The following is a 57,671-nucleotide window of genomic DNA, read 5'->3' as shown; positions in this document are numbered from 1 at the left end:
TATTCCTGGCAATTCTCGAAGGACTGCCTTTTCTGATTTATAGTCATATGGATATTTTTCCAAGTTTTATGGGCCACCTGTTTAAAGTGCTGTCCTATTACCTTATATATAGAGCAATTGTAGTGACCGGTTTTGAAGAGCCTTACAGCCTTCTTTTCAGGGAACTTAAGCAAAGAGAAGAAGCTTTAACAGAGGAAACAACTTTCCTTACTAATGAACAGATGCTCATATACACTATTCTTGGAGTAAATAAAAACACTTTTGAAAAAAAGGCTGTAATAGAGGATTTACAGAAAAAAGAAGAGCATTATTATTCATTTATAAAACATTTTAGTGGAAGACTCTTTCAACTGGATAAAGACCTTTCACCAATTTTTACAGAGGGAACACAGAATATTACGGGTTATAGTAAGGAGGACTTTCTTTCCGGAAATGTGAAATGGGAGAAGCTTATCGAACCTGAGGACTTTCCATATGTCTCTAAAAAGACAGCTGATTTCCAATCCGGTCGTAAATCGTCTATGGAGCTGGAATATCGTATAAGGAAGAAAGATGGAGAGGTAAGATGGGTAAGGGTAACAATTCGGAAAATTAACGAAAACTCCAGTAAAAGGGAAAAATTCCAGGGTCTGATTTATGATATTACGGAGCGCAAAATGATTGAAGAATCCGTGAAAAAGCATGAAGAGGCCCGGATAAAAGAGATTCATCATAGAATAAAAAATAATCTACAGGTAATTTCATCCCTGCTTGACCTTCAGGCAGGAACATTCTCTGACCTCAAAGTATGTGATACCTTGAAAATTATCGAAGCTTTCAGGGAAAGCCAGAACCGTGTAATTTCTATGGCTCTCATTCATGAAGAACTATACAAATCCAAAGATATGACTACTTTAGATTTTGGCGCTTACCTCCAGAAACTAACTGCAGACCTTGTCAATTCGTATACTGTGGACCACGATAATATAAACCTGAAACTGAACACCGAGCAGGTTTACTTTGGTATGGATACCGCAATACCTCTGGGCATCATTGTAAACGAATTAATATCAAATTCTTTGAAACATGCCTTTCAGCCAGGGCAGAAAGGAGAAATTCGCATAAGCCTCTACGAAAATAAAAACCACGACATAATGCACGAAAGTCCTGCAGAAGCCGTAACAAGAAAAAGCGAAAGTAAAAAGCAGTTTAAGTACACTTTGATAGTAGCTGATAATGGTCCTGGAATTCCGAAAGAAATAGATCTCGAAAATACGGATTCTCTCGGGCTTCAACTTATAGATGTTCTTGTAAACCAGATAGAAGGCTATCTGGAGCTTAAAAAAGAGAACGGGACTGAATTCAAAATTAGCTTCAACAGCATACTAAGTTCAAACGGTTGATTTAACTTCAAAGTTTAATCAGTAACGATATTGGCAGTAACGATACGGGTTCTGAAAAACAAAATTGCACAACAGGGCAGGTAATTGTAAAATCTGTAACAAAATACGTAATAATGTCTGAAGCAGGATATCTAAAATAGCGGAATGGAATTATGGTGGGGCCGTTGAGATTCGAACTCAAGTCGCAAGACCCCCAGTCTTGCAGGATGGACCAAGCTACCCTACGGCCCCGCAGAGCAGATTATATTTCTTCGATGACAAAGGATTTTACCTTACTTGCCATCAACCAACTATTGTAATTAAACATGTAGTATAAATGAGTATCGGTAGAGAATAGCCAGCATTTTACTCTTGCTGTTTTTCCAATTATTAACCTGTGTTTTTTACACGAGCCCTTTCAGGGATTTTTCAGCTTATGGTTTCTGGATACCGGGTTCCAACGGCTTGCTCAATATGCTTTTTGCCCGCAGGACTCTCTGGATCATGGTGATGTGCGAGAATATCGCTATCAGAAGAAGTGCCCAACCAAGAAATCCTGAAAGGGCGCCGAAAGCCAGGATGAGCATCCTTTCCGTGCGTTCGGCAATTCCGACAGACAGCTTCCTGCAGCCTGCAGATTCTGCACGGGCGCGAGTGTAGCTTACCAGAAAAGAACCTATGAGGGCATAACCTGACCAGAGCCATCCGTCAATTCCCATGATCTGGGGAAGTATAAGCCTCCCGTTTATCGCTCCTGCCATTATTCCGAGAAACATGAGCCCGTCTGAATAACGGTCGCATACCGAGTCAAGCACGCCTCCGAAAGGAGTGATCCTGTCTTTTGCTCTTGCGACTCCCCCGTCAAGGATGTCAAAAACTCCGCTGAAGAGGATCAGGAGCCCTCCTTCAAAAGGTTTTCCCAGGGCAAATGCAGCTCCGGCAGCTACGCTTACTGCAAAACCCAGCAGGGTAAGGGTGTTTGGAGAGAGTGGTATTGTACGGGCTAGAGGAATTACAATTTCTCTTGCACTGTTTTTTAAGTCGTCAAATATTTCAATCCCTTCCTTTTATCTGGCTATTGTTACTGCGCCTTTGGATATTAGTCTTATCTTTTTCCGAAAGATATCTGGACGCCAGGGTTCTAAGCCCCATTAAGATATTCCTCTATATTTTTAAAGGCAGTCTTCGTGATTGATTGCCTTGTTGAATGGTTTGCAGGGATGGAATTCTCCAGAAAGAGGTTTTAAGGATCGCTATAAGAATAAAGTCTCATGAGTTTAAAATGATATGGAGTTAAAATATGAATATAGTGGAAGAACACCGGGAAAAATGTACGCAGTGCGGGCAGTGTCTTGAAGTCTGCCCTCGGTACGATGACTTCAGTTTGCTTGACCGACTTTACAGGTATCTGGACGGGTCTTCAAATATCGATCCCGAATCTCTGCTGCGCTGCCTTACCTGTGGGCTCTGTGTTTCTGCCTGCCCTGAAGAACTGGGAATCAAGCCACTGATCTCTCCCGCCCGGCAGAAATGGGTAAGTGAAAATGGCCTTACGGACAGGCAGACTATAGTGGACCCTGAATCTGAAAATAATATCTTCAAAAAAATTGCAGAAATGGATGAAATACCTGAATACAGGAGTGGTCCGGGCTCTGTTGTGTATTTCCCTGGTTGCGCAGGCACCTATATTAACAAATGCATGGCACAGGCTTCAGTTGCTCTTCTAGAAAAGGCAGGGATCAATTACACTGTCCTTAGTGGGCTTGAGTACTGCTGCGGGGCAGTGTCTGCAGGCGCAGGAGATTCGGGCCCTCTCCGCAGGCACGGGCAGCAAAATATCGATGAGGTCAGGAGAAGAGGGGCGAAAATCCTTATCACTGCCTGTCCGGGATGTTTCAGGGCTTTTAAGGATATCTACCCTAGGATGTTTGGGGAACTGGACTTTGAGGTGCTGCAGGTCTCGCAGTACCTAGAACGTCTTTTAAAGGAGGGCAAACTTATTCCGGAAACTACTCTCAAACACAGAGCTTTTTACCATGATCCCTGTCACCTTACAAGGGGCATGGGGGTCTACAGGGAAGCAAGAAACGTTCTCGAGAATATCCCGGGCACTGAGCTCTCAAATAAAACCCCTGAAAATTCAGCCTGCTGCGGTTTTGGTGGAGGGGTAAGGGTCAATTATTCTTCCGAGTCCCTGTCAGTGGCTTCGGACCGCTACCGGGTTGCCGAGAAACTAGGGTGTGACGTGATCATAACTAACTGCGGGGGCTGCATGCAGAACCTTATCGAAGCCGGAAAGGATAGGAAAACAAAGGTTTTTGACCTTGCTGAATACCTTGCCCTTGCTTGCGGTATAAAAATACGACGGGAAGATCAGAAAATGTCCGAGTTTGTAAATAGGGCTTACAGCTTATGTATTTTGGATTATAAAGAACCGGACTTTTCATAAGTCCTCTTTACTCTTTTCTTTCAAATTTTCCTCTTATTTTATACACCTGGGTTTCAAGTCATTATTCCTTCCGTTTATTATTCATTTTGTTTATTATTTATTCCCTTTATTATTTCTTCCATTTATTATTTCTTCCATTTATTATTCCTTCCGTTCATTATTTATTCCATTTATTATTTATTTTCATTATTATTTCTTACCTTTATTATTTCTTCTGTCTTCGACTTTTTATTAGTAAAGTATTTCTTTCTGGCACACCAGAGTTTTAGATCATTCTTTTCTTCTATAGGCACGGAATTGTAATCAAAATCTGGCTCAGTAAAATTTCTATTATATATTATTTTCTCTTTCTTCCTATTCCCTTACCTCAATTGTGTTCAGGCTCCGGGAAATAAAAAAAACAATGTTCAAAAAAAGAAATAATTGATCGCCAATCTAACATATTGTTTGAAGTTCTTGTAAAAAACAATCTCAGTAGCCTTAATTTTTATCTTGCACATTGAAGAACGAAAATTATATTATGTTTGTAGTTTCTCTAATCTCTTACAATGATTTCCTTAATTTTCCTTCTTTCACATACCTTTAAAAGGCCATCTTTAATGTTTGATATTTATATTTTTCGTTTATTCTCTTAAATTCTTTCCCGAATACTCCTTTCAAAAAGTTAAAACCAAAAATTATATATAGAACCCTTGGTTTTGAGTTCTCTTTTTTAACAAAATATTTATACCAGTAAAGAGAAGTTTAATCTGGAGACATCTGTGAAGATGAGTTAAACAGACGGGATTTAAAATGGCACCAAAAATCCTCCCTCTGCTAAAATACTCATGAACCCCAATCATGACAATCATGAATCCTTCATGATTTTGTAGTTTCGCTTGTGGTAATCCTGGTTTCCCACCCATGGTAATCATGAGTTACTTCTCGTGCATCTCATGGCTCGTATAGCGTGAGCTTGCAGTCCAAATGATCATGGTTATTCGTGATAGTTTTGGTCGAGAGGTCTCCATAGTTTAAAAACTAACACGGAGGATGCATTATTAGCAAAGAAGAATTGCTTCAGGAACTTGCAGGCGCTGTAATCACCTGTAAAAAGGATGCGGTACTCGCTGCCGTCGAAAAGGCTAAAGGAGAACTGGATCCCTCCGAAATAATTGAAAACGGACTTGCAGCAGGCATGAACCAGGTTGGGGTCCTCTTTGAAAGAGGCAAACTTTTCTTACCCCATGTGATGATGGCTGCCGATGCAATGACTGCCGGAGTTGCAGCCCTTAAGGATCTTATGCCTGAAAGCTCTGCCAGCTCAAAGATGGGCGTCATTGTGAACGGTACCGTAGAAGGCGATGTCCATGACATTGGCAAATCTATTGTGTCCACAATGCTCCAGTCTGCCGGTTTTGAAGTGCATGACATCGGCCGTGATGTCCCGATCAAGAACTTTGTCCAGAAGGCAAAAGAAGTCAATGCTAACATGATCGGACTTTCTGCCCTCATGACCACAACTCTTCCAGGCCAGAGAGGAGTTATCGAACTTCTCAAAGAAGAAGGCATGAGAGAAAAAGTAAAGGTCATGATCGGAGGCGCACCCGCAACCCAGGCATGGGCTGACAAGATCGGCGCAGACTGTTATGCCGAAAACGCAAGCGAAGCCGTTGCAAAGGCAAAAGAACTGCTCGTTTAAATCATTCTTATTCGGAGGTCACAAAAATGGCAAAAAATAATGCAGTTGCAGGATTCAACTCACTTAACGGTGTAGAATTAAACCTTTTTACCACTGACGAACTCAAAGCAATTCACTACGCCACAATGGAAGTTCTGATGGACCCCGGTATCCAGGTCTCTGATCCCGAGGCAAGGCAGATCTTCAAGGAAAATGGCTGTGAAGTAAACGAACAGACTAATGTTGTAAAAATCCCTGAATATCTTGTAAGAAGAGCTCTTCAGCTCGCTCCTTCCAGATTTGTCCTCTGGGGCCGCGACAAGAAGCACAATACCGTCCAGGAAGCCGGCGGTAAAGTGCACTGGACCTGTTTCGGTACTGGCGTTAAGATGTGCAAGTACGAGGACGGCAAGTACGTAACCGTTGACTCCGTAGAACAGGACATTGCAGACATTGCAAAGCTTTGTGACTGGGCAGAAAATATCGACTACTTCTCTCTCCCTGTTTCCGCAAGAGATATTGCAGGTCAGGGTGCCCAGGACGTCCACGAGACCTTCACTGCTATCACCAACACCTCAAAGCATTTCCACCACATTGACCCTGTCGGCGAAAATGTCGAATACTACCGGGACATCGTAAATGCCTATTACGGCGGCAATGAAGAAGAAGCAAGGAAAAAGCCAATCTTCTCCATGCTGGTCTGCCCGACAAGCCCTCTTGAGCTCAGCGTTAACGCATGCCAGGTCATTATCAAAGGCGCACGTTTCGGAATGCCTGTAAACGTCCTGAGTATGGCAATGTCAGGTGGTTCTTCTCCTGTATACCTTGCAGGGACCCTTGTTACCCACAACGCCGAAGTACTCTCAGGTATCACTCTCGCTCAGCTTACAGTACCCGGAACCAAAGTATGGTACGGAAGTTCCACTACCACCTTCGACCTGAAGAAGGGTACTGCTCCCGTTGGATCTCCCGAACTCGGCCTGATTAGCGCATCCGTCGCAAAGCTCGCCCAGTTCTATGGCCTCCCCGCATTCGTGGCAGGCACCTAGTCTGATGCAAAGGTCCCGGACAGCCAGGCTGGACACGAGAAGACCCTTACCTGCCTCCTTCCCGCCCTCGCAGGGGCAAACACCCTCTACGGCGCCGGGATGCTTGAGCTTGGTATGACTTTCTCCATGGAACAGCTCGTTATTGACAACGACATCATCAAGATGACCAAAAAAGTCCTTCAGGGAGTCCCTGTAAATGAGGAAACCCTTGCAGTCGAGTCTATCCAGAAAGTAGGCATCGGAAACAACTTCCTTGCACTCAAACAGACCAGGATGCTTGTGAACTATCCGTCTGACCCAATGCTCATAGACAGGCGCATGTTCGGGGACTGGGCAGCAGCCGGATCAAAGGACCTCGCAGCCGCCGCACATGACAAAGTAGTAGATGTTCTCAAGAACCATGTAGTCAAACTGGTTGATGCAGACACCCTCAAGAACATGAAGGCAGTCGTTGACAGAGCTGACAAAGCTTTCAGAGGCGAGTAATTATATCAGGATATCAGGAGATCTAAAAATGGCAAGCAAAGAAGACATTATTGCAAGAGCAAAAGACGCAATTACAGATTTTGATGATGAACTCGCAGCAGAAATCGCAGGGGAAGCCCTTGTTGCAGGGATTGACCCTGTAGAGCTCATTGAAAAAGGTTTCACCGCAGGCATGCAGGAAGTTGGAGAGCAGTTCGAACAGGGAACCCTTTTCCTGCCCCATGTGCTTGCAGCTGCCGAAGCGATGAATGCAGGCATGGAAGTCATCAAGCCGGAAATGGAAAAGCGCAAATCTCAGACCAAGAGCCTTGGAACCGTTGTCATAGGAACTATCGAAGGTGACATCCACTCCATAGGAAAGGACATTGTTGCCTCCATGCTCAATATTGCAGGCTTTAACGTAGTGGACCTCGGAAGAGATGTCCCAATAAAGACCTTTGTTGAAAAATCAAAGGAACTCAAACCACAGATAGTCGCATCCTCCGCCCTTATGACCACTACCATGGTCAACCAGATCCAGATCGAGGAACAGCTAAAAGAAGCAGGTATCCGCGGACAGATCAAGACCATGGTCGGAGGCGCACCCGTTACCCAGGACTGGGCTGACAAGATCGGCGCAGATCTCTATGGGGAAAGTGCCACTGATGTCGTCAGCAAGGTAAAAGCAGCCTTACTTTAAAAGGCTCAATAAGCAGAAAATGCAAAAGATTTTATCAAATGCATTTTCTGCCCCATTTTATTTTGTACAGTTTTGCGAAACCGATAGCTGAGGGTATAGGCAAAAAACTCTGCAAATCCGGTCATAACTCACGGGAATAAGCAATTATGAAAAGGCTGTGCAGTGAGCCTGTTCATTATTATATCAGGTAGATATGCTGATCTGCGGCAACAAACTGACAATTTTAAAGCTATAACAATTGTCTAAAATGAAAGCTTAAAGCAATTGTCAAAATGCCTGTAAACTGCAGTTAAAACGGATAAAAAACGGAGAAAAAAATGGCAAGCCACTACTGTAGTTAAATTTATATACAGTAAGCCAAAGAGTATAGTTCCTAAATTAAATATTACAGTAAGTATAATTCCCTGAGATATAATATGCCCGTAAAGGGTTCGCAAACTGTGCTTTCAGGCTGTGGAATAGGGCTGAGACGGACTCCTGCCCTGAGGGAATTCTACAGCACTTTGAAAAATGGAGGGATTTTCCGTGGATTTAAAAGCCTTAAAAAAACAGGAAAATAAACGAAAGATCAGTAAAGGGTACATGTGGGCCTTTTTCTGTGCTTTATTCTGGGGTGTCTGGTATTTGCCAGGGACCGTTGTGTGGGTTCTTAACCCGTTCGATGAAATGTACAGCGCCATTGCCGCAACAAGTGGGGACGGTGTATCCCTGGTTGTAACTGCTGTGCTGATTACTGCTTTCAATGCGCTTGCCGTTATGGTCGCTCTTATGCTCTGGAACGGAGTGCTTGGTAAATACGGGGAACTTGGCCGAACTCTCAAGGAATTCCACCCGTGTTCCAAATGGTTCTTCCTTGCCTCTATTTTCGGTGGTCCTCTGGCAATCCTCGGTTCTTTTATTGCCATGGGATTTATAGGTGGAGCATTTGCAGCTGTTGCCGGACTTCTTTACCCTGTCGTGGGCTCGATTCTTGCCTACTACTGGTATGGAGAAAAGATTTCAAAGAGGGCAGCAATTGGTATCGGGGTTATCGTCCTCGGAGGTATTTCTATCTACGGTGGTGGACTTCTTACAGAACTTTCGTCTGGCAACGTTCAGTGGATCGGGTACCTCGGAGGTTTGATGGCCGCTGCTGGCTGGGGCATTGAAGGCGCTATCGCAGGCAAAGGGCTTGATATTGCAGAGCCTGATGCAGGATTGACCTTACGTTTCCTCGGAGAAAACGTCATCTGGTGGATCATTATTGTGCCTATCCTGGCACTCATTGGGTTCCCGATGTATTCCTTTGCATTCCAGGCTTTTGAACCTCTAACTCTGCTGGTCCTGGTCTTTGCAGGTATAACATTTGGTTTCTGTTATGTTACCTGGTACAAATCTTTCCCACTTATCGGGGTTGGAAGAGGTCAGGGTATAGGAAACCTTTACGGGTTCTGCGCGGTCATATTTATTTTCCTCTTCTTCGGGGATGTTCCGCAGTGGACTATTCTTGTCGGCGGCACGCTCTGTATTGCTGGCAGCTTCATTATGTTCACTGAAGATGCAAGTGAACTCGAAACCCTGAGAGGCGAATAAGATGAGTGGAAACCGACCTATTAAGTTCAGGATCCTGGAACTTTTGCTGGATGGAAAGGAACACTGGAACTATGAGATTGTCTCAAAGATCCAGGAAGAATACAATATGAAGAGTGCATATGGCAGGGACAGCATCAACTTCGATATTATTGAACTGGCATCCGGAGGGATGCTAAAAGATGTCGAGCAGAAAGTCGATGAGGCAGGGGTCTACAAAAAAGATTTCCTACTGCACAAATATATGATCACCGATTTTGGAAAAGCCCGTGGCTCTGACGCCTGCCTGAGGTATGTGTAATCAACGGAGGATAAAAAAATGACACAAACAGCAGCAGCTCTTGAAGCTTACAACGCTTACTGGGCAAATTCCTTCATACCCGCCGGGCATGTCATGTGGATGGTCCTGATTCTGGTTCTGGCAGTAATTGCTCTATGGCAGGCAAGGACTTTCGTGTCTAAGTTCTGAACCCCAACAGAATATAGCTATTCCAGATCTAATACTAATAAACAACATAAATGGTGAAGAAATGGCAACTGAATATGCTTTGAGAATGGGAGACGGGAAACGTATCTTCCTTACAAAAGAAAAGATCGTAGAGGAACTTGAGGCAGGTGTGGCAAATGCCGCCGACCTCGGTGAGATCTCCGGTCTGAGTGCCGATGAAGTCGACAAGCTTGCAGAAATCCTTATGATGCCCGGAAAGGCAGTCAGTGTGGAACACGGCATGGAAGTGCCTGTAACTCACGATATCGGGACTCTGAGACTTGACGGCGACCAGGGGAACAGTGGCGTAGGTATTCCCTCAAGCCGGCTTGTCGGCTGCATGATGCACGAGAGAGCTTTTGGCGCCGACACAATGGAACTCGGGCACATTGACTACAGCTACAAACCTGTAAAACCCGTGGTCTCAAACGAATGCCAGGCAATGGAAGTCTGCCAGCAGAACATGGTTATCCCTCTCTTCTACGGTGCAATGCCTAACATGGGACTCTACTACACTCCTGACGGGCCTTTCGAAAACCCTGGTGACTTGATGAAGGCTTTCAAAATTCAGGAAGCCTGGGACTCCATGGAACATGCAGCCGAGCACCTTACAAGGGACACTGTCTGGGTTATGCAGAAGCTCTTTGCCTCGGGTGCGGATGGTGTTAACTTTGACACAACGGCTGCAGCAGGCGACGCTGACATGTACGGAACCCTGCACGCAATCGAAGCCCTCAGGAAGGAATTCCCTGACATGTACATCGAAGCCGGTATGGCTGGAGAATGCGTGCTTGGTATGCACGGAAACCTGCAGTATGACGGCGTGACCCTTGCAGGGCTCTGGCCACACCAGCAGGCTCCACTTGTTGCAAAGGCAGGAGCAAATGTCTTCGGACCTGTATGCAACACAAACACCAGCAAGACTTCTCCGTGGAACCTGGCACGGGCAGTAACTTTCATGAAGGCAGCGGTTGAAGCGTCCACTATCCCCTGTCACGTTGATATGGGTATGGGTGTGGGCGGAATTCCGATGCTTGAGACTCCCCCAATCGATGCCGTTACAAGGGCAAGCAAGGCAATGGTCGAGATTGCCGGCGTAGACGGCATATAGGTCGGGGTCGGCGACCCTCTGGGTATGCCGATCTCCCACATAATGGCTTCAGGTATGACAGGTATGAGAGCAGCCGGAGACCTTGTAGCAAGGATGGAATTCTCAAAGAACATGAGGATAAAAGAAGCAAAAGAGTATGTGGCAAAGAAGCTCAGTGTTGACACAATGGATCTCTCAGATGAGCACRTTATGCGCGAACTCCGTGAAGAGCTCGATATTGGCGTGATCACCTCAGTCCCGGGTGCCGCAAAGGGCATTGCTGCAAAAATGAATATCGAGAAAGTTCTCGATGTCAAGATAAACTCCTGTAATCTTTTCAGAAGACAGATTGCTTAAGATGGACTGGTTCAGGCTTCGGCCTGTACCTTCGTCCATGAAATGGAAAAACGGCAGGAAGCAAAAAACGGGAACAGCCCTCAAAAATGCTTTCATATCTCCGGAAAACCGCTCTGGAAATTTCCTTCCCGATCCGTATTCCGGGGATGAATCTCTGCCGTCCTTTCCATTTTCTTTTTATTGAATGTCTTATTGGATTCTTTTCGCTTGTTTCTTTTTGATCTCTGGTGACTTACTCCTGCCTGCTTCCTTCAGAAGCGAGGAAAGGGCTCTGGTTCATGCCTTTTTCTTTTGAAAACAGGTTTTCATGTTCACACACTGCTTTCGACAAGTATCAGATAACAATTGATTTTTGATCTTGAAGTACAAACTTTGATTTTAATAGTAACACTTATGTCTCTAAAATTAAAAACTCCTCTTTCTACGAAAACAAAATTATATCTCGAAGTATTTTAGTGAAAAAAACACTATTTACGATATTAATGGTCAGTGTATTAGCAATAAGTGCTGCTGGTTGTGCGGCTACAGACGATACGACACCCGGCACTGCTGATGAAATAATATACTCTATAGTTTCTATAAACTCCTATATAGATGAAATTATTAACAGTACGGATAGTATGACTGCAGACAGAGCAAAGGAAATCGCTCTTGTTCATGCCGGACTTGCAGAAGCTAATGTCACTTTTTTCACGGTAAAACCTGACACAGATGATGGCAGACCGGAGTATGAAATCGAATTTTATAGTTAACACTGAATATGATTATGATATTGATGCATCTATGGGAGATATTTTAAGCTACAACTATGATGCGGAAAACTATGCGGCATTCATCAGTACACAGTCAGATGATAACAATACGTATATTGGTCAAGAAAAGGCAAAATCCACATCACTTGCAAAAGTTTCTGGAGCAACTGAATCTGACATGCAGCTTTATCTGGATTATATGTTCTTTTCTTTGAAAAAACGCTGTTTTTAGCCTTAAGTGCTGCTTTTTAGCCTTATTTTTTACAGGAACGGTTATCTTTCTACATTAATGGTAAAATAGGTTTACACTGCTTAGCTGAGAGTTAAAAAGAAAGCATCATGATTTGATTGGTTTCAACAGAGTTTTTTTTATAAAACTGTACTGAAGCCCGGGTTTTAGAAACTGCTATTTCAACGGATTATTATATTTCAAACCCTTTTTATTTTTTTGCAGTCATTCTTCTTTGTTTTTCCAATTTGCAGTTTTTCCTTCGGGTCTGAACAGTTTTCATTTCGGATTTCCGGTTTAGTTGTTTTTAGTCTGGTTGTTCTGTAATTATATTTTTTTTAAGGACGTAATCGACTAAATACGATAAATTTATATATTTATACGTGCTTTTATTTATTGGTAAATCAAATTTACTTGATTTGCCTTGTAAAGCGCCATTTTAAATCTCCGTAATTCTGTAGACTCCTGAAACAATTTGCCTTTGAACCTCCATTACTTTTTTTCCTTTTTTTGTCTCCCTGAGTTGATTCTCTCTTTCTTTTTTCCCTGTTTCATCCTTTCCTTCTTTAATTTACCAGTCTCTACCTTTTTTTCTGTTTTTCTGTCTTTCATTCTCTTTGGTTCCCTGTGCCCTGAAATGGAAAGAAATCAAGTACTTTCAGGGTTTTCATTGCCAGCCCAAAGTTTATCAGTTGATACGATAATTATGCAGGAAATCCAAACCTGTAGATAAATGAATGAAAAGATCCTGATTTCTTGTCTTCATACCTGATTCTACGGTTTATCTTATATTCTGGTGAGAACCATGGCTGACACAATTCACTGGGCAGACGTCATAGCCGAAGACGCGTTAAATAAGAGTGGCAAGCACCTTGTTGCCACTGGAATCACTCCCTCCGGACACATCCATATAGGCAATATGAGGGAGGTAGTGACTGCTGATGCTGCTTATCGTGCTCTCCTTGACAGGGGAGCAGATGCCCGTTTTATCTACATTGCCGATAATTATGACCCGCTGCGTAAGGTTTACCCTTTCCTTCCAGAAAGTTATGCCGAGCATGTGGGAAAACCCATTTCAGAGGTTCCCTGCCCATGCGGGGAATGTGCAAATTACGCTGAGCATTTCCTGAAGCCTTTCCTTGAAGCACTCAGACGCCTTGGCATCAACCCCGAGGTCTACAGGGCGGCCGAAATGTACAGGGCAGGAATGTATACCGAAGCGATAAAGTCCGCCCTTGTGAAAAGGGACGAAATTGCAAAAATCCTTGAAGAGGTTTCTGGAAAAACAGTCGCAGAAGAATGGAGCCCTTTTAACCCCCGCTGTAACGAGTGCGGGAAAATAACGACCACAAAAGTCACAGGGTTTGATCTGGAAGCCGAAACTGTGGATTACGTCTGTGCCTGCGGGCACTCAGGGACGGTGCCGATGACAGGAGGGGGAAAGCTTACCTGGAGAGTGGACTGGCCTGCCCGCTGGGCTGTTCTCGGGGTAACTGTCGAGCCTTTCGGAAAAGACCACGCTTCAAGAGGCGGCTCCTATGATACAGGAAAGAGAATAGTAAGGGAAATCTACGGACACGAACCTCCCTATCCTATAGTCTACGAGTGGATAATGCTTGGAAAACAAGGGGCGATGTCTTCTTCTACGGGAGTGGTTGTCTCTATTTCTGATATGCTTGAGGTGGTGCCTCCCGAAGTCCTCCGTTACCTGATTATCCGTACAAAACCTGAAAAACATATCCAGTTCGACCCTGGGCAGCCTCTCCTTACAATGGTGGACGAATACGAGCGGCTCAGAGATAAGTTCCGGGAAAATGACCCCTCCCTTGGAGACTTTGAAAAGAGGATTTACGAACTCTCCAGGGCAACTGGCATCTGCCATCCGGAAATTCCTTTCAAGCAGATGGTAACAATCTACCAGGTTGCCAGGGGGGATTTCGAGCAGGTGCTGAAGATCGTAAAACGTTCAGGCTTTTCAATTGAAGATGAAAAGTGTATCAGGGAACTTGTAGATAATGTCTCCAGATGGCTTGAACTCTATGCTCCGCCTTTTGCCAGGTTCAGTGTAAAAGAGAGAGTGCCTGTGCAGGCAGCTACCCTTTCGGAACTCCAGAAAGCCTTCCTTGGGGCTTTTGCAGACCTTATTGAAGCGAGAGGAGAGATCAGCGGAGAGGAATACCATATGCTGGTATATTCCGCAAAAGATGAAGGTTCTGAACTGAACGGGCTGATCACGGAAAAGTTAAATGAACCGGTCCCACAGGTAGACCCTAAAGACCTTTTCAAAGCGATCTATACCTCAATTCTCGGGCAGAGCTCGGGCCCAAAAGCAGGCTGGTTCTTATCTTCTTTTGAGAAGGACTTCCTTATAACCCGGTTCAGGGAAGCTTCAACATACATCCCTGAAAAACGCTCATAAATAAAGTCAGATGGGTATGGAAAAAGAAAAGTAGACGTGGAAAAAGACAGACAAATATGGAAATAGATGATGCAGAGATCATAAAGGGTATGGGTATCACGGACACAGAGATGACCGGCACGGTAGATACAAAGGATACAGATGAACCAAATAATACAGATGAACCGGTGAAAAAGCCTGCAGGCTCTTCAAAAGAGCACTTCCTTGCCTGGGATAAGGAATATGTCCACCTAAAATGGGGGGGCCCAGCGTCTATCCGGAGTCTGCAGGCTTATCTTGCGCCAGAAGTGAGAGTCCTGGATGCAGGTTCGGGGAATGGAAGGTACCTTGGAGAGCTTTCAAGGCATTATACTTCGGTCGGGGCTGATATTTCCTTAACCGCTCTTGGAAGTTCCCGTACGCAGCTTGCGAGAAGCGGCAGGTTTGCAGAACATCTTGGAGCAAGTGTGCATGCCCTTCCTTTCAAATCCGGCTCATTTGACGGAATTCTCTGTTATGGTGTACTCCAGCACCTTTTTAAAGAAGAGCGGCAAGCTGCTGTCAGGGAATTCTTGCGCCTTCTCTGCTGTGAAGGTTTCGTTTTTTTCGAGGCGTTCGGCTGTGAGGATATGCGCTGTGGAGGAGAGCCTTCAAGCCCATTTGAAGAAAAAACTTTTGTCCGTCAAAACGGGATAATTTACCATTATTTTACTGAAGAAGAGGTAAAGGAACTTTTCTGCGGGTTTGAAGTCCTTGAACTGGAAAATGTAATAAAAGAGAAAACTTTTAGAGGGAAATCTTATCAACGGCATATGGTCAGGGGAGTTTTCCGGAAACTTTGAACTTAACTCATACTTTCTCTGAATCTTTCTACTCATCTGTTTTTTGCCGTTCCAGACCCTCTATATAACTTTAAAAACAACCTGAATACTTTATTTTTATTTTCATATAAAAGCTAGCTTAAGGTAATTAAGCACAATTATTACAAGGGCTCCGAAAATACCTCCTATTGCGCAGACCAGGACTGCTACCCAGGTGATTGCGATTTCAAGTCCTAGCAAAAATTTTGCTACTATCAGGGCTAAGATCCCAAGCACTGCATTTATTGCAAGGCTGGTGGCAGTCTTGAGCATTTTGTACAGCACAAACGCTGCTATAGCTGCCAGGATTAATACTGAGATTTCGGGAACTCCGACTACCATAGATTATACATAGTGTTCAAATTATTTATATTTATCACTGAGTTTTCTGAACCAGTTATGGCTTTTTGGGAATTTGTGCCAGACATAATTGAAAATGGCTACCGATCTTTTTTATTTGAGAGAGGTACACTATTTTACGGCATTTTTTCCCTCATAGAGCCCGGACAAATTTTATAATAATTTCATTAAGTACTGACTCGTTTGAATAAGCTCGTATATCCAGCGCAGGGTAAGGGTTCCCAAGCACCATTGCAGAGACTACAGCATCGGGCCTATGCAGGCAGAGCACAGGAATTTTCCGGTCAAGCGCCCTGCATATTTCATAGCCCACGCCCGTAGACGGTACTGTCACCTCTGCAATCAGAGCATCGCTTTTTGCAAGCAGCCCCATGTCTCTATCATAAATGTCCTGTTCAGTCATTTTTGATTCGTTTTCTTCCAGATCTGGGTCTGCAACATGCCAGCTAAGCACTTCTGCTCCTGCTTCCTCGAGGGCAGCGTACATAAACCGATATGTCTCAAGAAGCTGTCTTCCTCCCCTGATCGAGCCTGACAGGAAAATTTTCGGGTTCTGACGTTCTGCAACTTTCTTTTTTTCCATTATCCTACCACCCTTTTTATCTGCTATACCACACAGCTTTTTTGTCTGTTTTTCGGACTGTTTTTGTTTGTTTTTTATCTGTTTCAGTCCTCTTATTGCACGCCTCTGAAGTAATGCCCCGTGGTAAAACCTTTTCCGATATCCTCACATTTTTCCTTTGCCCTATCTCCTCTCTCACAAAATGCATCAATTGCTTTCCTGTATTTTCCTGTAATTCTCCTGATTTCTTCTGCATTATCCATTCCGAGAGTCTCAATTCTCAGGCTTGAGATTCCACTTTCTATAAATGCAGGGACATATTCAAGCATACAGAGGGATCTTGAGTTCAGGAGATGGGTTCTGCACTGATAGTCCATGAGCAGGGGAAATTCGTAATTCTTCTCATCTACCAGCGTAAAGTTTCCTGAGGTGCAGGGAGCACTGCAATGGTTTCCTTCTTTCCCGAGCAGCCCGTCTGCGAGGCAGTGTTCGGACTCCATCAGTTCGAGACGGCCGTGGACAACACACTCTGCAGGTCCGTGAGGAGCCACTTCTTTGAGCTCTTCAAGCGTCAATTCGGGAGAAATCACAGCCATTTCTGCCCCTTTCTGCAAGAGAAGGGCAAATGTATGACCGTTATAGATATTCAGGGGACTGTCTGCAATAAACGGGATCTTTTTTTCTTTTGCGAGGTTAAATGTACCCAGGTTTGAAACAAGGACACCGTCAGCTCCTAACTTTAAGACATTGGAAAGGGTCTCCTCAACCTGCTTCATCTCGGAATCCTTCACTATTTTAGGAGTATTGAAATAGATTTTTCTGCCTGCAGATTTGGCTTTCAGAACAGCACTTTCAAATCTGGAATCAAGGCATCTAAAGGAGGATTCCTCCACTTCGGAGTTTTTCTCTTTTCCTGTTGTTTGTGGCCTTCTAAAAAGCCCCTCTCCGAAGTAAACGCAGTCTGCTCCGCCTGCAAGAGCCCCTTCAAGCCCTTCGAGGGAATACACGGAAACTGAGAGCAAAGGCTTTCCCGGAAGTTTTTGGGATTTTAATTCCTTTATTTCCTCTATTTCCTTTGTTTCCTCTATCTCCGTTGTTCCCTTTGTTTCTTCTGCTTCCTTTATTTCCTCTGTCTCCGTTGTTCCCTTTGTTCCCTTTGTTTCCTCTATTTCCTTTGCCTTTCTTTCTCCAGGTGCAAGGAGCTGCAGATTTTCGAGAGGTTTCCGCTTCCATTTTGATACGCGCAGGTTTTCAAGCTGTAAAACCGCTTTCGTCCTCAGATCGTTCAGCTGCCCCACTGGAATAAAAATATCCTTATCTATATTCACGTTAAGTCCTGATGCCTCAAAAATCGTATTTCCAAGTTTTGTAAGCTGTTTTTCTACCTGAGCTTTTGAGGTTGGCAGTTTCTCAGCCTTCTCGACCAGATATTCGGATTCAACTGTCACTGTATTTGAATCGCTGTCCTTTATCTCGAGCCTGGCAGGTTTTCCCGGGGAAAGGGTTACCGTGAGAAATAACGGAATCCTGGGCCTCAAAGATCCGGATTCGCTTTCTTTTTTAAGGGAATCCATAAGCTTCTTGTCATGGGTCCTGTAAACCATGCTTCCTGATGGCGCCCTCGAATCAAAGGGGATCTCTATGACTTCTCCTTTTCCTGCACTGTATACAGGGCCCTTTTCAGAATACATTGAGGATATTATTTTTCCTTTGTCTTCAGGCCTTGTCTCGGCATTTTCGACCATTATACCGTCTCCCAGGCGAAGGGAGTTCGAAAGTTTTACACGGATGCGTTCCGTACGCCTGTCATAGCTAATAACCGTGCCTGCAGGAATGCCGCGGTTATGTGGATTTTCCCGGCTCATAAGTTTTCCGCGCGGGTTTCCAAAAAAATATCCTGAGGTAAAGCCGCGGTTAAAAAGCTGGGTAAGGGTTTCCTGCTCGTCTTCAGAAACCGAATAACCGGCAGGGTTTTTCAGGTAACTGTCAATCAGGCGGCTGTAGATCCTAACAACACCTGCAACATATTCCGGCCTTTTCATCCTACCCTCTATTTTGAAGGACTCTATCCCGGCTTCTATAAGGGCTCCGAGGCCTGAGGTCGTGTTAAGGTCCTTAGGGCTTAAAAGATAACTGCCGGCTGTTTTTATCTGCTTTCCTGCACAGTACAGCCTGTACTTTTTGCGGCACGGCTGGGCACAGTATCCCCTGTTTCCGCTTCTTCCCCCTATAAGGCTGCTCAGGAGGCACTGCCCTGAATAGGAAATGCAGAGGGCTCCGTGTACGAAAACCTCTATCTCCACATCATTTTTTTCTTTTATCTTTCTTATGTCTTCAAGCGAAACTTCCCTTGAGAGCACAACCCTTTCGATTCCCAGCTCTTTTACAAACCCGATTCCTTCGCTATTGTGCAAAGTCATCTGTGTACTTGCGTGCAGGGGAAGGTCAGGCAGGTATTTTTGGGAAAGGGAAATAAGCCCAATGTCCTGAATGATAATCGCATCTGTCCCCATTTCTCTCAGACGGGAAAGCAATATAAGAGCCCTTTCCATTTCCCTTTCTTTGAGCAGGGTGTTTACAGTTACGTATATTTTCACGCCCCTTAGATGGGCATAATCAATGGCTTTTTCAAGTTCTTCTTCTGAAAAATTGGATGCATATCCCCGGGCGCTAAAAGCCCTGGCTCCGAGATACACAGCATCGGCTCCGTTTTCTACGGCTGCCATAAGGGCTTCCATGCCGCCAGCTGGAGCCAGCAGTTCAGGTTTTGCAGGCTTCATCAGATGGGATTACAGAGTATGCTCTTAATTAATCTTTGGCATCCTTTCCTGCTGGAAAATTTAAGGTACTGAAATTAAAATTGGGAAGATAAAAAATGAAAAGGAAAAATAATAAAAGGAAAAAATAATAACAGGTGTAGATTAAGGAATTACCGGACAAGTCCGATATAACGTTTTTTCGAGTTATGCCTTTGGTCCTATTATCCAGGTCACGATCCTATCGCTCTTCTTATCTTTTGAGGTTTCGCAAAGTATTTTTCCATCGTGCATATGGGATTCACAGGAATAGCTAACTTTATCTTGCTTTCCAATGTACTTGAAGTGTATCTTGAAGAACCCTTCTGAGCACCCTATCCCGTATTTAATCCAGCCTTCGATATCCGCCCCGCCCTCGCAACTTCCTTCGCATGCAATGAGTTCAAAGATCTCTTCCTCATAAGATCCGACTTTTTCCGGAGCAAGGTGGCCTTTTTTGTATTTTCCCTTCTCAATTTTCTGAGCCTGAAGCACAAAGTTCTCACCGGTGTTGTTCAGGATCTTCAACTGTAACCCTTCAAGAGTTTCGATAGTTTCTGTTTCTGACATCTTCGATTACCCCGATAAATAAACAATCCAGATAAATTCCGAACAAGAGATTGCCTCTAATAAATAAAAAAGTATCTCAAAATATCTGAAAGTGAGCCTCTACCTGATAGAATACGTAACAGTTGAAATAATAGAGGCGCCGGATAAACTAAAGTTCTTAAAAATATATTCCTGGATAATCAGGGACCTTGAAAGATTATAGTCATAGGAATTATCGGATTATTGCTCTTGACTGCAAGGTTCCAATTATCAGGATCTTCTGCTTGAACAAAATAAATGCTTGAATAAATAAATGCTTGAATAATACACCACTCTGCACTTATGCGTACTCAGTCAATGCAGACGCAGGGCTTTTGCCTGCAAGTAGGGCAGACACCGGGATACTTTTTAAAGAAAGCTTCTTCAAGATCGACTCCATAGAGGTTGGCAAGAGCCCCTATCCAGGCAAAGCAGTCCGCAAGTTCCTCTTCTATATTTTCAGGTTCTTCTCTGCGAATAGCTTCGGCAAGTTCTCCTACTTCCTCAACCAGCCAGAGCATCGTAGCCTTTCCACCCCTCCTTTTGTCGTTATGGGCGTAGAGTTCATACATAAGCTTCTGAAACTCAGAAATTTCCATATTCTCTCCTGTTTCCTGCCTCTATTCTGTTAAAGCGAGCCGACAACCTGAATAAAGTATCCTGCCGGATAAGTGTCCTGCTGTTTTTTTCCGAATTCAGAGCCTTATAGGGATTTCCCTCTCTTTCAGGTATTCTTTTACTTGATGTATTGAATATTCGCTGAAGTGGAATATGCTTGCTGCAAGGGCGGCATCTGCTTTTCCTTTTGAAAAACCTTCATAGATGTGCTGCGGGTTTCCAACTCCGCCAGAGGCGATGATTGGTACATCCAGCTCTTCAGAAAGCTTTCTTGTAATGGGGAGATCGTAGCCTGCACAGGTTCCATCTCTGTCCATACTTGTAAGCAGGATTTCTCCCGAGCCCAGTTCTTCTGCTCTTTTTGCCCACTGCACGGCATCAATCCCTGTAGCTTCCCTGCCTCCGTAAATTACCACTTCATACCAGGCAGGGGTCCCGTCTTCCAGCTCCAGAACAGTTTTGCCGGGATTGTTCTTTATATCTGTATTTCGCCTGCAGTCAATAGCAGTAACAATACATTGGGCTCCAAATATGTCAGAGGACTCTTTGATAAAATCAGGGTTCTTTACTGCTGAAGTGTTGACCGAAACTTTATCCGCGCCTGCCCTGAGGATCTGGCGGATAGCATCAATCGAACCGATCCCGCCTCCCACTGTAAGAGGGATAAAGACCTCATCTGCAGTCCTTTCAATCACATCGATCATGGTTTCCCTGCCGTGAGCTGAAGCTGTGATGTCCAGGAAAACAAGTTCGTCTGCGCCGTCTTCATTATAGCGCTTGGCGAGCTCCACAGGGTCTCCGGCCTCTTTCAGGTCCACAAACTCCACGCCCTTGACAACACAGCCGCCTGCCCTGTCAAGGGTCACATCAAGGCATGGTATGATTCTTTTGGTGAGCATCTAAGGGATAATGAAGTTAACTGTTATTAAAAGCTTATTGAAATTGAACGGAAGAAGAGATTTCGTATTTCTCTTTCGCGCCGCTCGGGCTTGGGCCGACCTGCCAGCCAGATAAAAAGCGATCCAAAGGACGGCACCGTAATTAAAAGACGGATACTGGAGGAATATCTTCAGAACCAGGAGAATATTTTCCTTTACCCCGGAAACCGTTTTTAATTCAGGTAAACATCAGCACCTCCACCAGCTTGTCTGAAGAATCGAAAAAAGAAGAAAAACAGATTTGAAAGAGAGATTAGACCTAAATTTATGCCGATTTGATATGTTAAATTATCGTTCTTACACAAAAGTCCTCAGCAGTTTTTACTTTCCTGCTTTTATTTTCTTTATTTTCTTCTTTTTTGCTTTTTTGGGGGAAGACCGCTCTCCTGCGTCGAGCGTGATAGGAACAACACAAGATAGAGAATAATTGCACGTGTAAAAATATCTATAATTTAGTCCCTCTGAACAAAGAGAAAAGTAACGTTACTCATCCATAAGTTAGTCTTCTTGAGCGAAACGAAGTGGAGCGAAAAGGACGGCGGGCTCCCGAATCGCAACTAGGGAATCGAAACTCGGGAGATCTAACCGAAAATATTCATCACACGTGCGCCTTCAAGTCTGGACATCTCTATTTCGGAACATTCAAGCACTTTTTTTCTAATCCTTATCGGGGCTCCCACCCTGAGGGCGAGGGCAATGCAGTCGCTTGGTCTTGCATCGAACTGCATTATGTTATTGTCCTTTCTTACCAGGAGACGTGCATAATAGACCTTGTCCACCTTATCATCGATCATTACGCCCTCTACCTTTATTTCCAGGCGGTCGAAAATATTGACCATGAGGTCGTGGGCCATCGGGCGAGGAGGAGATATATTCTTAAGCACGTTTCCTATTGAAAGAGCCTCCAGATGTCCAATATATATGGGAAGCATCTCGCCTTTCAAATTCTCTAGAAGTACAACAGGAGTAGGGTCACTGAAAACATCGACTATATAGACATCCTTGACATGAATTTCTTCAAAATCCTCGTAGTTATCGATGTCCATATCCAGTAGTTAATTTCACATATATTAATACCTTATTTAATTCTTTAAAGATTATTAAAAGAGATGCTTATAGCCTTGCTTCAGACTTTTTCTAATATCAAATTTTTGCATTCTCAATTTTTTGGAAAGCCATGTTTACCGAGCATGGGCACGAAGGTAACTTCACCTTTTCTTTTTTTATGTATATTGCCATTGCTGTCTTTTTTAACCCTTATAAGTTCCTGGGAATAGTTCCCTACAGGAATCACCATTATGCCCCCGGGCTTCAACTGTTCCAGCAGAGTCTCAGGGATAGATGGAGCTGCGCACGTTACAGCTATCCTGTCATAAGGTGCATACCTGGGATAACCCGTTGATCCATTCTTAAGTAATACTGTAACATTATCGTACCCTGTTTCCTCCAGGTTCTTCCTTGCGAAATTTACAAGAGGTTCTATACGTTCCACAGTGTATACATGTCCGGTTTTTCCTACGAGCTCTGCCATCACTGCAGCATTATATCCGGAGCCTGCCCCAATTTCCAGGACTTTATGTCCTTCGGAAAGCTCCAGGATTTTACACATAATAGCAACCATATGAGGGGCAGATATTGTTTGCCCGTATCCGATTTCCAGAGGTCTGTCCGTATAAGCTGCTCTTTGCTCATACTCCGGAACAAACCTGTGCCTGGGAACATGGAGCATAGCCTTGAGCACTTTTTCTTCCAATACGATATCCTTAAGCCTTTCTACAAGGAGCTTGCGAAGCTTTTCGAATTCTTTTTCTTCTTTTTTTCTTCTCTTGCTGTCCCTGCCATAGTCCTTTTCAGAAATCGTATTGACCAGAACCATCCCCTTCTTTCTGGCAAAAATTCGTTTCACATATTTTGTAAGCACAATGTCGCCTTTTCTGGACCTCAGTACCCCACCCTAACTTTTATTTTATCAATTAAAAGGCATGTATTCCAATTTTTTCTATCTGAACCATATCCTCGGTTTTTTAGAATCCGAATTTGCCTCTCAATGGTACGAAAACAACCCCGCCTCTTGTCTCTTTGTGTACATTGCCTTCGTTATCTTTTTTAATCCGGATAAGATCCTGAACATAATTTCCAACAGGAATTACCATTATCCCTCCGGGTTTCAACTGCTCAAGTAGAGGTTTGGGTATATCGGGAGCTGCGCATGTCACAGCTACCCTGTCGTAAGGAGCATATCCGGAATAGCCAATGGACCCGTCTTCGAGCAGTACGGTAACATTTTCGTAGCCTGCTTTATTCAGGTTTTCCCTTGCAAAATTCACAAGTGATTCTATTCGTTCAATAGTGTATACATGCCCACTCTTCCCTACAAGTTCCCCCATTACAGCTGCGTTATATCCCGATCCTGTCCCTATCTCCAGAACCTTTAGCCCTTCCGAAAGTTCGAGGAGATCACACATGATAGCAACCATGTGAGGGGCAGATATAGTTTGCCCGAAACCGATATCCAGAGGCGTATCAATGTAAGCCCCCTTTTTCGCGTATTCAGGTACAAACATATGCCTTGGGACCCTGAGCATGGCTTTGAGAACTCTTTCGCTCGTTCCTTGGATCTCAAGCCCTCTTACGAGACGCTCGCGCATCTCTTCGAGTTTATGCAGTTCTTCCTTGTCTTCCTGTTTTTTTCTTCCCTTTTTTTCGATGTGGCTTTCTTTACCACGGTCCTCTTCTGATCCCACCCTGTATTGACCCTTCTCTTCTTCCCTTTCTGGCAAATATACGTTTTACATATTTTGCAAATACAACATCGCCTTTTCTTGACCTGAACAGTCCATCCCTTACCTTTATTTTGGTGATGAAAAGCCTGGTGTTTCCAACTTTCTCCTCCGCTCCCACTACAAACTCATAGTCTCCGGGAACACGTTTTTCTATTACTTCCGTTTTGTCGGTACCTTCCTGTGCGGAAAATTTTACAGTTACTTCATCAATTGCCCTGCCCCACACTGTTTCTATTCCTTCTGCCTTGCCTGCATTGACACGTTTTCCCCCTGCTTCAATGGAGGTGATCAGGATAGGGCATACCATTCCTGTTTCCTCGTCATCAACGACGAGCTCGTCATCCACATGAAGGACGGTCTCGGAGTCCAGATCGGTTTTGAAGGTATTTGAGACGTCCATCTTGCTAACAATGACCCTCAAGCTGACGTTTTTCGGGGTTTTCATCTTTGCAGGGTGCACCTGGCCGCACTTCATACAGCGGACAAGCGGGCTCTGTCCTTCTTTCAGAACTTCGTGCGCAACTTCCTCCCGCGGGGAACAGGAAGGGCACTCAATATCAATTTCTCTTGTCATGGTCTAATCAGTACATGGATTCAAGATACTAAATACTTAACTTCTCCGGTGACGTCTTCGCCTGCCATATCTTTACCTTCAGAATAAGTCAGGACAGAAAAGTCCCATTTAAAATAAATTCGAGATAAAGATAAAAGACTCAGAAAAGAGTAAAAAAGCAAATGGTTCCTTAGATTGAGCCCGGAATCTGGACACTGTTATCCTATTATCATCCATTTATTATCCATTTATCATCCATCATCCATTTATCATCAATTTATCGTCCATTATCCTGGAAATCAACCATCTCCGGTTTTATGGTTAGTAGACTGAATTTAAGTTTTTCCAGCCAGGCTAATGATTTATTTTGTTACTATATCCAGCAAGCCCAAGATTCATTTGGCGTAGGGTAAAGAAGGCGTCATACATTATTTACCGGTGTTTTAGACAACACCAACTAATTTTTTCTGTGTGCCTGCAAATCATGTTTCCTGCACTATTTTGAAACCTTTTGAAGAAGCAGAAACTTCAATTGCGGGTTTCATATTCTCCGGGGATACAGGGTGTTTTTGTCTCATTTTCCTTTTCTTTCCGAAGGTGATTTCTTCAAGAGGCCTTACCCAGATTGTATCAAGTTCCTCAGCAAAAGCAGAAGGCACGCGTCTGACTCCTGCCTGCAGCGAGGTTATAATGAATGGATTTTCTTCACTGGTTTTTAGCGTATCCAGAACTATCTCCTCGTCTTCGTAAAGAAGCTCTCCTGCGTCCAGTTTTACCCATTGGGTGAAAGGATGTTCTATCCTGTTTACAAAAACCCTTACGCTTATTTTGTTCGGGATTTTTATTCCTGAGGCAACATAGACAAGCCCGCACTCAAGACAGTGCACTATAGGACTTTTTCCAAATTTTACCAGTTCATGCGAGACTTCTTCCCCAGGCGAACATGAGGGGCATTCGATATTGATATGCTGTGTCATGGCAGGTCCGTTTTCTAATTCTCTTTATTCTACTTAATTGTTTGGTAAAACCTTTTATATGATAATTAGGAAAGCTACTTCCGTTTTCTTTTGTCCCTGCCCGATATCAAAAGTTTTATTATAATGAAATGCGTAGTCTTACATCTCAATTATGAGATGCGTCTCAAAATTAAGGCAATACAGGTGCCGATAGTGCCGGACATTGAATATCTGAAGAAACTTGCCCTTATAGGGGCAGTGAATAAAACTGTTAAGGTCTCTTCTAGTGAGTTTCACAAGCATACGGGGGACAGCTCTAAAACCGCAGCACGAAAGCTAAAACAGCTTGAGGAAGAGCGGTTAATCGAAAGAAAGATAGTTCCCGGTGGCCAGTTGATAAAAATGACAGAAAAAGGGATTGAAATCCTAAAGAACGAATACGTTGAATACAGCAGGATCTTTTCCTCAGAGCCAGATACTCTGGAACTCGAAGGAAATGTGCTTAAAGGCCTTGGCGAAGGTCAGTACTATATAAACATTCCAGGATACCGGAAACAATTTGAAGAAAAACTGCACTTTGTACCTTTCCCGGGTACACTGAATGTGCAGCTTTCGGAAAGTAGCTCGGCTCTTAGAAACCGGCTTCGAGAAATGCCTGCTGTCCGGATAGACGGTTTCAATGACGGGGAACGCACTTTCGGAGGCGGGAACTGTTATCCTATCAGAGTAGGGGGTATAGAAGCTGCTGTGATCGTCCCTGACAGGACACATTACCCCTTGGATTTAATTGAGATTATTGCACCGCTAAAACTCAGGGATGCCCTGAAATTGAAAGATGGAGATAGAATTGTGACACGGGTAAAAAAACAGGGTATGGAGGGACAGGAATGAGCGAGAGCATGGTATACGAATGCCTGAAGTATGGTAATGAGAACATCAACAGGGCACTGGAAGCCCTGCGTGCCGGAAAAATGATCCAGATCTATGACTCGGACTCCCGGGAAGGAGAAACAGATCTTGTGATCCCTGCAAAGGTTGTTACTTACACGGATGTTAAGTGGATGCGAAAAGATGCAGGCGGGCTTATCTGCGTGGCAGTAGATCCTGTGGCGTCAAAACAGCTCAGGCTGCCTTTTATGGCAGATCTTGTTCGGGAGGCCAGCAAAACCAGTGAGTCTCTCGGAGAAGTTGTTGAAAAGGACGGGGATCTTAAGTACGATTCACACTCATCTTTTTCCCTCTGGGTCAACCACAGGGATACGAGAACAGGCATCCCTGACCTTGAAAGAGCCCTTACAATCCGAAAAATCGGGGAAATCACGGAAAACTCCCTTTCCGGAAACGGAGTCCGTTTTGGAAACGAATTCAGGACTCCTGGTCATGTAGCTCTCCTCAGGGCTGCCGAAGGACTTCTCGAAGAGCGCATGGGCCAGACAGAGCTTTCAGTTGCACTTGCCCGCATGGCAGGAATCACCCCTGCAATGGTTGTCTGTGAGATGCTGGACGATGAGAGCGGGAAAGCCCTCTCAAAAGAAATGTCAAAAGAGTACGGCGAAGAACACGGGCTTATCTTTCTCGAAGGGCAGGAAATAGTTGAAGCCTACATGATATGGACAGGCTCAGAGTGCTGAAATCCATCTTTTTTTTATTCCCCTTTTTGTCTTTTTTATTTCTTTTTTGTCTTTTTTATTTCTCTTTTTGTCTTTTTTATTTCTCTTTTTGTCTTTTCTTTTTTGCTTTTGATTTCTTTTTCATTTTTCTTTTTCATTTTTCTTTTTCATTTTTCTTTTTCTCTTATTTGAATGCTCGCGGTCCATAGTTAGCCGGTTGATATTACTATAGGGCAGCCTGAATGGCATATTTCAACCTTTCTTTGCAAACGTCGAGCACGGCTTAGCCGGCCGGTTTCAATCAAAATACGGATCAATTTTCAACCGCACTGGAAAAATAGAGTGACAAATTATTACTTCTTGACCTTGGATAATCTGCATGTTGACAGCAGAATATTATAATATCAAACAACGCAAGTTAGTATACAATAATAGCATTATTCTGACTTACATAGCCTTTGATTTTTTCATTTTCTGTCCTGATATTTCGCAGTTTGCAGTTAGGGGTGTCGTCCGGTGATACACAGGTTTAAAAAAGTCCAGCGAGTCCTTGTCCTTGTACTTTTCCTGAATCTCGCCGTAGCTTTTGCTAAAATCATTTACGGCACTTTTACCAATACCCTCAGTATGACCGCGGACGGCTACCACTCCTTATTTGACGGGGTCTCGAACATTGTGGGGCTTGTGGGAAGTTTTATTGCAGCGCGCCCTCCGGACAAAGAACACCCTTACGGCCATCAGAAGTATGAAACCGTAGCCTCTATTTTTATTGCCTTACTTCTACTTTATGTAGGTTTTGAGATTTTCCGGCATGCACTTGACCGTTTTCTTATCCGGAGCGTGCCTGAAGTTACAGCTATCAGTTTCCTCGTAATCCTGGGCACGATGTGCATTAACTATCTGGTCACTCACTATGAATACAGGCAGGGCATATCCCTGAGAAGCCAGGTTCTTATTGCAGACTCTCTGCACACGAAAAGCGATATTTATGTCTCTCTCTCGGTAATAGTAAGCTTGGCTGCTATAAAACTGGGTTTTCCTCTTCTGGACCCTTTAATCGCTCTTCTCATATCTTTTATTATCTTCAGAGCCGGGTTCAGGATTATGAAGGAGAATTCAAAGGTTCTGCTCGATATGTCCCGGCTTGAAGAAGAGGAGATCTGCAACCTTGTTATAGGAGTTGAAGGAGTAATCGGCTGCCATAAGATCCGGACGCGCGGCGGCATGGGCGATATTCGGATAGATATGCACGTGCTTGTGCAGCCTGACTTGCCTCTTGAAGAAGCACACCTTATCGCTCACAGGGTAAGCAAAATGCTGAAGGCTGAATATAAAGACGTTACTGATGTGGTTGTGCACCTCGAGCCCGCCTTACCCCAAGGATCAAATAGCAAAAAAACCAGTTAAGATGCATGGCTGGAAACGTTTTCGGGCAAATGTTTCGAATCACGACATGGGGCGAGTCTCACGGCAGGGCTGTAGGTGTTGTTGTCGACGGATTGCCTGCAGGACTTCCTTTTTCCGAAGCCGATATCCAGAAAGAACTGGACAGGCGGCGCCCCGGACAAAGCGAAGTCTCCACACCTAGAAATGAAGCTGACAGGGTGGAGATACTTTCCGGAATTTTCGAAGGCATGAGTACAGGCACTCCCATTTCCATGCTGGTCTGGAATTCTGACGCTAGGTCTTCTTCTTACGATGCTATTAAAAATACTCCCCGCCCCGGACACGCTGATTTTACGTACATGGCCCGCTACGGAATAAGGGACCACCGCGGAGGGGGAAGATCCTCTGCAAGGGAGACAATAGGCAGGGTTGCAGGCGGTGCCCTGGCAAAGCTTCTGCTTTCAAGCTTCGGAATCCAGGTAGCTGGGCACGTCATGGAACTTGGCGGAATCCGGGCAAAACCTCTCTCTTTTGAAGAAATCCTTGAAAATGTTGAAAAAACGCCTGTTCGCTGTGCCGATCTCGAGGCTGCTGAAAAAATGCTTGAAAAGGTTGCAAACCTGCGGAAGGAAGGAGACAGTGTCGGTGGAATTGTCGAGGTTATTGCAAAAGGAGTGCCCGCAGGCCTCGGAGAACCCGTATTTGACCGTCTGGATGCAGACCTTGCAAAGGCCCTGATGAGTATCCCCGCCGTCAAAGGCTTTGAAATCGGGGCAGGATTTGAGGCTGCCCGTATGCGTGGAAGTGAAATGAACGATTCCTTCCGTATGGAGGGGGAAAATATCACCTGTACGAGCAATAACGCAGGCGGGATCCTCGGCGGAATCTCAACAGGCCTGGATATTGTTTGCCGTGCAGCAGTAAAACCCACCCCTTCTATAGGGAAACTCCAGCAAACTGTCGACCTTATAACCCATGAAAATGCTGAAATCTCAATTAAAGGAAGGCATGACCCGACGATTCCCCCGCGTATGGTGCCGGTTGCCGAAGCCATGGTTGCCCTTGTGCTTGCAGACCATATGCTCAGGAGCGGCTTTATCAATCCAAGAACCCTGCTGGAATAAAGATATGCGATTCAATTACTATAACGCAAATCTGATAACCGTTGTAGGCTCAATAAAACATATGTAGATGACAAAATAAATAGAAGAAAATTAATATTGATTTGTCATATGGCTATATAGCACTGTGAGAGCTGTCACCTCTCCCACCAAATAAGGTTTTTGACTCTTCCAAATATCGCTCTGCACAGGATTTTTAAGTGAAAGTCTAATTATGAAGTACGGGAAGGCAAGACCGCCCACTAAAAAGACAACTGAATTTTTGCTTTATACATAGCCAAGCAGGAGAAAATTTTGGAATGAGGGAAATCCTGAGAAAATCTGGCATTGATATAATTGGAGATGTGCCCTGGGGAACTCACCTCTGTCAATTCTATCAGACAAAAGAAGATTTGATGGATATACTGGTCCCTTATTTCAAAGCAGGGCTGGAAAATAACGAGCTTTGTGTGTGGATCACATTACAACCTCTGGAAGTAGAAGAGGCAAAAGAAGCTCTTAGAAGGGCTGTTCCTGATTTTGATGTTTATCTGGAGAGAGGGCAAATGGAAATTATCCCCTATACTCACGGGTATATGAAGGAGGGTGTTTTCGATCCGGAGAGAGCCGTAAATAGATGGGTTGAAAAAATCGATCAGGTTCTGGCAAGGGGCTATGATGGACTGAGAGCTACAGGGGACAATCGCTGGCTGGAAAAAGAAGGCTGGGATGATTTTGTTGATTATGAGAATAAAGTGGATGCTATTATCGACAAACACCACGTAATAGCTCTATGCCCATATTATCTCGATATGTGCAGCACAGCCGAGATTATCGATGTAGTCTCCAACCATCAATTTGCTTTGGTCAAAAGGGACGGTAAATGGGGACGGATAGAAAATTCCGGAAGGAAGAGGGCGGAAAAAGAAGCTATTCAGGCTGCACAAAATTGGAAATACACCTTCGATACCGTGCCAGACCTGATAGCCATAATTGATGATAAATATAGAGTTGTTCGTGCAAACAGAGCCATGGCGGCAAGATTGGGGGTGACACCAGAAGAGTGCGTAGGGTTAACCTGCGATCGTGTTATCCATGGGACAGACAGGCCCCCCTCTTTTTGCCCGCACCGGCAGTTGCTTAAGGATGGGGCTGAGCACACTGTAGAGGTTTTCGAGGATTATCTTGGTGGTTATTTCTTAGTGAGCGCCTCGCCACTATATGATTCGGAAGGAAAACTCATTGGGAGTGTTTATGTCGCCCATGATATCAACGAACGCAAACAAGAAGAGCACAGAATAAGCAGATACAACCTTATTCTTGAGGGAATCAACCGGATCTTCAGCAATGTGGTGCAGGCAAAAACAGAAGAAGAACTGGGAAATGCATGTCTCTCTGTGGCCCTGGAAATTACAGGCAGTAAGTTTGGTTTCATTAATGAAATGGGCTCTGACGGAATGCTGCATGATGTTGCAAAAAGCGAGCTGGCATGGGAACAGTGCCTTATGTACGACAAGACAGGGCATCGCGTCCCCCGAGTGACTTTGTTGTCCATGGCCTGTACGGCAGTGTCGTCATCAACGAGAAAAGCTTCTTTACCAATAATCCACTGTCACATCCCGACAGCATTGGCTTGCCTCAAGGCCATCCTTCACTCACGTCGTTTCTTGGCGTGCCCCTTGTCCGGGACGGGAAAACGATGGGCTTGATTGCGGTCGCAAACAGTGAAGGAGGCTATAGCTGCGAGCACCAGAAGGATCTCGAAGCTATCGCGCCAGCAGTGGTGCAGGCTCTACAGAGGAAAAGGTCGGAAGAATCTCTCAGATTATCTAATATTTATAATCGTAGCCTTATTGAAGCCAGCCTGGACCCTTTAGTAACCATTGGGCATGATGGTAAGATTACGGATGTCAATAATTCCACTGAAACAGTTACCGGTTATTCTCGAGATGAACTCATAGGTACCGATTTCTCAGATTACTTTACTGAGCCTGAGAAAGCCCATAAAGGCTATCAACAGGTATTCACATATGGCAAAGTTTGGGATTATCCTCTAGAGCTACAGCATAAGGATGGGCGTATAACTCCTGTTTTGTATAATGCCTCAGTTTATAAAGACGAAGCTGGCAAAATTATTGGGGTTTTTGCTGCGGCACACGATATTACTGAGCGCAAAAAAGCAGAAGAAAATCTAAAAAAAGCACATGATAATTTAGAACAATTAGTTAAAAAACGAACAGAAGAGCTTGAAAAGGCTTACATCTCATTGAAAGAAAGTGAAAAAGGCTTCGCTGAAGCTCAAAAGATGGCCCATATTGGAAACTGGGACTGGGACCTTGTAACTGGTGAAGTATACTGGTCTGATGAACTGTATCGTATTTATGGACGTAATCCTCAAGAGCCAGGTGCAACTTACTATGAGCTTTTTAATTATGTCCACCCTGACGATAGAGACTATGTAGAACAAAATATTCAGAAAGGGCTAAATGAAGAACCCAAAAGTGGCATTGACTATCGTATTGTTTTAGCTAATGGGGAAGAACGTACAGTCCATTCACAAGCTGAAGTTATCTTTGACGAGCAGAAAATTCCTGTTCGAGTGAAGGGAATAGTTCAGGATATTACTGAACGTAAAAAATCAGAAGAGAAAATTAAGATACTCGCAAATGTTGTGGAATCATCGAACGATGCTATTGCAACTGAGTCTCTTGATGGTATTATTACCAGCTGGAATAAGAGTGCAGAGCAGATTTATGGTTATTCAGCTGAAGAAATTCTGGGAAAAAACGTATCAATACTTGAACCAGATACTATTAAAGGGGAAGTAAAACAGTTAATTGAAAAGATTAAACAGGGAGAAAAGGTCCAGCACTACGAAACTTTACGGGTAAAAAAGGACGGTACAATAATAAATGGTTCGATAACTCTTTCTCCGATTTTTGATTCACATGGAAAGCTTGTAGCTATCTCAGGTATTGCCAGAGATATTACTGAACGTATTAAGGCAGAAAAATTACTGGCAAAAGCTGAAGAGGCGAGAATGAAAGAAATTCACCACAGAATCAAAAACAATTTGCAGGTAATCTCTTCCCTGCTAGATCTCCAGGCTGAAAAGTTCCGGGATAAAGAGGTACTCGAAGCTTTCAGGGAAAGTCAGAACCGGGTAACCTCAATGTCTCTTATCCATGAAGAACTCTATAAAGGGGAAGGAAACGACACACTGAACTTTTCTGCTTACCTTCAAAAATTAGCTGAAAGCCTTTTCCAAACTTATAGACTTAGTAGTAAAAATGTCCGCCTCTGCATGGATCTGGAAGAAAATACACTCTTTAATATGGATGTTGCTGTCCCGTTAGGAATAATTGTTAATGAACTCGTTTCCAACTCTCTCAAACATGCATTTACTGAGAAAGAAGAAGGGGAAATACGAATCAAGCTTTGCCGGAAAGAAAAGAATAACGAAATAGATAAATCTCTTTTCAGCCTGACAATTTCAGATAACGGAAAAGGAATTCCTGAAAACGTAGAATTAGAAAGTTTTGAATCACTCGGACTGCAGTTAGTAAGCATCCTGGTTGACCAGCTGGATGGAAAAATTGAGCTTAAACGAGACCAGGGAACAAAATTCAGAATTACATTCAGGGTAGCGGAAAGATCATAAGCCCGGATAAAAAAAGTACATAATCTTCAAGACACTCATATTCAAAAGACCTTTCTTGCTGTTCGGTTAACCTATTTGTTTCGATTTAGACTTATGGGTTTACATAAGCTGCAACGAAAGAAACCCATTCCTTATTGATCGCATCCAACCTAATACAAATTATTGGTATCTATGAGGAAGACAGAACGTAACTACTCCCGTCACCTGCTGCGTGGGTATCTCCAATTCTTTCTTAAATCTTTTCGCTGTTATCAGTTTAGAAAGATTGCATTGACGTGAACTACCACTAAGCTAAAGACTTAGCGGCTTCTCACTTCATAGAAGACCATCGGCATCTCCATGAGCGTTAATTCGGGCTATACCAGCCCTACTGAGTTCTGTCCATTCGTCCGTTTCGGCTTTACATGAAAACGAACTTGGTACAGTGGATTTATTCAAGACATATTGAGCCTGATGGTAAACTCTTGGAAAAAGGTTGCTTGGTTTTCGCATACCTTAATCTAAGATTATATTAGACGATGGTATATATGGAGGCAACACGTATCGAAAATAATGTTGAGGAAGTTGACGCTTATATCCCATGAAATTAAGATTTCATGGGTTTTACGCTTCTTCCTATAAACCCTTAATTTATGATTGCTATGACAAATGCACCAAGGCTTATTGCATGGGAACTTACTGCAGGTTGCAACCTGAACTGCGTGCACTGCAGGGGAGCTTCCACCTCCTCGGTTCCTGAAGGTGAGCTTACAACCGAAGAGGCTAAGCATTTCATTGATGAGGTAGAGCTTGGAAAAGCTATCCTCATCCTGAGCGGAGGCGAACCTCTTACCAGACCGGATGTTTTCGAGATTGCAAGGTATGGGACTGATGCCGGGCTTCGATCCCCCAAAATTTACTCCGATCATAAAACACCTTCCGCCGCAAATCACCTCTTTTTTAATTCTATTAAAGAGCGATCAGGTATGTAATCATCCGAATCTAGATGAACTGGCTTGAATTTCGATGTAGATACCTGTAGAGTGATGAGGTTCGTTTTTTTATATTGTGGAAAACAACTGTGGCAACTGTAGCCTTATAAGTTTTCTGTCCAAGGTATCAAACAATCAGAGGTCAGAGAATAATTGTATACTCCAAAAGAGTATGAAAGAATGTCAGTTTGATGATCTGGCTAGAAAACTTATATAGAGTCTATTCAAAGTCAATTATGGAGTTCAAATATACTTTCCAGACTCGCCTGAACTCCATGCTTCCGAGGCATGATATGCCAGCTTTGAGGGTCCTTAGGCTTGCATGATCCTGCCTCTTGAGTAAGAAAAGAGCAAAGCATGAACAAAGAATAACCTAGAATCGGAACGCTAATTTCGGCAATGTTGATAAAATATATCTGTGCCGTTTTCAGGTGCTGAAACACTAACTGAATAATCAACCGCTATAGTAGTTGCGGAGCCATGGATGATTACTGAAGCAGAGGGATTACCGGTGGAGGAAATTTTGTAAATTTGAGTGGTCACTATTCGAATAGTTACTAGTCGTGCCTTTTTTACTTTCTGACATTCTAATTTTTGGGAATTTTGGTGAGAATATGAGTAGAAAGCCAGTAAAACTACTTATCGTTTTTTTGATTCTAGTCCTGCTTTCAGGATATGCACTTGCAGATAGTCTCCATTTGCCTGACCAGAATGAAATTATAGAGGAAACAACTGGCTGGTCAGAGATACCCGTATATGATGTACCATACTATGCCTGGCAGGATAATCCGGAAGAAACAATCTCCCTGCTCTCAAAATTAAATGAAGAGTCCTTTAAAAATTGTACAAATCCTGAAAGTCCTATATACGACCCCAATGTTCTAAAAGCGTATGGAAGTGTTCCGGCAGTTAAAAACGCTTCCCAGCTAGCTGAATTCAGTTCAACCCTGCAGACTGTAAGAGACAGTTCTATCCGTGAGGTAAAGCCGTATCTTTATCCTGATGGCCCGATAGTTAACTATGGTGCCGGTCCTATGCCCGGGTATTTTTTGATTAAACTCTATGACTATAAAGGTAACAAAACTGTCTATTCCGAAGCCGAGTTAAAAGAAATCTACAACATTGTGGAAAAGAATGCCATTAAAGCCGGGCTTGATGAAGTACCGGTCATATTTTGTCTCTGGGATAAAACAGCAATATTTTATTTTTCTGAAAATAAAGCTACATTTGGCAGGGACGTTGTTCAGCTAACAGATATTACACTTCCGAAGCTTTTTTATTATATGTCCAATTCGTCATCCTTACAAATTATAAAAGATGGTTCTCTCAATGAAATACAACCGTACCTCTATCCAGAAGGGCCGATAGTTGCATATGGTTCAGACACGATGGACGACGTTTTCCTGATATCACTTTACTATCAAGAAAACGAAACAGTTTATCCTCAGAGCGAACTTGACGAAATCTGCAATATCGTGAAAGAATATGCGGATAAAGCCGGTCTCAGTGGCGTTTCGGTTATGTTTTACAACCAGGAAGGTACAGTACGTTTTGATAATTACTATAATGAATCATATTTACTGCCCAGCGGTCCGGCATCAGGGAGTAATGGCGGAATAGAGAATTCTACATTAAACAACTCTGCTGAATTAGACGACACAGAAAATATTACCTTTCCAATAGAAGGCACTATCTTTCCAATAGATGATATTCATCATGTCGCAGCGATTGGGTTATGCGCAACGTTATTGGTAATTTTTGGAATTATAATAGTAAAAAATTAAACTTTACATTCTCAGGTTGCCGTATACCTTAAATTTTCCAATTCTTAAATTTTCTCATTTTTTATAAATGTGCCTGCTAAAACCAAAATCAAAATGTGAGGGATTTGACTTGAAAATAAAGGCATTGATAGTAATCTGCTTGCTGGCAGTATCACTGATACCTGGATCAGGCTGTATTGATAGCAGCAGCGAACCAGTAAAAGAAGCTAAACTTGATGAAGTAACAGACAATCAGGACAGTTCACTCAATGCTACAGTAGAAATCGCTCCTGTAGAGAATTACTCCGAAAAGAGCAAAGATACCCTCGAACCTGAAAGGCAAAGCTCTTTTTCCAAATATTATAGTAAAGAAAATCTACGGTTTGAAGCAAATGTTTCCCCTTATTCTTTACATCTACAGGCCTCCGAAATTGCAAATTATGACGATTTCGTCCAAAAAATTCCCCTGAAGAACGAAAGCAGGGATTTGCTGTACATAAATGGGTTTGTTGTGATTGAAAATCCGGCTATCGAAAATCTGCCTGGAGCAGGGCATACACTGGTAAATTCTACTTATAAAGACCTGAAAGTTGCTGACGTTCCTATTTTCATCACTTCGGATTCTCTTCTTCACCTTTATCATATCCAGTTTGATGAGACGCTAAAAAGGGCAGAATCTGATGAATTTTACGACGAACTCTGGAAACTTGACAAAGCTCTCCTTGAAGCCTCCATAGAAGATTATGACAGCGCCTCAGGGCGAGAAAAGGAAGCCGCAAGAAGAAATGTTGCATACTTTGCAGTGGCTTTGCGACTTCTTGAACCGGAACCTGATCAGATAGGGCAATCACGGGAAGATTCGGGGAAAATCATACTCTTTGATTCTGAGGAAGCAAAACAATACAGTGTCGAAGTCCCCTCTTTTGTAAAGACCGATGTAGATACTGAATTGCGCCTGATAGGGGCACGTGAGGATGGAATATCTCCGATTTTCAAGTATAGGGAAGATTACTCTCAGTACACCCCAAGGGGACATTACACTCGCTCCGAGAAACTGAAGAACTATTTTAAGGCCATGATGTGGCACGGCAGAATGAGCATGCTCCTTCAGTCGGATATGATTACTGCAGAAACCCCGGAAAAGGAAGCGAGAATTCAGACTATGCAGGCCCTTTTAATTTCTGACCATTTTGACAGGGACAAAAACCTCCGGGCCAGCTGGGACAGAATCTACGAGGTAACGGCTTTCTATGTCGGTTTTTCCGATGACCTTGGCCCCTATGAATATGCAAAAGCTCTGGATACCGTCTTTGGAAATGATAGATCCGGAGTGAGTTTCGACAACGAAAGCCTTACAGCACTGAAAACCGAACTGGAAAGATACGAAAGCCCGAAAATCTATGGCGGAACAGGGGAAATAATTCCTGCAGGCTCTGAAACTGAAAGCAAAACCCTTGATGCCACAAAAGGTTTCAGGTTCATGGGGCAGCGCTATACCCCGGATTCCTATATCTTCCAGAAGCTCGGTTTCCCTGCCCTGAATATCATGGATCTTCTCGGCTCTGAAAGAGCCGCGAAACACCTTAAAAATATGGATGTTTCCGAAAACGCAGAATATGAAATCAGCCATCAATCTCTGGAAAACGAATTTGAAGCTTTTGATGAAGAAGACTGGAATAAAAACCTCTACTGGGCACAGCTATACGCCTTAAAGCCCCTCCTTGTAAGCTATCCTGAGGGGTATCCCACTTTCATGCAGACCGAAGCCTGGGAGGATAAGCAGCTTAACACCGCCCTTGCTTCCTGGACCGAGCTCAGGCATGATACTATCCTCTATGGAAAGCAGACCTACTTCATGGGTGCTCCCCAAATTCAGGAAGAAAAACCTGTAGAGGGATATGTGGAGCCAGTCCCTGAATTCTATGCAAGGATGCTTGCTCTTACAAAAATGGCACACACGGGGTTAAATGATATGGAAGTACTTGATGAGCAGTCGGATAAAGACTTTACAACTCTTGAAAAAACCCTTGAAAGGCTGCTGGAAATCTCGATTAAAGAGCTTGAAAATAAAGAGCTGACGGATGAAGAGTACGAGTTCATCAGGAATTTCGACCAGAATATAGCTCCAATGCTTGAGAACGTAGATATCAAGTCCCAGATGTCCACTCTGGTTGCGGATGTTTATACAGGTCCGGGAGGAAGTATCCTGGAAGAAGGGACCGGAAAACTGGACATGATGGTAGTAGCGTACAAACAGCCTGACGGCAGGATCGTGCTTGGAGCAGGCCCTGTAATGAGTTACTATGAGTTCTGGCAGCCTTCAGGAGAAAGGTTGACTGATGAAGAATGGAGAATAATGCTGAATAATAACCCTCCTGAAAGACCGGAGTGGATAAGTTCCTTTAGGGGGTAAAAAATACGATTCTGAATAGTCTATCTTTTCACTTTCCTTTTTGAGCCTGTTTGCTAAATCCGAATTCAAGATGTGAGGATTACAAATGCGAAACTTTGAAAAAATACTTTTACTTTTGTTAATCATACTTGTAGCTGCATTCGTGGGTTATAATGTATTAATATTTCTTCTGGGCGGTCCGGCTTTACCTAATTTTTTTGAAATCAGAAATAATGATGCAGGGACCCATGAAGTAACTGTAGAAATATTGGACTCGTACAACAGTTCCATGTTCAAGGAATCATACAAGCTTTATCCGGATGAAAGGGCTTCAGAAGCAAAACCGTTTGATCTTCTATATTCTACCGGAATGAAAAATTATACATTCAGGATTACACTGGATAATGGAGTTCTAGAAGAAACTATTCCAGTATCTTTGCATCGTTGCAGCACACCTATTATAGTAATAGATTGGAATAACGAGGCTCCAATAATGATAATGATAGAAACTGTTTGAGGAGGCTTGTCCAGATTTTTCTCTAACAAATTTCCGCATCACTGAAATTTTGTGAAATCTGCCTTCCCTTTACAATACCAGAAAAGCCTCTCTCCCATTCAATGGCCTTCGAGTCAGAACTGAACAGGCCTGTGCTTATGTCGTACTCAACGCCTTCTTTTTTGTACAGGTTCAGAGAAAGACGTTTATCCGTAACAATAAGTCCCACTTTAATATCTTCATTCATAGCCATTAATTTGAAGTTTTCATAATTTTTCAGTGCTTCTATTTTTTCCAGATAAGGTGATCGCTTCAATTCTTCTGCAACGTGAAGAGGAACTATAAGCTCGACAGGGACTCCTTCTTTTACTCTTTCAGAGATAGCATCAGCATATCCTTCGGTTACAACGGACGATATACCGTATATATGATCTGCTTCTTTAATCATTTTTAACTGATTGTTGTAGACGTTAAGGATCTTCATGCCTCGATCCTTGAGGACTTCAGACTCATAAAGACATCCGATTTCTTTTAACAAAGGACTGGGAATTCCTTCGAGGTAATGTCTTAACCAGAAATGCTTAAACTTATTAATAGTCCAAAATGTTACAAAAGAGTCAGCTATTCCTGAAGCCACAATTTTTCCTGCTGACGTCAGGAAATACTCATGTTCTTTTGTTTCTATCAGATGATCCGCTTCGATTTTCCTGAGCTTTGGAATTAGTGCCTGAGATGTACTTCCGGTAATTTCACGCAGTTGAGAAAGCTTTCTGCTGCCCTCGTTTAATGATAGAAGTATCTCTGTTAGAAGTCTTGACCTATATATTGCCTGAACGTCATCTCCCCTTTTTTTATAAATTTCGAAGCCGTTCATTTCATGTCGCCGTATCTACAGATTTTTTTCCTTACTTTCTTATTAAATTATTTTGACATCATATATTCTTTTCTTTTGTTGGGGCATGTATGTTGCTACCTTTTTTGTTAATTTTATTATTTAGTGAAGAAAATAATCTCCAGATTATTTGCTAAAAGTGAATCGAATTTCAGACATCAGTTAAAGCTCTGAAATTTCGTTATTTTTGATGAAAAAGAGTATTGGTTTAATGAATGTTAATCGGGCTGATGAATAGTTCATCACCGTAATAAATGTATAGGAGAAGATTAAGAGAGATTTTTGAATGTGAAGTCCAAACAAACTTTCCAGAGCACATTTGAACTTCACATGCCCTGAGGCAAGGAAATGATATCTTTGTGGATATTTAAAGCTTGCTTGATCTTGCCTCGGGAATAAAATTACGAGGTAAAAGAATGATTGCAAACAGAAAATTTGAAATTGCCGCACTACTTGCGGCAATGATGCTGGTAGGCATGACATTTGTACCAATGGTAAGTGCCCAAGCAGAAACATTGTCTGATAGCTCAGATGTCAAACAAGTTACCTTAACAATGGACCAAAAAGATGGGGTTCTGATAATTCCTCTAGATGACAAAAAGATCACTGACTTGAGCACAGCAAACACTACTAAAAAATCAGTGACAGCTTATCTATCAGGCACCATCGATAAGAACAACTTTGTTGTTCTTGAAGGCATAATCACACTTGATGGAGAAGAGGAGAAAGTTCAATTATCCGGTGAAGCAACTCAAGTGTTTATTGGATGGAATGTCCCGGACGGAGCCAAGCCTATTTACTCCAAAGTAGACAACATGACAATGACCCGTTACGAAGGCGCAACAGAAATGTACGCAACATATGTCGATCTTCAAGATGCAGAAGAAAAATACAACCTACATGGAGAATTCTATGAAGATGGAAAAGGATGCATTGTTGGGAAAGTTATAAGAAATGGAATTGAATGTGAAATAGGTCTCTTGGGATCATCTATCAGCATGTACGAAAACATTAGTCCAACTGCAACAACTAAAAGCAGTATATCCCTTGATGTTCCTCAAAGAAGTCAGTGGGAAATATATACATACCAACAAAATTACGATGCTGCAAGCCAAGCCTGTGGTGAAACATGCGCTGCAATGCTTGAAGAATACTGGTCAGGTGACCATCCATCTATATGGAGTATCTGGGTTTATAATGGTTATGATCGAATGAGCGCTGGTGAAGCTCAAGATTATCTGGATGATCAAGGCGTATATTTAATTAAAGGTCTAAAAACTGGCTCACTCTCTTACACAATCGGTCAAATTGAAAGTATGATCGATAATGGAAGACCATTTTATCTTACAGAAGAAAGTTTCTATGGTGCTTGCCATGCAGTAGTTCTTAGAGGATACTCTACAGGCAGCCAATATTTCCAACTAAATGATCCAAATACTTGGACTGGTGAAAATACGATGTTTTGGTACGATACAGGTAATCCTTTATTCAACTATGAAGAAAATGTCTATGAATACACAGGGTCTGATGATACCTCATCAACTGGATATTCTTATTTGGGATAAGAAAATAAAGCGAAATATCTTTAAGCGAGCCACTTGGCTCATTTATTTTCAGTCGAATACCCCGCTAGCTTGCTGCGGGGATGGAAAACTTTCCCGGTAAGCGTTAATGATAATATGATTTATCAGTTCCATTTTTGGGCTGTTAATTTCTGCTCAAACTAAATTGTTTAGGGTTATTATCTACTTTAACGGAATTTGGAGCGGTGGCGCGAACATACCCCGTTGCTTGCAGCGGGGTGCGCCACCGCAACTTTGATTATTTTTTTCCATAAATAGATCAGGTTATAGTATGAGACTCAAAAATTTATTTACTACATTGCTGATTATTTTTACTATCAACTGCGCATCTGCTACTACAATTACTGTAGATATTAATAATGAAAATAGCAGTAATTTCTCTTCTATACAGGAAGCAATAAACTTTGCACAGGAAAATGACTCAATACTGATTTATAAAGGAAACTATTCGGAAACTCTCACTATCGATAAACAACTAAAAATCAGTTCTATTTCTCACAATCCAGAAGATGTGATTCTCAACTCTGACATTTCTTCTATACCAGTAATTCACGTTAAATCAAACAATGTTGAAATAACCGGCTTGATAATTCTTGAAGACAGCAACGAAAGTCAAATCTCAGGAATCTATTTAGACAACGTCAATAACTCACTTATTCAAAACAATATTATTTCAAATTTTCAGGATGGTATTGTTCTAAATGCCTCTTCCGGCTGTAGTATTGAAAATAATACTCTATTTTCAAACACTTTGCATGGAATCTATCTAATTAATTCGACGGACAACGATTTGAGGAACAATCTCATCACTGAAAATAAACGTGGTCTTTACTTGAACCTATCAAATCAAAATACTTTAGTTAATAACAATGCCAGTAATAATGAAAACTATGGAATTGCTCTCAGGAAATCAAATGCCAATAATTTAATTAATAACCAATTTTTCATGAACAAATATGGGCTTTGTCTAACTGTCTCTCATGAAAATGTAATAGCAGATAACGTTGCCGGTAACAACAAACAATCCGGCTTTCTTTTATGGATCTCCGAGTCAAATAACTTAAAAGATGACATTTTCATAGAGAATGGAAACTCTGGCATCTATCTCCTGGCTTCTGATAAAAATACTTTAATTAGAAACATTTTATCTAACAATTCCAATGGCATTTCAATCGGAGATTCCAGCAATAACCTTGTTACTAACAACACTTTTAGTTCTAATAAAGAGTACGGCATATTCTACTTCTACTCTAATTTAAACAAAAATAACACTATCAAGGAGAATATTTTTTTAGATAATAAAAAAGGAGATGACAATCTAACCTCTTCCTCCATGCCAATTTATACTATCCTTATTCTTCTAACAGGAATCGGTCTTGCGTTTTACTTAATTAGAAAACCTTTGTCGAAAAAAGCCCTTAAAAGCTTAGGCATTTTAATAGTAATACTTTTGATTGCAATTATTGCCTGGTACTTCCCGTTTGAATCGGGTCTTCCCAGGAACAATGTAGAAATTAATAATTTCAGCTGGTATAATTCTTCCAAAATTAATGAAACGCATACACAGGTTACTCTATCAATGGATATTAATTACAGGAGTAAACAAGCATACGATTACAGTTTTGCCGAAGATTCACAAACTGATGTTATCCCTGCAAGGGTCCGGATATTTTCAAGGGAATATAATCCCGACGAAGGCGAAGAAATACCTTATACGCTGCTTTCTGAAGAAGATATTACTTTAACATACCGAAAACCATTCAAGTACGAAACTACTCTCGATTTAGAAAATGACATGGAATACGACGTTCAGACGATAACTGTGTTCAAACAAGAATTTGATTATCCCAACCCATATGGAGAAGAATTAAGGTGGGAGCTACTTGGAGGGTGGCAGCAACTGATATCAACCTGAATAGCTTCTGATTTTACCTTTTTTTCTCCCTGTTCGGGCAGACATTTAACTGTTTAACTATTTAAATCATAAATCTTCGGTCTTTCAGTCAGATAAATACCTGACTTTCTGTTCTCTTTTTTCAGGTCACTGTTTGAAATGGCAGAATATTAATATTACTTTATTAATATGACCTCTCAAGTTTCATTTATACTAACTTTAAGTAATATTGGTTCTGACCTATATTCTGTCTATAGAATATGATGCCACTTTCAGTTATCGTTAGTTCGTAAATCTCATTTCCCTCTGACTTCCATTAATATAAACCATTAATCTCTGATTACCATGACAAATCCACCAAGACTTATCGCATGGGAACTTACTGCGGGCTGCAATCTGAACTGCGTGCACTGCAGGGGGTCTTCCACTTCCTCGGTTCCCGAAGGGGAGCTTACAACCGAAGAAGCTAAACATTTCATTGATGAGGTTGTAGAGCTTGGAAAACCCATCCTCATCCTGAGCGGAGGCGAACCTCTCACCAGACCGGATGTTTTCGAGATTGCCAGATACGGGACTGATGCGGGATTAAGAGTAGTGCTCGCAACAAACGGCACTCTTCTAACCCCTGAGGTTGTGGAAAAACTGAAAGCTGCGGGAGTCCAGCGGCTTAGCATCAGCCTTGACGGAGCGGTTGCAAAGACTCACGATGAGTTCAGGGGCATGCCCGGGGCTTTTGAAAGGACACTTGCAGGCATTGAAGTCCTCAGGAAAGCAGATTTTCCTTTCCAGATCAACACAACGATTTCAAGGCGTAACCTTGAGGAGATTCCGAAGACCTTTGAGCTTGCAAAAGAGCTCGGGGCAGTTGCGTACCATGTCTTTTTCCTTGTGCCTACAGGCAGGGGGGAGGAGTCAGATGAGGTTTCTCCTGCAGACTACGAGCGTCTCCTCCACTGGTTCTACGACATGCAGAAAGAATCGGAAATCCAGCTGAAAGCGACCTGTGCTCCTCATTATTTCAGGATAATGCGCCAGCGGGCGAAAAAAGAAGGAATTGAGATCTCTGTAAAGACCCACGGCTACGAAGCCATGACAAAGGGCTGCCTCGGAGGGACTGGCTTCTGTTTCGTATCAAGCGTTGGTGAGGTCTATCCATGCGGCTACCTTCCCGTGCTTGCAGGTAATATCAGGAAGCAGCCTTTCAGGGACGTCTGGGAAAACTCTGAGGTTTTCAGGAAATTGAGAGATCCCGAAGAGCTTAAAGGTAAGTGCGGGATATGTGAATATAAAAAGGTCTGCGCAGGCTGCAGGGCAAGAGCCTATGCTGCTACAGGCGACTATCTCGGAGAAGAGCCTTACTGTATATACAGGCCCGGAAAAAAATGATAGTGATCGAGATGATTGGCATTGATAATTTAAAAGATCAGCTCCGGAAAGAGGCTGTCGATTTTTCCTGTGAGATGGATCCTAATGACAGGGAAGTTCCGGTAATAGAACTTGATGAGACCGACAAAAGAATCCTCAACCTTATCCAGCAGGAAGTCCCCCTTGATATCGAACCTTTTGCAAGGTTAGGCGAGATTCTCGGGCTTCCGGAAATTGAGGTAATTGAAAGGCTGCGTGAACTCAATAGAAAAGGGGCAGTAAGAAGGGTAGGCCCTGTCCTCAGCACGAGAAATATGGGGGGCGTAAGTACTCTTGTAGCCCTGAAAGTGCCCGAATCCCGCATAGAGGAAATTGCTATTTTTGTTAACGAGTATCCCGAAGTTTCCCATAATTATCTCAGAAGTGCTGCGCAATATAATCTCTGGTTCACGCTTTCTGCTCCAAACAAAAACAGGCTTGAGGAGATTCTCAGCGAGATTAGAGAGAAAACAGGCTGTCCTCTTCTTGATCTTCCTACAAAGCACCTATTTAAGATTCAGGTAAAGTTTGATATCAGGTGAAATTATGGATAAAACGGATGTAAAACTGCTAAAACTCGTGCAGGACGGAATTCCAATCACTCATTCTCCTTTCAAAGGGTTTGCTTCTGAACTTGGAATCAGTGAACAGGAGGTTGTTGACAGGCTTAAAAACCTCCAGAAAGCTGGGAAGATCCGTCGCTTTGCGGCTTCAATCGGGCATAGGGCTATAGGCATAACAGCAAATGCAATGTGCGTCTGGAACGTTCCTGATGAGCAGATCGAAAAGATAGGGAATATCATGGCTGAATTTCCCGAAGTTACGCACTGTTATGAACGCCCCCGCTATCCTGACTGGCAGTATAACCTGTTTACAATGGTCCATTCCTATAACCCCGAAGACTGCGAAAAAGTGGCTGAGAAAATTTCTGAAGCTACCGGAATTAAGGATTATACCCTTTTCTTCAGTGACAGAGAGTTCAAGAAAACAGGAGTCAGGCTTTAAGGATGGCTGTAAAAACTGCTTTTAAGGCATCTATTATCGTTTGTTATCGATCATTAACCGTCTATCAGGTATTTATTAGGCGTTTATCGTCCATTTATTAAGCGTTTATTTAAACTTTAATTTGCGAGGTCCCTGAAAATGACTGGAACTAATAACTTTCTCCCCCTCATGCTTGACCTTTCAGGCAGGAAAATCGTAATTTTCGGGGGCGGCTCTGTCGGGGAACGCAAGGCTGAACTTTTCTGCGGCTGCGCGGACACTGTTGTTGTCAGCCTCGATTTTTCCGAAAGGCTGCAGGAACTTGAGGTCTCGGGACAGGTTCGACTGCTTATGCTTGACCTCACGGCAGCAGCGGACTCAGAACTCAGGGAAATCATTTCAGGGGCTTTTCTTGTTATTCCTGCAACCAGCAGTTCCGAACTTAACCGGAAAATCACTGATATTGCAGGGGAAAGCGATATTTTGATTAATCAGGTGGATGCTTTAGGTAGTGTTGTAATCCCATCAGTCATCAAAAGAGGAGACCTGGTAATAGGGATCTCCACCCTAGGGCACAGCCCTGCGGTCTCGAAATACACTCGCAGGCGGATCGAAGGGGTGATAACTCCTGCATATTCCGATATGATCAGGCTTCAGGACGAATTGAGGAGTTACCTCAAGTTGCATGTGAAAGAACAGAGGAAAAGAAAAGCCCTTCTCTGGAAAGTCCTTGAAAGCGAAAGTGTCTGGAATGGCTTTTCCGAATCGTACGAAAAGGCAACAGAAGAAGCATATGCAATAATTTCGGATAATCTAGGATAATTTCGGATAATCTAGGATAATTTCGGATAATCTAGGATAATTTCGGATAATATAGGACAATTTCGGGAACTTCCAACCGTAAAATCAGGCTGGAGGCTCAAAGGCCTGTGCAGAGTAACATGCAGAGCATATTGAAAGGAAAATAATTACTCTATGAAAATAAACTTTCTGTGTATGAAAATGTTTGTAATAATCCTCTTTAATAACTACCTTTTAATAATTACTCATTAATATCTACCCTTGAATAATTAACCTTGAATAATTAATCTTGAGTGATTAACCTTGAATAATTAATCTTGAGTGATTAATCTTGAATAACTAACCATTAAATAGAAACCCTTTAGTGAAAAATGGCTGAGGATTTCTGGACAAAGTTTAATTTATAACTCCTTATATTATTCATTCTATTTCCTGTATTCATTCTATCCGGAGGCTCTCTGTGACAGAAATCTCAAGTATGGTTATATCCCATAAAAAAGCGAAGGTTGAGGAAATGGAGTCCGCCTGGCACGGAGATCTGGACGGGCTGCTCCATAACCTGTACAGCCGTGAGTATGTGTACGAGTGCGTTGTCTTAAAAACATGCAACCGTGTTGAAATTTACGTTGTTTCCCCCAAGAGCAGCAGTGTACTTTTCTCTTTTGCAAAGGAAATGGGAGCTTCCACCCATATCATTGACTTTTACGGGCACGATGAGTCCCTGGAGCACCTGCTCAGGCTTTCAGGTGGGCTTGAGTCTATGATTGTAGGAGAAGACCAGATCCTCGGGCAGATAAAAGACCTCTACGCCTATTCAAAGAAAGCCGGAACAACTGGCAAGATCCTTGATACGGCTTTTGAAAAGGCCATTCAGGTAGGCAAAAGGATCAGGAACGAGACCCGGATCAATAAGGGTTCGGTCTCCATAGGCTCTGCGGCTGTGGACCTCGCCGAAGATATTTTCGGGGGGCTCACAGGAAAATCCGTGCTTGTAATCGGAGCCGGAGAAATAGGAGTCCTGGTCGCAAAAGCTCTTGCCGAAAAGGATATCGAAGCTATTTACATTGCAAACCGCACCTTTAAGAAAGCCGAAGAAATCGCCTACGAGCTCGGAGGGCACGCGGTCAGGCTTGATGATATCAGGGGCTATCTACCGGGCGCGGATGTCGTGATCAGTGGCACTGGAGCTCCCCATTATATCCTTACACGAGAGATAGTTGAAGAAGCTATTCGGGGTAGAGATAGAAAGCTCCTTCTTATCGATATTGCAAATCCCAGGGATATCGAGGAATCTGTTGTGGAACTGGAAAGTGTCGAGCTCTGCAATATCGATAATCTCAGGGTCATAAGTGAAAGAACCCTTAAGATGCGAAAAGAAGAAGCAAAAAAAGCTGAAGCTATTATCCAGGAAGAAATCAGGCTCTTAAACCTCCAGTACAAGCGCCAGAAAGCTGACCGTTTGATTTCCGAGCTTTACCGGCAGATCTACGATGTCCGCGTAAGGGAACGGGAAAAAGCAGTCAACAGGCTCTGTGCCTATCATACGATCGGGGAGATCGAAACCGAGGTGCTTGACGATCTCACTCATTCAATCGTTAACAAGATCCTAGCAGAGCCTACCAAAGTTCTCCGCCAGGCTGCAGAACTCGGAAATGAAGAGTTTCTTGATGTGGTTTCAAGAGTCTTTTGTCTCGATAAAGACAGAGTAAGGGTTGAGAAAATAAAGCCCGGATGTAACAAAGAGCAGACTACCGTTAAAGAACAGACAACAGTTAAAGAACATTACGCTGTAAAAGATTAAGCTGAGGCGTACGGGAAAAAAGAAACAATTTACAGGCAGAAGAATTTCCAGATTAAATCAATTCACAGATAAATCAATTCACGGATAAATCAATTCATAGATAAATCTATTCACAAATAAAGCAGTTCATATTTCAAAAATAGTTTATAATCAGGAGTGATCACATGTTTCCAGAAGTCAGGTTAAGAAGGTTGAGAAGGGGAAAGATCAAGGACCTTATGCGGGAGACCACTTTATCCGTGGATGACCTGGTCCAGCCTATTTTTGTGAACGAGAATATTGATTCCCCTGTTGAGATTTCTTCCATGCCGGGAATATACAATCTTCCTCTCTCAGAGGTTGTAAAAGAGGCAAGAGAGATTGCAGAGCTCGGGATTCCTGCAGTGATTCTTTTCGGAGTGCCAGCATTTAAAGATGCTGAGGGTAGCTCTTCCTGTGGGGAAACAGATGTCGTTCAGGAAGCTGTAAGGAGAATCAAAGCCGAACTCGGAGACAGGCTTGTAGTGATCACTGACATCTGTATGTGTGAATATACAAGCCACGGGCACTGTGGGATAATCGACTTTGAGACTAAGGAAGTCCTTAACGACCCTACTCTTGAAGTCCTGGGAAAAATTGCCATCAGCCATGCAAAAGCCGGAGCTGATATGGTGGCTCCTTCGGGAATGATGGACGGGATGGTAGACGCAATCCGACAGGCGCTTGATTTCAGCGGATTTGAAAACATTCCCATTATGTCCTATGCCGCAAAGTACCATTCCTGTTTCTACGGACCTTTCAGGGAAGCTGCCGAATCGGGGTATTCCTTCGGGGACCGCTCGACCTACCAGATGGACCCTGCAAACAGCGACGAAGCTCTCAGGGAAGTAACCCTTGATGTGGCAGAAGGGGCAGATATCCTTATGGTAAAGCCTGCCCTCCCCTACCTGGATATCATATACAGGGTCAAGAGTGAATTTGGAATGCCAACAGCCGCATACAATGTAAGCGGGGAGTATTCTATGATCAAGGCAGCTGCAGCTAATGGATGGATTGATGAGAAAAAAGCTATTTACGAGTCCCTGATCTCGATCAAAAGGGCAGGGGCGGATTTCATTATTACCTACTTTGCAAAGGATGCTGCCCGAATGCTTAAGTAACTGCTTTCTTTCCAGGCACTTCTGCTTTTAAGGGGATTCAGTCAGAGCTTTCTTTCCCGCATCCCTTTCTTACCTTTTGTTTTTAGCCTGCCTTTTGCCTGTATGCTATCTTCAATGGTTGTTTCCATCAATAACTGCTTAATAGGTGAAGGCTCTGTTATAAAGATAAATAAGAAGCACAGAAAAGAGCATTATCTTAATCCAGAAGCTCACTGGAAAACGAAAGCTTGCTTCACTTCAAGGTTTACATATTAACCCGGGAGTTCATGTCATTCATATATTAACATTAACAAATCTCCGTTTAATTCAATTTCCGGTTAAGTCAAAACCCGTTTCAATTTGCTTAATCAATTTAATTTACTAAAATCTAATCAATTTAATCTACTTACAGTCCTTTATCGAACATTTAAGTCCATCCGGTGAGATTCCCATGACGTTTGAGGTAACACTTGATAAGTCCAGACAGATGTATGAGAAAGCAAAGACCCTTATTCCGGGCGGGGTTAGCAGTCCGGTGAGAGCAATCAAACCCTATCCTTTCTATACCGCTTCTGCGGATGGTTCGAAGATAAGGGACCTTGACGGAAATGAATATATTGACTACTGTCTTGCCTACGGTCCTGCTATCCTCGGGCACAACCATCCTGTAATAAAGGAGGCAATCAAACAGCAGCTCGATAAAGGCTGGCTCTACGGAACTCCTACCGAGCTTGAGGTGACCCTTGCAGAAAAAATTGCAAGCTATTATCCCAGCATTGATATGCTCCGTTTCGTGTCCACAGGCACGGAAGCTACTATGAGCACCCTCCGCCTCGCTCGCGGCTTTACACGCAAGAATAAATTCATCAAGATTGAAGGAGGGTTTCACGGCGCCCATGATGCTGTGCTCGTAAAGGCAGGTTCAGGAGCTACTACCCTTGGAGAGCCTGATTCCCTCGGTATCCCTGCAGATTTTACCAAACATACCCTGCAGGCCCCATATAACGATATAGAAACAATGGCCACGCTTGTGGAAAAGAACAGGGACGACCTTGCAGCAGTGATAATAGAGCCCGTACTCGGGAATATAGGTCCTGTTCTTCCGTTACCTGGATACCTTAAAGAACTCAGAAAACTCACGGAAGAAAATGATGTACTTCTCATTTTCGACGAGGTTATTACCGGTTTCAGGCTTGCAATGGGTGGGGCGCAGGAATATTTCGGGGTAGTGCCTGACATGACCACCCTTGGAAAGATTGTGGGCGGAGGTCTACCTATTGGGGTCTTTGGAGGCCGCCGTGAAATTATGGAAATGATCTCACCTTCCGGAGCTGTTTATCAGGCAGGAACCTTCAGCGGGAGCCCATGTTCTGTGGCCGCGGGCATTGCCGTGCTTGATTACCTGAAAGAGGAAAATATTCACGCGAAGCTGAATTCAACCGGAGATTACATGAGGGCTGTACTCTCAGAGATCGTTGAGGACGAAGGGCTTGACTATAATGTATGCGGAATTGCTTCCATGTTCAAGATCTTCTTTGGGGCAGAGCCTCACAACTACCAGGAGGTCCTGAAATGCGATAAGGAAGGCTACCTTGCTTTCTTCCACAGGATGCTTGCAAGCGGGGTCTTCCTGCCTCCGTCCCAGTTTGAGACCAACTTCATATCTGCAGCCCACAGCGAAGAGGACATTGAAAAGACCCTTGAAGCTTATATGGAAAATCTCTGAGGATTTTATCTTCTCTCAAGATTTATCTTTGAAAACGTTTGAGGATTCCACATGATCATAGGTACCCGGGGCAGCCAGCTTGCGCTTGCCCAGACCGAGAATGTCGCCCGCCTTCTTAAAGAGCAGGGCGTTGAAACCAGTATTAAGATAATAAAAACAAGCGGAGACCGGTTTACTGACCGCCCTCTGCATGCCGTATCCGGAGGAGTCGGGGCTTTTGTCCGGGAACTGGATGATGTCATGCTTTCAGGAGAAATCGACATCGCTGTCCATTCGATGAAGGATATGCCCACGATCCGCCCGCCAGTACTTCCTACTGTTGCAGTTCTGAAACGGGATACCCCTTTTGATATCCTGCTTACGTACGATGGGAGTACTCTTGACGAATTGCCCGACCAGGCCATTATAGGCACCAGTTCCCTGAGAAGGACTGCACAGATCAGGCGTTACAGGCCTGACCTTATCACCCAGGACCTCAGAGGCAATATCGATACCAGGCTCAGGAAGCTTAAAGAGGGACTGTATGATGGTATCCTGCTTGCAAAAGCAGGGCTTGAACGCATGGGCTGGGAGCTTGAAGGAGAAATCCTTTCCCCTGACTTTTTCTGCCCCTCCCCGAACCAGGGCACGGTTGCAGTTGTAACAAGAGCAGGTACTGAAGCTGAAGCCGCTGTTTCCAGGCTTGACCATACCGAGAGCCGGATTGTTACTGAAATTGAACGCATCCTTATTTCCGAACTCGGAGGGGGCTGTACTACTCCTATTGGTTCCTATGCAGAGCTTACACCTGATAGGAAAGAAATCCATGTTCGGGCTGAAGTCCTTTCCCTTGACGGCAGGGAAGATGTTCGGATTGATGAGTTTATCCCGATGAGGGGTGGTGTTGAAAAAGCCAGGGAACTCGGGCACAGGCTTGTGAAGATGGGCGGCAAGAGGCTGGCTGAAGAAGCGCTCCTTCAGATCTCCAGAGATGCATGCGATTCCGGAGATTCTTACGATTATTGATACAAAACTGCCTGCGGGCAGGAAACGGAGTTATTCAATGTATACTCTCACCGGACTTAAATTAAAAAACCCGACCATTCTTGCAGCCGGGGTGCTCGGGACCACCGGCGCTTCCCTCTACAGAGTCGCGCGTGAAGGGGGAGCAGGCGCAGTTGTGACCAAATCCATAGGTCCTGCTCCTAAGACCGGACACTCCAACCCCAGCATGGTCAGGCTGGACTGCGGCTTTTTAAATGCAATGGGGCTTCCGAACCCTTCCTATACCGGCTTCCTGCAGGAGCTCGAGTTTGCAAAAAAGAACTCTGAAGCGCCTGTAATTGCAAGCATTTTCGGCGGAAATCCCTCTGAGTTTGCTGAAGTTGCAGAGGGCCTGCTTCCTGCAAAGCCTGACGCTTTCGAGCTTAATGTGAGTTGCCCGCATGCCGAAGGGTACGGGGCTGCAATAGGTTCGAACCCCTGCCTGGTAGAGGCAGTTACAGCGGCGGTTAAGGATGTTGTTAATGTTCCTGTCTGGGTTAAGCTGACACCCAATGTTGCAGATATCACATGCATCGGAAATGCAGCAGAATCCGGGGGCGCGGATGCTGTCGTTGCAATCAATACTTTAAAAGGAATGGCTATTGACATTGAATCCGGATACCCTGTTCTTGGAAACCGCTCAGGAGGGCTTTCCGGAAAAGCTGTCAAGCCAGTAGCTGTCAAATGCGTTTATGACCTTTACACCGCCCTCGAAATTCCGGTAATCGGAGTTGGAGGGATTTCTTCCTGGGAAGACGCTGTGGAAATGATGATGGCAGGAGCAGCAGCTGTTCAGGTCGGGTCTGCGGTATACAACAGGGTGGATGTATTCTCTGAAATCGGTGAAGGGATAGAAGCTTTCCTCGAGAGGAAAGGTTATTCGGATATAAAGAAAATTATAGGGCTTGCCCATGAGATGGTCTGATGCTTCCTCTTAATGCTACAATAACACAGATAACTGAAGAATCTCCTGCTGTCAGGACTTTTTTCTTTAACCACATGTTTAAGGACATGAAGCCAGGCCAGTTTGTGATGGTCTGGATCAGGGGCGTGGACGAAGTTCCCATGGGCCTCTCCAGAAATAACTCCATAACTGTCCAGAAGGTAGGGGAGGCAACCTCAAAGCTCTTTGAGTTAAAAGAAGGAGATTCTTTCGGGCTCAGGGGCCCATTCGGAAAGGGCTTTACCCTTCCTGCTAAAGGTGAAAAAGTACTTGTTATAGCTGGAGGGGTCGGAGCTGCTCCCCTGTCGCCCTATGCCGAGGCAGCCTGTGCTGCAGGTGCTGAAGTGAATACAATTCTTGGAGCACGGAGCGCCGGAGACCTGCTTTTTGAGGGTAGATTTGAAGCCCTTGGAAAGGTTTATGTCTCTACCGACGACGGCTCAAAAGGAGTTAAAGGATTTGTGACCGATGTCCTCAAAAACCTTGATGTCGCAGCCTATGACAGAATTGCAGTCTGTGGTCCTGAAATAATGATGTCTTCGGTTTTCAGGCTCCTGGAAGAGAGACAGGTTCTGGAAAAGTCAGAGTTCAGCCTCCACCGCTATTTTAAATGCGGCATCGGAGTCTGCGGGGCATGCTGCATAGACCAGTCCGGTCTTCGGGTTTGCAAGGACGGGCCTGTGTTTTCCGGGGTTCAACTAATTGGTTCTGAGCTCGGAAAATATTCACGGGATGCCAGTGGGCGAAGAGTTAAAATTTAAGTTTCGATATATCCTTTTAAAAAATGAAAGAGAGCAGGTAAAAAGCTCCTCGAAAATAGAATAAGGAAGGCAAAGCTATGATTGGAAGGTTCAGGTCGGGAGATAACATTTTTTATGGAGAAATCGAAGACGGGAAGGTGTATCCCAATGGAGGGATCTCTGTCGGGACATTTGAACTTTCGGAACTTCGCGTTCTACCGCCCTCTTTTCCCTCTAAAATCGTCTGTGTTGGCCTGAACTATAAGGACCATGCCGGGGAGCTTTACATGGAAGTTCCTGAAACCCCTATTCTCTTTTTAAAGCCTCCGTCTGCAGTTATAGGGCATGGAGATAAGATAATCTACCCTGCATCCAGCTCGAGGGTGGATTATGAAGCCGAACTCGCGGTCGTAATCGGAAAGCGCTGCAAGAATATTTCAGCTGAAAAGGCTGAGGACGTGATTGCAGGTTATACGTGCTTTAATGATGTGACTGCACGTGATATCCAGCAAAAGGACGGGCAGTGGACGAGGGCAAAGAGTTTTGATACCTTTGCGGCATTCGGGCCCTATATCGTTTCTGCAGAAGAGATTGATGTTAGCGATGCAAAGATCGTCTGTAGAGTAAACGGGGAAACCAGGCAGGAATCTAACACTTCAAACCTTATTTTTGACATTCCTCATCTTATTGAATTCATCACCGAGATTATGACCCTGGAAGTAGGAGATGTAATCGCTACCGGTACTCCCCCCGGAGTTGGAGAACTGCAAAGGGGAGATATCGTGGAAGTCGAGATCCAGGGAATCGGAACACTTAGAAACGAGGTTGTCTGATGCTTCTTGAGCATATTGGAACTGAACTTGATCTTACAGAGCGCCACCTGATTGTGCTCAAAAAGGTAATTGAAGAAGGTCCCATAGGAATCCTTAAACTTGCAGAGGTTACCGGGATGCAGAACCATAAGGTACGTTATTCCCTTAGAGTCCTTGAACAGGCAAATCTTATCAAGCCTTCAGCTCAGGGTGCCGTGCCAGGGGATGCTGTCCCTAAATTCTTGCAGGACTTTGAACGAGATCTGGGCAAAATCAATGAAAAAATAATTCTCATCCGGGAAATTGAAGCCTCCATTCCGAAGTAAAGGCTTTGCCCTTAAAAGCCTTTTACGGATGTGCTTTTTTGTTATCATATTTTTTTCTCGGTTCTTTCTGTGGAGTTCCGGGCTTCGGTGGCTTTTTATAACCCTATTTACATGTTTTTCCTGCAATCATCGAATTCAGTGTAGCTAATGGAGCTGCCCACCTTACCGCGGGTTTATCCATACAGTTTAACTCGCGTAATATTCTCATCTTATCCAGTGATTATTTAATCAAGGTTTACTTCCGGAGAAGTTTTTATGACCTTAGGTCCTGAAGATATTAAAATAATCGAAAAATACGCTCTTCAAAACGCTGTAAAATACGGAAAAGCCCCCCAGCCCAAAGCTGTAATGGGCAAAGTGATGGGGGAATACCCCCAGCTACGGGCTGACCCCAATGGGGTATCCATTGCCCTTGAAACTATTGTTTCCGAAATTGCTAAAGGGAGCCCCGAAGCCTGGGAAGCCCGGCTGTCAGAAATTGCCCCCGAGCTTATAGAAGCCCTGAGTGTAAAGAAAGAGCCTGACAAAGGTTTAAAACCCCTTGAAGGGGCAGAAGCCGGTAAGGTAGTGATGCGGTTTGCCCCTAACCCCAACGGGCCCGCAACTATGGGGAGTGCAAGGGGCATGGTAGTCAATTCCGAGTACGTAAAGATATACAAAGGCAAGTTTATCCTGCGTTTTGACGATACTGATCCTGATATAAAGCGCCCCATGCTTGAAGCCTATGAATGGTACCTGGACGACTTCAAATGGCTCGGGGTTGTGCCTGACCAGGTCGTATACGCCTCTGACCATTTCCCTGTCTATTACGATTATGCAAAAAAGCTGATTGAGATGGGTAAAGCCTATGTCTGTTTCTGTAAAGGAGAAGATTTCAAGCAGTTAAAGGATGCCAAACAGGCCTGCCCGCACAGGGATGAAAGCCCGGAAGAAAACCTCAGGCACTGGGAAAAGATGCTTGCCGGGGAATATGAAGACCAGCAGGCTGTACTGCGTATAAAGACAGATATAGACCATAAAGACCCTGCTCTGAGGGACTGGGGGGCATTCAGGATTAGAAAAATGTCCCATCCCCGCTCTGAAATTGGAAATAAATACATTGTCTGGCCCCTCCTGGATTTTGCAGGCGCTATCGAAGACCACGAGCTCGGCATGACCCACATCATCCGGGGTAAAGATCTTATAGATAGTGAAAAGAGGCAGACATATATCTACAAGTATTTCGGTTGGACGTACCCGAAAACAACCCACTGGGGAAGGGTCAAGATCCACGAGTTCGGAAAGTTCAGCACAAGCACCCTGCGCAAATCCATTGAAGCCGGAGAATACAGCGGCTGGGATGACCCTCGCCTGCCAACAATCCGGGCAATCAGGCGCCGCGGAATAATGGCTGAAGCTCTCAGGAAGTTCATGATAGAGATGGGAGTCGGGATGACTGACGTGAGTATAAGCATGGAGTCCCTCTATGCAGAAAACCGCAAGATCATAGACCCCATTGCAAACAGGTATTTCTTTGTCTGGGACCCTGTAGAATTGGAACTTATTGATACCGAGCCTACAGTTGCTAAACTTCCGCTTCACCCTACCGATCACGCAAGAGGTGTAAGGGAAATTGCCGTAGAAAATAAAGTGCTTGCCTGTAAGGATGATGTCGAAAAGCTGGAAGTAGGCTCCATCATCCGCTTAAAAGATTTCTGCAATATCGAAATCATTTCCCTTTCCCCGCTGCAGGCAAAACGCTCTAATGTTTCTCTTGAAACCCTTAAAAAAACAAAAGCAAAAATCATCCACTGGGCTCCAGTTGATGGAATTCCGGTGAAAGTTCGAGGTCCTGAAGGCGACATCGAAGGAATTGGAGAATATGGGATTGCAGCCGAACTTGACAAAATCGTGCAGTTCGAACGTTTCGGCTTCTGCAGGATCGATGCAGTGAACGAAGAAGAAATTGTGGCATATTTTGCCCACAAGTGATTCTCAGAAAGAAAAGGGTGGAGAACTGCCCTTTTTCTTTTATCTACTTTCGTTAGCTTTTTCGTTAGCTTTTTCGTTTTTTTCAGTTATTTACTTAAAATTTGTTATTTTTTAAACATATTTTAATACTAGGTATTATTTTTCTCAACTTTCTATCTATTAATGCAAAATCTTTTATAATATAACCCTTATGAATCTTAGATGTCAACTCAGCAATTAAACAATAAATAGTAAATAGCGAAAATTCCTCACAAGAGTTGACCTGGCTAGACGCTATATTTAGTGAATAGACAGTATTGATCAGAAGGAGCAGCATCCTGTGATCAGCATCGAAGTTTGAATGCTTAAGGCAAAATTTTAATGTTCGACTCTACCCCAGTGACTAATCCCTATAAGTGATTGGAGAGTGGAAAATCCTCTGCACCGTGTCCGCCCCACAAAATGCAGAGAATAGAATTGGATAGATTCAAAAATATTACGCAGACGTAATTAGATTTTTGAATTACCGTATAGATCCGACATAATTAGATATTTGGAATATACTCGGTCTAATTAGCTTGACATTGTCAAATTAACTCATTTTTGTAGGTATCACAATTTATTTCTACCCAAATTTACACCATTTTGAGAATTTTTACCTTACTATTTTTGTTTCTTATATTTTCGTCTTAATCAACGCTTCCATTATTTTCACT

The 57,671-nt window shown here is 43.5% G+C and carries 48 protein-coding genes, 1 tRNA gene and 4 pseudogenes (1 of these 53 running past the window's edge); 39 read left to right on the top strand and 14 right to left on the bottom strand.

Annotated features, from left to right (window positions below; all coding sequences use genetic code 11):
• Positions 1–1,382: the 3' portion of an MASE3 domain-containing protein gene (locus tag FXV91_RS11965; protein WP_229390829.1), read on the top strand. Its footprint begins 673 nt before the window's first position; 1,382 of the gene's 2,055 nt are visible here — the last part of the coding sequence; its start codon lies beyond the left edge, outside the window; its stop codon occupies positions 1,380–1,382.
• A gap of 153 nt (positions 1,383–1,535) precedes the next feature.
• Here the strand turns inward: FXV91_RS11965 and FXV91_RS11960 are convergent.
• Together FXV91_RS11960 and FXV91_RS11955 are read right to left on the bottom strand one after the other, a co-directional pair.
• A tRNA-Pro gene (locus tag FXV91_RS11960) sits at positions 1,536–1,613 on the bottom strand.
• Positions 1,614–1,795: 182 nt separating this feature from the next.
• Positions 1,796–2,329, bottom strand: coding sequence for a CDP-alcohol phosphatidyltransferase family protein (locus FXV91_RS11955; protein WP_229390954.1), 534 nt, complete (start codon positions 2,327–2,329; stop codon positions 1,796–1,798).
• Between FXV91_RS11955 and FXV91_RS11950 the strand changes: the two genes are divergently transcribed.
• From FXV91_RS11950 to FXV91_RS11885, 14 genes and pseudogenes are all read left to right on the top strand, one after another.
• Positions 2,229–2,516, top strand: coding sequence for a hypothetical protein (locus FXV91_RS11950; protein WP_229390828.1), 288 nt, complete (start codon positions 2,229–2,231; stop codon positions 2,514–2,516). The two genes, FXV91_RS11955 and FXV91_RS11950, sit on opposite strands and share 101 nt — an antisense overlap.
• 145 nt (positions 2,517–2,661) lie before the next feature.
• Positions 2,662–3,810: a (Fe-S)-binding protein gene (locus tag FXV91_RS11945; protein WP_229390827.1), complete on the top strand. Its 1,149-nt coding sequence runs from the start codon at positions 2,662–2,664 to the stop codon at positions 3,808–3,810.
• Positions 3,811–4,846: 1,036 nt separating this feature from the next.
• A complete protein-coding gene (mtbC, locus tag FXV91_RS11940) occupies positions 4,847–5,491 on the top strand; it encodes a dimethylamine corrinoid protein MtbC (RefSeq protein ID WP_229390953.1) in 645 nt (214 codons plus the stop codon).
• Between the two features lie 26 nt (positions 5,492–5,517).
• Positions 5,518–7,005: pseudogene (gene mttB, locus FXV91_RS11935) on the top strand ([trimethylamine--corrinoid protein] Co-methyltransferase).
• A gap of 28 nt (positions 7,006–7,033) precedes the next feature.
• The gene (locus tag FXV91_RS11930) at positions 7,034–7,684 is read left to right on the top strand and encodes a B12-binding domain-containing protein (RefSeq protein ID WP_229390826.1); all 651 of its coding nucleotides are present in this window, start codon (positions 7,034–7,036) and stop codon (positions 7,682–7,684) included.
• A gap of 510 nt (positions 7,685–8,194) precedes the next feature.
• Positions 8,195–9,256, top strand: a complete 1,062-nt coding sequence (locus FXV91_RS11925; protein ID WP_229390825.1) for a DMT family transporter — start codon at positions 8,195–8,197, stop codon at positions 9,254–9,256.
• 1 nt (position 9,257) lies between these two features.
• The gene (locus tag FXV91_RS11920) at positions 9,258–9,554 is read left to right on the top strand and encodes a hypothetical protein (RefSeq protein ID WP_229390824.1); all 297 of its coding nucleotides are present in this window, start codon (positions 9,258–9,260) and stop codon (positions 9,552–9,554) included.
• An 18-nt stretch (positions 9,555–9,572) separates the two neighbouring features.
• Complete coding sequence (locus FXV91_RS11915) at positions 9,573–9,722, top strand: hypothetical protein (RefSeq protein WP_229390823.1); 150 nt, start codon at positions 9,573–9,575, stop codon at positions 9,720–9,722.
• A gap of 61 nt (positions 9,723–9,783) precedes the next feature.
• Positions 9,784–11,187, top strand: a pseudogene (mtbB, locus tag FXV91_RS11910) ([dimethylamine--corrinoid protein] Co-methyltransferase).
• A complete protein-coding gene (locus FXV91_RS11905; RefSeq protein WP_229390822.1) occupies positions 11,180–11,371 on the top strand; it encodes a hypothetical protein in 192 nt (63 codons plus the stop codon). The pseudogene mtbB and the gene FXV91_RS11905 overlap by 8 nt, the downstream one beginning before the upstream one ends.
• Positions 11,372–11,669: 298 nt before the next feature.
• Positions 11,670–11,939, top strand: a complete 270-nt coding sequence (locus FXV91_RS11900) for a hypothetical protein (protein ID WP_229390821.1) — start codon at positions 11,670–11,672, stop codon at positions 11,937–11,939.
• A complete protein-coding gene (locus tag FXV91_RS11895) occupies positions 11,917–12,171 on the top strand; it encodes a hypothetical protein (RefSeq protein ID WP_229390820.1) in 255 nt (84 codons plus the stop codon). The genes FXV91_RS11900 and FXV91_RS11895 overlap by 23 nt, the downstream gene beginning before the upstream one ends.
• Positions 12,172–12,973: 802 nt before the next feature.
• On the top strand, positions 12,974–14,587 hold the full coding sequence (lysS, locus tag FXV91_RS11890) for a lysine--tRNA ligase (RefSeq protein WP_229390819.1): 1,614 nt from the start codon (positions 12,974–12,976) through the stop codon (positions 14,585–14,587).
• 56 nt (positions 14,588–14,643) lie between these two features.
• Positions 14,644–15,408 (top strand): class I SAM-dependent methyltransferase, encoded by a 765-nt coding sequence (locus FXV91_RS11885; protein WP_229390818.1) that lies wholly within the window; start codon positions 14,644–14,646, stop codon positions 15,406–15,408.
• Positions 15,409–15,510: 102 nt separating this feature from the next.
• Here FXV91_RS11885 and FXV91_RS11880 read toward each other — a convergent pair whose 3' ends face one another.
• From FXV91_RS11880 to FXV91_RS11830, 11 genes are all read right to left on the bottom strand, one after another.
• Positions 15,511–15,768: a pro-sigmaK processing inhibitor BofA family protein gene (locus tag FXV91_RS11880; RefSeq protein WP_229390817.1), complete on the bottom strand. Its 258-nt coding sequence runs from the start codon at positions 15,766–15,768 to the stop codon at positions 15,511–15,513.
• Positions 15,769–15,919: 151 nt separating this feature from the next.
• A complete protein-coding gene (locus FXV91_RS11875) occupies positions 15,920–16,369 on the bottom strand; it encodes a nucleoside 2-deoxyribosyltransferase (protein ID WP_229390816.1) in 450 nt (149 codons plus the stop codon).
• 92 nt (positions 16,370–16,461) lie between these two features.
• A complete protein-coding gene (locus FXV91_RS11870; RefSeq protein WP_229390815.1) occupies positions 16,462–19,128 on the bottom strand; it encodes a DUF3656 domain-containing protein in 2,667 nt (888 codons plus the stop codon).
• Positions 19,129–19,311: 183 nt separating this feature from the next.
• The gene (locus FXV91_RS11865) at positions 19,312–19,713 is read right to left on the bottom strand and encodes a hypothetical protein (protein ID WP_229390814.1); all 402 of its coding nucleotides are present in this window, start codon (positions 19,711–19,713) and stop codon (positions 19,312–19,314) included.
• 329 nt (positions 19,714–20,042) lie between these two features.
• Positions 20,043–20,330, bottom strand: coding sequence for a MazG nucleotide pyrophosphohydrolase domain-containing protein (locus FXV91_RS11860; protein WP_229390813.1), 288 nt, complete (start codon positions 20,328–20,330; stop codon positions 20,043–20,045).
• A 96-nt stretch (positions 20,331–20,426) separates the two neighbouring features.
• Complete coding sequence (gene hisF / locus FXV91_RS11855; RefSeq protein ID WP_229390812.1) at positions 20,427–21,248, bottom strand: imidazole glycerol phosphate synthase subunit HisF; 822 nt, start codon at positions 21,246–21,248, stop codon at positions 20,427–20,429.
• 620 nt (positions 21,249–21,868) lie between these two features.
• Positions 21,869–22,333 (bottom strand): bifunctional nuclease family protein, encoded by a 465-nt coding sequence (locus FXV91_RS11850; protein WP_229390811.1) that lies wholly within the window; start codon positions 22,331–22,333, stop codon positions 21,869–21,871.
• Between the two features lie 113 nt (positions 22,334–22,446).
• A complete protein-coding gene (locus FXV91_RS11845) occupies positions 22,447–23,163 on the bottom strand; it encodes a protein-L-isoaspartate O-methyltransferase (RefSeq protein ID WP_229390952.1) in 717 nt (238 codons plus the stop codon).
• 148 nt (positions 23,164–23,311) lie between these two features.
• A complete protein-coding gene (locus FXV91_RS11840) occupies positions 23,312–24,031 on the bottom strand; it encodes a protein-L-isoaspartate O-methyltransferase (protein WP_345945510.1) in 720 nt (239 codons plus the stop codon).
• Positions 24,006–24,644, bottom strand: a complete 639-nt coding sequence (locus FXV91_RS11835; RefSeq protein ID WP_229390809.1) for an HVO_0476 family zinc finger protein — start codon at positions 24,642–24,644, stop codon at positions 24,006–24,008. Before FXV91_RS11835 ends, FXV91_RS11840 begins: the two co-directional genes overlap by 26 nt.
• Before the next feature lie 461 nt (positions 24,645–25,105).
• Entirely contained in the window at positions 25,106–25,600 is a 495-nt protein-coding gene (locus FXV91_RS11830; protein WP_229390808.1) for an HVO_0476 family zinc finger protein, read from the bottom strand.
• Positions 25,601–25,756: 156 nt separating this feature from the next.
• On the opposite strand from FXV91_RS11830, the gene FXV91_RS11825 reads away from it, so the two are divergent.
• The 9 genes and pseudogenes from FXV91_RS11825 to FXV91_RS11785 all read left to right on the top strand — a co-directional run bounded on the left by FXV91_RS11825 (position 25,757) and on the right by FXV91_RS11785 (position 38,979).
• Positions 25,757–26,470 carry a winged helix-turn-helix domain-containing protein/riboflavin kinase gene (locus tag FXV91_RS11825; RefSeq protein ID WP_229390951.1) on the top strand — a complete coding sequence of 238 codons (714 nt, stop codon included), beginning with the start codon at positions 25,757–25,759 and terminating at the stop codon, positions 26,468–26,470.
• A complete protein-coding gene (ribB, locus tag FXV91_RS11820; RefSeq protein ID WP_229390807.1) occupies positions 26,467–27,210 on the top strand; it encodes a 3,4-dihydroxy-2-butanone-4-phosphate synthase in 744 nt (247 codons plus the stop codon). Before FXV91_RS11825 ends, ribB begins: the two co-directional genes overlap by 4 nt.
• Positions 27,211–27,705: 495 nt before the next feature.
• A complete protein-coding gene (locus FXV91_RS11815) occupies positions 27,706–28,596 on the top strand; it encodes a cation diffusion facilitator family transporter (RefSeq protein WP_229390806.1) in 891 nt (296 codons plus the stop codon).
• A gap of 5 nt (positions 28,597–28,601) precedes the next feature.
• Positions 28,602–29,699: a chorismate synthase gene (gene aroC / locus FXV91_RS11810; protein WP_229390805.1), complete on the top strand. Its 1,098-nt coding sequence runs from the start codon at positions 28,602–28,604 to the stop codon at positions 29,697–29,699.
• 296 nt (positions 29,700–29,995) lie between these two features.
• A pseudogene (locus FXV91_RS11805) lies at positions 29,996–33,336 on the top strand (PAS domain S-box protein).
• A 632-nt stretch (positions 33,337–33,968) separates the two neighbouring features.
• A pseudogene (locus tag FXV91_RS11800) lies at positions 33,969–34,220 on the top strand (radical SAM protein); the annotation flags it as partial.
• A 701-nt stretch (positions 34,221–34,921) separates the two neighbouring features.
• Positions 34,922–36,091 carry a hypothetical protein gene (locus tag FXV91_RS11795; protein ID WP_229390804.1) on the top strand — a complete coding sequence of 390 codons (1,170 nt, stop codon included), beginning with the start codon at positions 34,922–34,924 and terminating at the stop codon, positions 36,089–36,091.
• Positions 36,092–36,158: 67 nt separating this feature from the next.
• Positions 36,159–38,483: a DUF3160 domain-containing protein gene (locus FXV91_RS11790; protein ID WP_229390803.1), complete on the top strand. Its 2,325-nt coding sequence runs from the start codon at positions 36,159–36,161 to the stop codon at positions 38,481–38,483.
• A gap of 85 nt (positions 38,484–38,568) precedes the next feature.
• The gene (locus FXV91_RS11785; RefSeq protein WP_229390802.1) at positions 38,569–38,979 is read left to right on the top strand and encodes a hypothetical protein; all 411 of its coding nucleotides are present in this window, start codon (positions 38,569–38,571) and stop codon (positions 38,977–38,979) included.
• Between the two features lie 22 nt (positions 38,980–39,001).
• On the opposite strand, the gene FXV91_RS11780 is transcribed toward FXV91_RS11785, so the two are convergent.
• The gene (locus FXV91_RS11780; protein ID WP_229390801.1) at positions 39,002–39,832 is read right to left on the bottom strand and encodes a transcriptional regulator FilR1 domain-containing protein; all 831 of its coding nucleotides are present in this window, start codon (positions 39,830–39,832) and stop codon (positions 39,002–39,004) included.
• Between the two features lie 434 nt (positions 39,833–40,266).
• Here FXV91_RS11780 and FXV91_RS11775 point away from each other — a divergent pair, with 434 nt between their 5' ends.
• The 15 genes from FXV91_RS11775 to FXV91_RS11705 all read left to right on the top strand — a co-directional run bounded on the left by FXV91_RS11775 (position 40,267) and on the right by FXV91_RS11705 (position 56,976).
• Positions 40,267–41,415 (top strand): C39 family peptidase, encoded by a 1,149-nt coding sequence (locus tag FXV91_RS11775; protein ID WP_229390800.1) that lies wholly within the window; start codon positions 40,267–40,269, stop codon positions 41,413–41,415.
• 289 nt (positions 41,416–41,704) lie between these two features.
• Positions 41,705–43,348 carry a right-handed parallel beta-helix repeat-containing protein gene (locus FXV91_RS11770; RefSeq protein WP_229390799.1) on the top strand — a complete coding sequence of 548 codons (1,644 nt, stop codon included), beginning with the start codon at positions 41,705–41,707 and terminating at the stop codon, positions 43,346–43,348.
• Positions 43,349–43,663: 315 nt separating this feature from the next.
• Positions 43,664–44,713, top strand: coding sequence for a heme b synthase (ahbD, locus tag FXV91_RS11765; RefSeq protein ID WP_229390950.1), 1,050 nt, complete (start codon positions 43,664–43,666; stop codon positions 44,711–44,713).
• Positions 44,710–45,273: a siroheme decarboxylase subunit alpha gene (gene ahbA, locus FXV91_RS11760; protein ID WP_229390798.1), complete on the top strand. Its 564-nt coding sequence runs from the start codon at positions 44,710–44,712 to the stop codon at positions 45,271–45,273. Before ahbD ends, ahbA begins: the two co-directional genes overlap by 4 nt.
• Before the next feature lie 4 nt (positions 45,274–45,277).
• The gene (gene ahbB, locus FXV91_RS11755; RefSeq protein WP_229390797.1) at positions 45,278–45,736 is read left to right on the top strand and encodes a siroheme decarboxylase subunit beta; all 459 of its coding nucleotides are present in this window, start codon (positions 45,278–45,280) and stop codon (positions 45,734–45,736) included.
• 138 nt (positions 45,737–45,874) lie between these two features.
• Positions 45,875–46,537 (top strand): bifunctional precorrin-2 dehydrogenase/sirohydrochlorin ferrochelatase, encoded by a 663-nt coding sequence (locus tag FXV91_RS11750; protein WP_229390796.1) that lies wholly within the window; start codon positions 45,875–45,877, stop codon positions 46,535–46,537.
• A gap of 439 nt (positions 46,538–46,976) precedes the next feature.
• Entirely contained in the window at positions 46,977–48,317 is a 1,341-nt protein-coding gene (gene hemA / locus FXV91_RS11745; RefSeq protein WP_229390795.1) for a glutamyl-tRNA reductase, read from the top strand.
• 164 nt (positions 48,318–48,481) lie between these two features.
• Positions 48,482–49,456: a porphobilinogen synthase gene (gene hemB / locus FXV91_RS11740; protein WP_229390794.1), complete on the top strand. Its 975-nt coding sequence runs from the start codon at positions 48,482–48,484 to the stop codon at positions 49,454–49,456.
• Positions 49,457–49,886: 430 nt separating this feature from the next.
• Positions 49,887–51,161, top strand: a complete 1,275-nt coding sequence (gene hemL, locus FXV91_RS11735; RefSeq protein WP_229390793.1) for a glutamate-1-semialdehyde 2,1-aminomutase — start codon at positions 49,887–49,889, stop codon at positions 51,159–51,161.
• A 51-nt stretch (positions 51,162–51,212) separates the two neighbouring features.
• Complete coding sequence (hemC, locus tag FXV91_RS11730) at positions 51,213–52,166, top strand: hydroxymethylbilane synthase (protein ID WP_229390792.1); 954 nt, start codon at positions 51,213–51,215, stop codon at positions 52,164–52,166.
• Between the two features lie 37 nt (positions 52,167–52,203).
• Positions 52,204–53,109 (top strand): dihydroorotate dehydrogenase, encoded by a 906-nt coding sequence (locus FXV91_RS11725; RefSeq protein WP_229390949.1) that lies wholly within the window; start codon positions 52,204–52,206, stop codon positions 53,107–53,109.
• Entirely contained in the window at positions 53,109–53,888 is a 780-nt protein-coding gene (locus tag FXV91_RS11720; RefSeq protein WP_229390791.1) for a dihydroorotate dehydrogenase electron transfer subunit, read from the top strand. The genes FXV91_RS11725 and FXV91_RS11720 overlap by 1 nt, the downstream gene beginning before the upstream one ends.
• Before the next feature lie 77 nt (positions 53,889–53,965).
• The gene (locus tag FXV91_RS11715; RefSeq protein ID WP_229390790.1) at positions 53,966–54,700 is read left to right on the top strand and encodes a fumarylacetoacetate hydrolase family protein; all 735 of its coding nucleotides are present in this window, start codon (positions 53,966–53,968) and stop codon (positions 54,698–54,700) included.
• Positions 54,700–55,005 (top strand): hypothetical protein, encoded by a 306-nt coding sequence (locus tag FXV91_RS11710; protein ID WP_229390789.1) that lies wholly within the window; start codon positions 54,700–54,702, stop codon positions 55,003–55,005. The genes FXV91_RS11715 and FXV91_RS11710 overlap by 1 nt, the downstream gene beginning before the upstream one ends.
• A 255-nt stretch (positions 55,006–55,260) precedes the next feature.
• Positions 55,261–56,976 (top strand): glutamate--tRNA ligase, encoded by a 1,716-nt coding sequence (locus FXV91_RS11705; RefSeq protein WP_229390788.1) that lies wholly within the window; start codon positions 55,261–55,263, stop codon positions 56,974–56,976.
• Positions 56,977–57,671 lie beyond the last annotated feature (695 nt).

The organism is Methanosarcina sp. DH2, assembly GCF_020804225.1.
Taxonomy (GTDB): Archaea; Halobacteriota; Methanosarcinia; order Methanosarcinales; family Methanosarcinaceae; genus Methanosarcina.
This window is presented reverse-complemented; position numbering and strand designations above follow the sequence as displayed.

Coding starts and splice junctions, on each gene's coding strand:
- FXV91_RS11950 (WP_229390828.1), top strand. CDS start 2,229: ATGTCAAAAACTCCGCTGAAGAGGATCAGGAGCCCTCCTTCAAAAGGT.
- FXV91_RS11945 (WP_229390827.1), top strand. CDS start 2,662: ATGAATATAGTGGAAGAACACCGGGAAAAATGTACGCAGTGCGGGCAG.
- FXV91_RS11930 (WP_229390826.1), top strand. CDS start 7,034: ATGGCAAGCAAAGAAGACATTATTGCAAGAGCAAAAGACGCAATTACA.
- FXV91_RS11925 (WP_229390825.1), top strand. CDS start 8,195: ATGGAGGGATTTTCCGTGGATTTAAAAGCCTTAAAAAAACAGGAAAAT.
- FXV91_RS11920 (WP_229390824.1), top strand. CDS start 9,258: ATGAGTGGAAACCGACCTATTAAGTTCAGGATCCTGGAACTTTTGCTG.
- FXV91_RS11915 (WP_229390823.1), top strand. CDS start 9,573: ATGACACAAACAGCAGCAGCTCTTGAAGCTTACAACGCTTACTGGGCA.
- FXV91_RS11900 (WP_229390821.1), top strand. CDS start 11,670: ATGGTCAGTGTATTAGCAATAAGTGCTGCTGGTTGTGCGGCTACAGAC.
- FXV91_RS11895 (WP_229390820.1), top strand. CDS start 11,917: ATGAAATCGAATTTTATAGTTAACACTGAATATGATTATGATATTGAT.
- lysS (WP_229390819.1), top strand. CDS start 12,974: ATGGCTGACACAATTCACTGGGCAGACGTCATAGCCGAAGACGCGTTA.
- FXV91_RS11885 (WP_229390818.1), top strand. CDS start 14,644: ATGGAAATAGATGATGCAGAGATCATAAAGGGTATGGGTATCACGGAC.
- FXV91_RS11880 (WP_229390817.1), bottom strand. CDS start 15,768: ATGGTAGTCGGAGTTCCCGAAATCTCAGTATTAATCCTGGCAGCTATA.
- FXV91_RS11875 (WP_229390816.1), bottom strand. CDS start 16,369: ATGGAAAAAAAGAAAGTTGCAGAACGTCAGAACCCGAAAATTTTCCTG.
- FXV91_RS11870 (WP_229390815.1), bottom strand. CDS start 19,128: ATGAAGCCTGCAAAACCTGAACTGCTGGCTCCAGCTGGCGGCATGGAA.
- FXV91_RS11865 (WP_229390814.1), bottom strand. CDS start 19,713: ATGTCAGAAACAGAAACTATCGAAACTCTTGAAGGGTTACAGTTGAAG.
- FXV91_RS11860 (WP_229390813.1), bottom strand. CDS start 20,330: ATGGAAATTTCTGAGTTTCAGAAGCTTATGTATGAACTCTACGCCCAT.
- hisF (WP_229390812.1), bottom strand. CDS start 21,248: ATGCTCACCAAAAGAATCATACCATGCCTTGATGTGACCCTTGACAGG.
- FXV91_RS11850 (WP_229390811.1), bottom strand. CDS start 22,333: ATGGACATCGATAACTACGAGGATTTTGAAGAAATTCATGTCAAGGAT.
- FXV91_RS11845 (WP_229390952.1), bottom strand. CDS start 23,163: ATGGTTCTGGTCAATACGATTTCTGAAAAGGACTATGGCAGGGACAGC.
- FXV91_RS11835 (WP_229390809.1), bottom strand. CDS start 24,644: ATGACAAGAGAAATTGATATTGAGTGCCCTTCCTGTTCCCCGCGGGAG.
- FXV91_RS11830 (WP_229390808.1), bottom strand. CDS start 25,600: ATGACACAGCATATCAATATCGAATGCCCCTCATGTTCGCCTGGGGAA.
- FXV91_RS11825 (WP_229390951.1), top strand. CDS start 25,757: ATGCGTCTCAAAATTAAGGCAATACAGGTGCCGATAGTGCCGGACATT.
- ribB (WP_229390807.1), top strand. CDS start 26,467: ATGAGCGAGAGCATGGTATACGAATGCCTGAAGTATGGTAATGAGAAC.
- aroC (WP_229390805.1), top strand. CDS start 28,602: ATGGCTGGAAACGTTTTCGGGCAAATGTTTCGAATCACGACATGGGGC.
- FXV91_RS11795 (WP_229390804.1), top strand. CDS start 34,922: ATGAGTAGAAAGCCAGTAAAACTACTTATCGTTTTTTTGATTCTAGTC.
- FXV91_RS11790 (WP_229390803.1), top strand. CDS start 36,159: ATGTGCCTGCTAAAACCAAAATCAAAATGTGAGGGATTTGACTTGAAA.
- FXV91_RS11785 (WP_229390802.1), top strand. CDS start 38,569: ATGCGAAACTTTGAAAAAATACTTTTACTTTTGTTAATCATACTTGTA.
- FXV91_RS11780 (WP_229390801.1), bottom strand. CDS start 39,832: ATGAACGGCTTCGAAATTTATAAAAAAAGGGGAGATGACGTTCAGGCA.
- FXV91_RS11775 (WP_229390800.1), top strand. CDS start 40,267: ATGATTGCAAACAGAAAATTTGAAATTGCCGCACTACTTGCGGCAATG.
- FXV91_RS11770 (WP_229390799.1), top strand. CDS start 41,705: ATGAGACTCAAAAATTTATTTACTACATTGCTGATTATTTTTACTATC.
- ahbA (WP_229390798.1), top strand. CDS start 44,710: ATGATAGTGATCGAGATGATTGGCATTGATAATTTAAAAGATCAGCTC.
- ahbB (WP_229390797.1), top strand. CDS start 45,278: ATGGATAAAACGGATGTAAAACTGCTAAAACTCGTGCAGGACGGAATT.
- FXV91_RS11750 (WP_229390796.1), top strand. CDS start 45,875: ATGACTGGAACTAATAACTTTCTCCCCCTCATGCTTGACCTTTCAGGC.
- hemB (WP_229390794.1), top strand. CDS start 48,482: ATGTTTCCAGAAGTCAGGTTAAGAAGGTTGAGAAGGGGAAAGATCAAG.
- hemL (WP_229390793.1), top strand. CDS start 49,887: ATGACGTTTGAGGTAACACTTGATAAGTCCAGACAGATGTATGAGAAA.
- hemC (WP_229390792.1), top strand. CDS start 51,213: ATGATCATAGGTACCCGGGGCAGCCAGCTTGCGCTTGCCCAGACCGAG.
- FXV91_RS11725 (WP_229390949.1), top strand. CDS start 52,204: ATGTATACTCTCACCGGACTTAAATTAAAAAACCCGACCATTCTTGCA.
- FXV91_RS11720 (WP_229390791.1), top strand. CDS start 53,109: ATGCTTCCTCTTAATGCTACAATAACACAGATAACTGAAGAATCTCCT.
- FXV91_RS11715 (WP_229390790.1), top strand. CDS start 53,966: ATGATTGGAAGGTTCAGGTCGGGAGATAACATTTTTTATGGAGAAATC.
- FXV91_RS11710 (WP_229390789.1), top strand. CDS start 54,700: ATGCTTCTTGAGCATATTGGAACTGAACTTGATCTTACAGAGCGCCAC.
- FXV91_RS11705 (WP_229390788.1), top strand. CDS start 55,261: ATGACCTTAGGTCCTGAAGATATTAAAATAATCGAAAAATACGCTCTT.